Source organism: Legionella wadsworthii DSM 21896 = ATCC 33877 (assembly GCF_000701265.1).
GTDB classification, from domain to species: Bacteria; Pseudomonadota; Gammaproteobacteria; order Legionellales; family Legionellaceae; genus Legionella; species Legionella wadsworthii.
In genome coordinates, this window is the sequence record NZ_JNIA01000022.1 from 173015 (window position 1) to 230685 (window position 57671).

The window sequence follows — 57671 nt, forward strand, 5'->3', positions numbered from 1 at the left end:
TTAGAAAGTTTCTCTCAGGTAGAAAAGAAAACCGAAGCACCTGCAGAGTAAATAATCCTTTTGCCAGTTTAAGTCCAGCTCACTTTAGATTACACTCTATTGTTCAAAGGGAATATTTTGGAGTTTGCTATGGATGCTCAAAATAATTACAAAATACTGCGGGTTGTTTTAGTCATCATTGGATTGGCTCTTATTTTCGGTCTGTATCCTTTGACTGTTTTGTGGCCTTCTGGCTGGGCTTGGCATCATACTGGGCAAAATCTTTACCTACAGATGATTTTAGGAATTTATGCCACTTTGGGTGTATTTTTAATCATGGCTGCTAAAAATCCACTGCAACATTTAAGTTTAATTTGGTTCACTGTTTGGTCCAGTATTGTACATGGCGGCATTATGGCAATCCAATCCTTTTATTACCCACAACATGTCGCTCACTTATATGGAGATGTTCCAGCTTTATTTATCATCGCCATAGTCTTAGCCATTTTGACACCGCGTCGAAATATCAGAGATCCAAATGTAAAATAGGGTCATTTCGTCGATTGCTGTTTATCGGGAACATCACATATATCATGGGGCATCCCGATAACCAGAGAATAATACCTATCCAGGAACATATCTTTAAAAATTAGATCCCTACAGCCACTTTTTCTTTTTAAAAAGAAAATACAAAAATAAACCACAAAGAAAAATTAAACCTAATGCAATAAAATAACCATATTTCCAATGTAATTCCGGGATCCATTCAAAATTCATCCCGTAAATACCCGTAATTAAAGTTAACGGCAAAAAAATGGCTGCAAATGCTGCCAGTACAGCCATAGTTTCACTCATTTTTTGCATGAGTTCATTATCAATTTGTCCCAATAAACTATTTAAAAGCTCACGGATTGAATCCACCTCATGAATAATTAAATGACTGTGGTTAGATAAATTCAACAGGGATGAGCGACAGCTTTCTGAGATAACCAAAATATTCCTACTGGTAATGCGCATGAGGATTTCCCGGATTACAATAAGGTGACGTTTAATTTGTAATGTTTGGTGTTTAACCTCGACAACCTCTTTATAAATATTCTCTTTAGTCGTTTGTAATAAACTATCGAATTGCTCCGCAATTTCCTCATAATGAAACAGAATTTTAGCATAGTCATTTATTATGCCTTCTAAAAACAAGAAAAGGATAAAACAAGGGGTTTTCGCATAACGTATGGATTTAGAACAATTGTTGTAAAAATCAGACAAAATAGGTAATTCTTTATATGAGGCTGTGAAGCAAAAATTGGAGGTAAGATGAATCATGAAATTATCCAAATTAATTTCATGATTCTCATCGAGTTCAAGTGATGCCAAGCACTTTATTTGTAGGGTCAGTGCATTATTATTATCGATAAGATTGGATAAAGTATTTTCTTCAAAACAAAACTGAGTGATCTCTTCGGGCAATTTAAGTATTTGGGCTATCCATTGAAATGTTTCGACCTGATTTAAATTACTATGAACCCAATAAATTTTTCCTTTCTCTTGAGAATCAATTCGCAATTTTTCTATGGCAATAGGTTTGACGCTGTGTTGGATTAAATCAAATTCTATGGCCATAGTGTCAAAAGTATTCATGGTACTGACATCCCTGGGGTTTCTTTAATTAGTATGGCCTTTTTTCCATGTTTATCAATTTTAATTTCTTTATAAAATATTCCCAGATGTTTCCTATCAAGATGGAGCTAAATATCAGATAAAACGATTGATGCATCTCAAAAATTAGGGGTGTGCATTCTTAAGCTTTTCCGCAAATTTAATTTTTTGACTAAATACCCCCCTTTATAAATCATTTATAAGCAGCCAATACCTGCAGCAATCTCATCCATTTCATGTCCACTTGAACCTGCTTCAGAGGTAGGAGCGGTTCTAAAAAAAATATGGGGACTATCGAAGGTATTGTGAGTATGTGTTCCCTTTGCTTCCAGGGGGCATTCTAATAAAACATCGAAATCCCAAAAGGGATCAAAAAGCCAATTACATGCTGGAATAAAAGTTCTTAAAGCTTTTGCTTGATGCAATCCAAAAAGATGCTGCATCTCTGGATCTTTATATTGTTGTAATAAATGTTGCGTTCTTCTTCCGACATGTTTTTTCTTGCATATTTGGTTAAGGGTTTGTACTTATCCGACAGGGTTCCTTTTGTATTAAAATACATCTTTAAATCTGATAAATGAACTGGTATTTCCTGGTCAAAATCTTCCATCTTCATATTGGATTGACCCTCACCTGTGACTGCATAAATTTCTTTGGGTTTTATTTCTTTGATAATTTTAATCAATGTTTCGCACCCTGCATTTGATCAGCTTAATAAAATGTTCTATTGTATACTTATTGGCAATATTGTTCAAAGCATTGGCTTATTCTTTAGCAAAAGTAATGCTGAAGCAATCAATAATACCCCGCCCAAGGCAATTAAACCCGAGCTTGACATTATCGATAATAAATTTGAACCAAATCCGGTGACCATCCAGGCAAAAGCCATTACTGCACCAGATATGCCCATCACCCATCCTTGCGATTGAGCATCCACTGCATTGGAAAATAAAGTTAACAAGCAGGCAAAAGCCATAATATCAAAAGTTGCAATGGCTATTGCTAAAGGCCATTGCATTATAGGATTGGAAATGACATAAACCAGCAATTGACCTACACCGGTTAATATCAGCGTCACTAAAGCAATATGGTGCACTTTAAATCGCTTCACACATAAAGGCATGCCAACCAGAATACCGATTGCAAATCCCAATCCTATCATCCCTTGAACAGCCCCCAATTGCCAGTTGGAATACTGATATACATTTTTCATATGGACAATGATGAATTGAAAATAGAGGCTAAACCCCATTTGCATCAATAAAAATACGAGAGCCAAGATACGGACGGATAGATGCTCAAAGGCTTCGATGAAAATTTGAACCGGGCGAAAAATGGATATTGATTTTTGGGATAAAACCAAACTGGTATCTTGATATCCGAATTCTATCCAACCCCATGCAATGAAAGCAAGCAACGCCGCTATTAAAAAAGGAGTCGTCAATGTAAACCAGGGTAGTAGTTGTTGGTCCGACATGACCCCGCCCAAAAGGGGTCCCAAAACTGATCCAAAACTAAAACTCATAGAAATTAGACTCATATTGAGCGCTTTGGTTTCAGGGGTACTTAAATCGGCAATTGAAGCCTGAGCAATGGGTTGACTTCCAGCCATTAAACCAGAAAGAGCCCTACCGAATAGGAGTAAAATCAAACTATTAAAAAAAACACCCATACCCATAAGTAAAAAACTGATGGTAATTCCCAGCATGCACAATAACAATACTTTTTTTCGCCCCCAAACATCGGACAAATCGCCCATAAAGGAGGTGCCAAAAAACATGCATAAGGGATAAAGCATATAACTTAGACCCAAGTAAAAATGTTTTATTCCCACACTTGCATCAGCACTTAAGACAGGACTATGCTCCGCAGTAAAAATTGCCGTCATCACCGGATATACAAGACCAAATCCCAAAGCATCGATGACTACTGCAAAAAAACAAGGAGCTGTTTTTCTAATCATTATGTTGCCTTTAAATGAAAGAATATCATTTCAATATACTGACAAACTAATGGCTTTGTCCATTTTTGGAATGAGGCAAGGCATATTGTAGTAGTGAAGCAAGTGAGTCTAAAAAAGCAGCTTCTTCTGGCAAAAAAATATCCTTTTTTATAGGAGGCTGCGCGCGGTAACAGATGGTAATTTTTACTTTAGAACCATTCTTAAGAGTGAATTCTTTTTCCAATTGGTGTGCGAATTTTTTGGTTAGAGGGAAAGAGTTAAACTCACCCCAAATACTTTCAATTTTTGCTGCAACATAGTCTGGATATTGAAAAGCATTGGGTAATAGTGATGCAGTTTTAGTAAATAGCTCTTCAATGCTGATGCCGCCAATAAGAATTAAATTAGTAATCTGATGCAGACATTGCAGTTCTTTAACGCGTTCACATAAAATGTGCGCCTCTTTTTTTTGTTCTTTTTCAATATTCTTGCGTGAAGTAATATTTCGTACAATTTGTATCCAGGAATTAGGGAATTCGACTGAATTTATAGGAGACAAGGTACATTCTACCCAACTCCCCTTTTTCACCTCTATCTCCTTAATAAATTTTTCTCGAGATGAGGTCAATTGAGAACATACCAAACATTTTTTCGAATCCATTTTTTTATTATGGAAAAGAGCATGGGAAGATAGCCCAACTATTTCGTCAGGATTTAACCTGGAAAATGTGGCTGCAGCCTGGTTTACCTGGCTTATTTTACCATCAGAAGTAATAATAAAAGTGGGATCGGGTATGTTGTCGTAAGTCGTCGCAGCCTGAGTTAGCAGGGCAAAAGGACGACGCAAAGTCTGCTCGACCAGGGCAACATAGATAAACCAGATGGAAAATATTTTTAAAACTTGTCCTGCTAAATTTTCTAGACCAAATATATTTCGATAATCAGAAAGCGCCAAATCGGAGATAATCAGGGTTATCATGCTTAGGCTTATATAAAAAAGTAGCTCCTTTGGCATCAATGCCCTTTCATACCAAAATAAAATTAATCCAACAACCAAGATGAGAATAATGCCCCATTCGCAATAGAGTTTGAACCAGGTAGTTCCATAATTTTCAATATAGGTTGTAGGAAAATGTCCAGAAAATATTGCGATAAAAATACTTAAAGTGACCAAAAAGAAAATCAAATTGACTATCCATATTCTTAAAGTATGTCTTAGAAAATAAAGGGAGCAAATGAAAACAACGGCTTGAAAAAACCTTGCACTTATCCAAAGCTGCGTACTCAAGTTTCCGCCACCATGGGGTAGTAAATTTTTTTTATACGCCAATATATGCGCTATATCGAGAGCGGAACACCAGCCTGCAGCCAGGGAAATAAAAATGACACATTGATTTTTAGTGAAATGCGTCGTTGTCGCTGCCACAATCATAGCCGTCAAACCGATAAATACTGAAATAAACTCTGTTAAAGTATGAAAGATGAGAAGATTTGTTTTAAATTCAACAAAAATACAAATCAAAGAAAAGAATAAAGGAAAACCATAGACTCGCCAAGGAGGTGAATGCATAGGGATATGAGGAGTATCGTTCCCCCTTTCGATACGCATCAGTATACCTCCTATATTCTGATTTTGTTCCAAAATTGTACCTTTAATTATAGATGAATATTGACCTTTCCAATCATCATGCTCTTAAGAAGAGCAAATTAATTTAATTTCATACTCCCTTAATAATTAATAGTTAACATATGACTTTTTATTAGACTAGAGGTTTTTTCATGAAGCAAAGATACGAGCCGGTTTCCATGGGAGGCAAAAAGAAAGAGAGAAGAAAAGTATCCTGGAATGATGGGAAAATTGACGGACCAATTGATCAGGGATATCTTACTGAAGGAACTGCTGCAACGCTTAAAAAAGAAAAAATGAATGACCAAGCCGAAAAATTAATAGAGCAAGGTTATACAGAAATTGAGGCAGCTGTTTTGGCTGGGAAACAAACAGTCAAAACAGAAACTTTATGGAACCATCCCCTTTATCATATGTCTCATGAAGAAATAGAAAAACAAAAGCTCAAGAGAGACCAACTTGCTGTTCCAGCCGCTCCCTCATTGTCTTCAACAGCAGTTCAGTCTCCTATTATTTTGCCCTTTTCACCTTTATTTAAAGAAAAAGAAATGGAAAAAACGAGTAGTTCACCCTATTTGTTTCTTGCTAAAGAAAAAGAAGTCGAAAGCCCTATTTCCTTGAATACTGGCTCTGTAGAAATAGATGGAGAAAATTCAATAGCTTATCCGCCTGTGAAACAAGAAAAAGGTACAAATCCTTACACCTTTTTCAGTGCTGCCAATATTGGAATGAGTATTGCTGCCTTGGCAGTTGCTGCAACTATTGGCATTGTGGCTTCAAGAAAATAAGTTTGTAACGCTTCTTCTCTACTGTTAACCCTATTGATTCAGATTATTCCCGCTCAGGCGGGAATCTACTGCCCAAACAAAGTGCCGAAGCATAAGTTTCACTAGCACCGATGTTTTCACGGAAAATTGAGGTTTAAGATTGAAAGATTAGCCATTAAAATAACCATTTTTTAAATCCATTTCAAAATCCTCTGGCCAATTACTCCGATATAAGCCATAACGCTTTTCTATGGAATTCCTTACAATCGTTATCCACACTTGCGCGCTTACAATTTGGTTCGGATCATAACTGGTACCATTCTTTACATCTATTTTAAAGTCATGAGCTGAGAATCCATTTCGATGCAATATGTTTTGTATGTCTTTTTTTATAACATCCTCTCCATTACGCATGAGTTATTCCTTAATACGCATACTTCTTCTGATTATAGACTTTTTGATCCAATACTTGCTCACGCATTACTTCTCATCAAATTTTGTTATCCAAAATTTTTGCGTCGCATCAGAGTCCTTAGGTACAGGAGTGACCACGATTATTTGGACTAAGGAAGGATTAAATGGACCCGCCGCGGTTGCCCATTGATAGGTTATTTTAAATTTCCAGGAATTCTTGTCTTGAGCGGTTTTTGTAATTTTATATGAGGTAATCCAAGGGCTTGAGGTTCCAGAAACCCAGTAAGGCCAATTGTCTTTAAATTTATTTTTTAATTGATTGGAAAATAACATAAATTGTACGGCACCATTCCGCTCTTTATTTGCCTTTGCGAACAGGGTTGCCACATCTTCTATTTTTTGAGGGGCTAAAGCCCTTTCTAACATCGAAATTCTTGCAGCATCGGATTCAGATTGCGATATATTTTCTCCCATACTATGAGCCATCAGGGTAACAAAAAACAAACAGATACTGAGCTTGAATGATATTTTTGAGTGATTCATGTCGTCTTTAGTGGAATGAGCCAATTTAATTTTATAAGCCAATTCGACGATAAAGTCATTATCTCGATTTATTTTTTCATGATTCTGAAAAAAAGAAAGCACAAAAAAGATACTTTAACTACATCCCTTTTAATTCATAGAACTTCTTGATTCGAAGAGCTACACTTTAATTGTAGCGGTATCAAAAGGTACGATTTAAAATGGACATTTCCAAATATATTAGTAAGGTCCTTGGGATTTACTTGATCATTGTCAGCTTAGCGATGTTTGCCAACATAGAACAATTTACACTCTATGTTCAAGCACTACTCAAAAATGCCCCCCTGATGCTCATCTTGGGTTTTTTGACACTCATTTTAGGGTTACTTTTAGTTGTGGCCCATAACATCTGGAAATGGGATTGGCGGCTTGTTATTACTATCATTGGCTGGGTTATATTATTAAAAGGAGCCAGTATTATTTTTTATCCACATTATGTAGATAAGGCAACGCTTGTTTTTTTACAAAATACGAACATCGCCTACAGCTCAGCAGGATTTGAGCTCATATTAGGAATCATACTTACTTACTTGGGTTTTAAACGGTGACTGACTCTTTATTTAGCATTTTTAATTCTGTCCAAAACATCCCTTATAATTGGCTCTAGTCAATGGTTAGCGTATTAAGGTAAAGTATCAAGTTCAATTTATTTTTTATACTTAAGGGAATGGTAATGAAAATATTAGCAAAATCACTCTTTTGTACTTTTCTTTTGGCCAACACTGCTTTTGCTCAGGATATTTCACAATTTAATACACAAATTCAAAATCAATTAAAACAAATACAATCGCAACAACAGCAGCAAATACAGCAACTCAATACCCAAATCCAGTCACAGATTCAAAAAGTACAGGCTGATTTACAACAACAAATTCAAACGGTAAATAGTCAATTGCAAAATCAAATAAAAGCAGCTCAAAGCCAATTACAAACCCAAATCCAAACAGTCAACGCCCAGGTACAGCAAATAGGAATCAAACAAGGGATGAAATCAGTGCCTGCACCATCTGCACCACCAGCTCCTGGCAAATCAAAATAATTAGGTCTTAAATTCCCGTGGTATGCGGGAATCCCTTTATAAACAGATAATTAGAAAAGTTATATTCTTAGATACCGTATATTCACACTCCAAACCGAGTTTACTCTTGAGTTAAAAAATAATCTAAAACGCTCATCCAAGGGTAGTTCAGGCAAAAAAGGCATTAAGGGTATATAATTTATATGAAACTGGCTTAGAACAATAAATTTATTGGTTGAAAATATGGATTCATTTGCTAGTAGAGGGGAATAGTGAGGGACCATGGCGAGACGTCAAATTGATTATCAAACAGTGGCAAAGGCCGCGGAACACGTTAAAAAACAAGGCCGAGAACCATCACTGACTAATGTATGTGAAGAGTTAGGCATCCTTACGCCCACATCCAACTTATCCACGCTCCTCGAAAAATGGTATGCCACTCAACCTGAGTTTCAGCGCTCTATTAAAGCACCTCTTTCAGAAAATATTAATATAAAAACTCATGATATCCTGGAAAAAAATTTAGAATTGGAGAAATCGCTTTCTTTGTTGCGCGCCACCCTAGAATCAACTGCCGATGGCATCATGATGGTCAATGGAAAAGGACAAGTCGTTGACTGGAATCAAAAATTTGTAGAAATGTGGCGTATTCCTTCCCATATGCTTGAATCAGGTACTGAAAGTATTGGTTTTGAATATATCTTACAGCAATTAAGTAATCCAGAAGCTGTAGTTGCCGATGTGAAATACCTCTATGAAAATCCAGAATGGCAAGGAGAGTTACCTGTTCTGCATTTTAAAGATGGACGAATTTTCGAGCGGTTTACCCAGCCACAGCGGATAGGTTCAGAAATTGTCGGCAGGGTTTACAGTTTTAGGGATATCACCCAAAAGTTACTGGAAGAAGATGAACTTCGCATTAGGGAGCGGGCAATTGAAGCAAGCACTCATGGAGTTGCGATCATTGATATTTCTAAACCAGATATGCCTATTATTTATGTGAATAAAGCCTTTGAACGCATTACTGGGTATAGTGAGCGCCAAATATTAGGTCAAAATCTTTCTATATTACATGGTAGTAAAGTAGAACATGTGAATCAGAAACGAATTAATTTAGCCATTAAAGAGTTACGAGAAGAAACCGTAGAATTGGAAAGCTATCGACGCAGTGGGGAAGTTTTTTGGGCCGAAGTAGGCGTTGCACCGGTCAGGGATTCCTTTGACAATGTCAAACATTACGTATGCATTGTGAATGATATTACCCAACGCAGGGATATGGAGGAGCAGTTAATTCAGCAAGCAACCCATGATTACCTCACTGAATTACCCAATCGTGTTTTATTAACTGACCGTGTTGATCAAGCTATTTTACAAGCAAAAAAGAAAGGCAATATGCTCGCTTTTCTTTTCCTGGATTTGGACCACTTTAAAATGACTAACGATACATTAGGCCATAGTATCGGGGATCGTTTATTGCAAGCTGTTTCCAACCGTTTACTCATCGCAACCAATGATTTTGATACGGTATGTCGTTTAGGCGGAGACGAGTTTGTGGTTTTATTACAAGACATCCATTCCGAGACCCAAGCTCAACAAAAAGCGGAAGAAATTCTCCACTCGATAGCTCAGCCGTTCCAAGTGGACCAATATAATTTAAAAATTACCGGAAGTATTGGCATCAGCTATTATCCAAAAGACGGCGATGATTATGAATCGTTAATGAAAAGTGCTGATTTGTCGATGTATCATGCCAAAGACAGTGGTCGAAACACATATCGCTCCTATGATAAAGAAATGAATATGCGCATTGTTAACCGCATGCAACTAGATAATGCGTTACGTGATTCGCTAAAAAGAAATGAATTTCATCTGGTGTATCAACCCTTTATTCATCTGGATACGAATAAAATAATTGGTGTGGAAGCATTATTGAGATGGCATAGCCATATATTAGGGAATGTACCGCCCTTTGAATTTATCGGTATGGCAGAAGAGAATGGGATGATAATCGATATCGGCCTGTGGGTTTTGCGTGAAGCTTGCAACCAATTGGTGCGTTGGCACCAACAAGGCTATAACCAGCTATCTGTCGCGGTAAATATTTCAGGGCGACAATTCCGCCAAACTCATTTATCCGAAGTCATTGAAAAAATTCTTATCGAAACAGGTCTACCCGCCAAATTCCTGGAGTTAGAGCTCACAGAAAGCTTGCTTGTAGACAATGTAAAACACGCGGTAGAAACCATGTATGAGTTAAAAGATATGGGAGTCAAATTGGTTATTGATGATTTTGGTACAGGATACTCCAGTTTGTCTTATCTCAAACAATTTCCTGTTGATAAGTTAAAAATTGACCGATCATTTATTAGTGAGTCTATCAATAGGGAGAATGATGCGGCAATTACGAAAGCGATCATTAATTTAGGCCATAGCTTGAACCTGGAAGTTCTGGCAGAAGGTGTAGAAACTGAGCTACAGCGTGATTTTATTATTAATAATGGCTGTGATTATGCACAAGGCTATTATTTTTCAGTTCCTCAAAAAGCAGAAGAATTACAAAATTTTATTGTTCAACATATATAAAGCCCTATAGATAAGGACAAATAGTCTTCATGAGGATCTGCGTGGGCGAACAATAAATTTAAAAAAAACAGCCTGACCTTTCTGTATGTCGCGAATAAGTTACGGCACATGGACAGGATACAACGAATGTAGAAGGGGAACACAGCACATCCTATTATTTTTTTATATTTATTTTTAGCTTTTCAAAAGTGGGTATGAATTTTGCTGTGAAAAATTACACATGAAATGAAGACTGAGCAGTTATGTTGCAATAATTTTTATTAATTAAAGAAGCAGTCGTAGTAGTTGTTGCCTGAAATAAATGGAGACTCGATGTTCATTGAGTTTTTACTTCTCAAGAATAATCGGATACCCATCATTGAAGGTTGCAATGGTTCTAAGGAGACTGGGATGAAAAAGGTAACCATTATTGGTTCAGGTTTGGCAGGAACATTACTCGCCCTTTATTTGGCTAAAAGAGGCTATAAACTTGAATTATTTGATGCAAGGCCTGATCTCAGGTTGTTGCCTGCAGATGGTGGTCGTTCCATTAACTTGGCCTTATCCTGTCGGGGAATTACAGGCATGGAGGGTGTAGGGATCATGCCTCTAGTTAAAAAACTAATGGTGCCTATGCGGGCTCGAGCGATACATGAAATTCAGGGTCAAATTAAATATCAGTCTTTTGGTAGACATCATAATGAGTACATCAACGCAATACAGCGTAATGAACTCAATAAACTCTTACTTGCTGAGTCAGAAAAATGCCCAAAGGTGACGCTAAATTTCAACACCAAACTGATTGGCTTAAATGTTGATGAAAAAATGATGCAGCTTGAACTACCTGATGGAAAAGTTTTAAGCCGGCCTTATGAGCTTTTAATTGGGGCAGATGGAGCGGGTTCCTCTGTTCGTGAGCTATTAAAAGCCAAAAATTTGCTGCAAGCAACCCGTAATTTCTTATCTTATGGATACAAAGAATTATCTATTGGCGCACCCGGCCAAAATCATCTCGTTCATGAACATCTACATCTGTGGCCTAGAGAAGCTTTTTTATTACTGGGCAACCCCAACTTAAATAAATCCATTACAGGATCTTTGTTCTTACCCAATGAAGGGAAAAATAGTTTTGCTGAATTGGATAGTGAATTTAAAATTAACGACTTTTTTAAAAAATCATTTCCTGATGCTTATGCACAAATGCCTCATTTAATCCAGGAATTTACCCAACATCCTACAGGAAATATGAGTACCATTAAATGTGATCCTTGGTATTATCAGGATCAATGTTTATTAATCGGGGATGCAGCACATGGTATTGTTCCCTTTTTTGGGCAAGGAATGAATTGTGCCTTTGAAGATTGCCGTATATTGAATAATCTCCTGAACCAACATCATGATGACTGGAAAAAAGTATTGCCGGATTTTTATAAGTCGAGAAAGGAAAATACGGATGCTGTCGCTAGAATGTCCATGGATAATTTTCATGAAATTCAAATTGATATTAGAGACAAGCGTTTTAATTTAAGAAAGAGATTAGAGCATGAACTGATGGTTCGTTATCCACAGGAGTACGTTTCAAAACATGTGTTGGTGATGTTTACCAATACACCCTATGCAGAAGCACAGGCCCAAGGTGACTTACAAAAAAAATTTTTAGATAAAATTTCGGACAAGGTGGAGTGCGTTGAAGAAATAGATTGGAATGAAGTAGAGAAAGAATTGAAGCAATATGACAAAAAATTGGCTAATTTGCATTAGTTTTTAAAATGATATAAAAAATTCAAGGGGTTATTTTGTCAAAATTTTGACAAATAGATGAACTTTTGCTCATTTTTTTTGACGGTTGGTGTCTTTCGCAACTGAATAAAGGGGTAAAATAGGCTTTTATTCCATTTTTTAGCCTGAAACATAACAAAAAAGTTGGTACGCCTCATGCATTGTTAAAAGTGTCCAACAAATTTCTCATGGAGATGGCTATGAAAATGATACAAGATTATATTGATTCAAAACAACAAGAATTTATGAATCATCCTTTTTTTGATTTACTGGAACAATTGAAAAGTTTAAAAGAATTGAGCTACTTTGTACCTGAACTCACTTTCTGGGCTATGACATTCCAAGACATCTTAAGGATCAACGAAGAGCGGGTTACCGACCCCTACCTGAAAAAAGTTGCACGTCACCACAGACTTGAAGATGCAGGTCATGAAAAATGGTTTTTACATGATAAAAAGTATATGGGTGCAATCAATATTGATTCAGCAAGTGATACAAATGATGTAAGCTGGCTCTATAGTAAAGAAACTCAGTTAACTCGAGATGCTGCTTACGCCATTTTAGCTGAAGTGTATAAAGCAGATAATGAAATTTTAAACATTGTTCTTCTTTTAACTATCGAATCATCTGGACATGTATTCTTTGAAAAAGTGTCCAAACAAGTGAAAAAAACAGGGGAGGATAAAAACCTGAAATATTTCTCCTCATCACATTTAGAAGTGGAAATGGCACATGCCTTGTTTGAAGAAGAAATGGAACGTGGTTTATTTTCAAGACAAGTACCAATACACCTTCGACGTGAAGCGCTAAAAATGGTCGATCGATGCTATGATGCATTTAACAAGATGTTCGACGGACTAATTGTTGCTTGTAATCGAAGACTGGAGTTGGCAAAACAAAGGAAACAACAAGATGCTGCGAACAAGGAACCAGTGGAACTCATTTCACACAAAGCAGTGTAAACAAAAGTTTGGACAGGAAATGCTCATGGATGAGCATTTCCTTATTTTTTTTCGTGAAGATTTTGGCAAACTGATACATTCTGAACCGGTCGCCATTTTTGAACCTGCATCTCTAGAATCAATCCAATCATTTTTACAATACGCACACAAAAACGATTTACCGATCACCATTCGCGGCAATGGTATGAGTCAAAGCGGCCAATCACTTGCAGTCCCTGGCGGTGTAGTAATTCATACGAAGAATTTTAACAAGGTTTTTGAAGCCGATTCAGATTCAATTTGGATTGAAGCCAATGCAACGTGGGCTTCTTTATTGGATAGCTCCCTAAAGCAATCGATGATCCCTTATGTAATACCATTAAATTGTAATTTATCTGTGGGCGGTGTGCTTTCAGCAGGCGGTATGGGAGCCTCATCCTTTAAATTTGGCAGCGTGGTATCCCATGTTAAAGCATTAGAAGTAGTTCAAGCCAATGGCGAAGTAGTCCAAATTGAGAAAGGATCTTCTTTAATGGACGCCTGTTTAGGTGGCCAGGGGCGTTTTGGACTCATTACTAAAGCGTGTATCGCTTTAAGGTCCTGCGGCAAGCAAGTAAAAACCTTCTTTTTAGTTTACTTGGATAAGAACCAATGGTTACATGATTTGCATTTATGCCAAACAAAAGCGGATTACATCGAATCATTTTGTACACCCGCAATACAGGGTGCAAAGTTGTCAGAAAAAGGAAGGTTTCCTTTTGCCCAATGGTTTTATTCCATTCACGTCGCAGTAGAATATGATGATGAAACCATCAATTTCAGTGATTTAGGATTAAAACCCTGGCGCTTGCTTCATACTCAAGAGGAATCAATTCACTCTTTTTTACATCGTCATGATTCACGGTTTAACGCAATGAAAATCACCGGCCAGTGGGAATTACAACACCCCTGGTATGAATGTTTTATACCCGCTACTTTCCTCAATAATCTTGAAGAAATATTGGCTGCTTTACCTTTACACTACGCCACTGTAGTACACGTAGTTCCAATTGCCTCTCAAACTTCAGCTGGTTTTTTACAACTTCCCAAAGGTAAAGATATTTTTGCATTCATGATCCTTAATCCAGGGTTACCTCAAGCCTTAATTCCAAGTTGTTTGGAAGCGATCAAATACCTTGATTCCCTTTTTTTGCCTCAGGGTGGAAAGCGATATCTTTCAGGGTATCTGGAAGCTTTTTCGGATAATAAATATTGGAGAGATCATTTCGGAGCACAATATCCTCATTGGCTTAAATTAAAAGAACGTTACGATCCAAAAAATATTTTTTGCTCCACCTTATATCCTAATTAAAGTCATATAAGCAAGCACCACAGGAGCACGTTTGAAGGTTGCATCATCAAACATTTTCATATATTATGCGCGCCGCTTAAACATTACGACTCAACTAATCTCAAATATCTGCATTCGTTAATCATAAACAAAAATTACGTATAGGACCCTGTTCATGCTTTTGTCTCTTGCCCGGCCTATTGAGCTCATTATTCCAGAACTTAAAAAATTAAAAGCGGGTGGGATGAAACATCTTACTGTGAATAGGCCGGATAGTATTGGACAGAAAAAGAGAGATCTCAAAGTATTATTCAGTGAACTGAAATATCTCGGAGTCACCCACCTCAATTTATGTAGTAATGAGCTTTGGCAAGTATCCAATTTAGAGTTTATTGACTTCCTGGCTGCATTAAGAAACTCGGGGGTTACCCATTTGAATTTGGGGATGAATAGGCTTGGAGGTATGAAAAGAGGGACAGAACTTGCAACTTTATTTAAGACAATCAAAGAATCTGGAATAAAATGTCTTAACTTAAACAGGAACGAACTGGGCGAGAGAACAGGAGCCGAGTTAGTTATTCTATTCCATGCCCTAAAATCTTTAGGAATCACCGATCTTAATTTGTATGGAAATTACCTTGGTCTAAAGTCGGGGGCAGAGCTCATCAATATATTAAAGACACTTATTCATTCTGGAATTACTCATCTTAATTTGGGCTACAACCGTCTCGGAGAAAAGACTGGAGCTACACTCATTTCTATACTGATTCTTTTAAAACATGCTGGAATAACCCATCTTCATTTAGAACAAAATTCCTTGGGGGAAAAGAAGGAAGACGAACTGGTCTCTATCTTCAGTTATTTTAAAGATTCAGGAATAAAGGATTTGGATTTAAGTGAAAATAACTTTGGGAAAAGACGCAGATCAGAACTGATCAGTATTCTGTCGACGTTTAAAAGTTCAGGAATTACTCATCTTAATTTAAGGCAAAATAATCTTGGAAAACGAATTGATCTTCTATCCACGCTAAGTACTTTAACAGGATCTGGAATCACTCATGTGGATTTGAGTGCCAATGAATTTGGTACCTTTGAATTAGAAAGGCCAACAGTAACACCCGATATACTCAAAAATTCCGGAGTTACCCATCTAAATATGTCAAAAAATGGACTTTGGCAAATGGACAATGTAGAAGTAGTGGACTTTTTTAGTGCTTTAATCAACTCTGGAATTACCCATCTGAATTTGAGCGACAATGAACTAGGAAAAAGAGGATTAGAACTAGGCCCATTATTATCACTTCTGCAAAATTCAGGGATCACCCTCCTTAATTTAAGGAACAATCTTCTTGGACACATGTCAGAAGAAGACTTGGTACTCGTTGTAAAAAGTCTGAAGAATTCAGGAATAACCCATCTGAATCTATCGGGAAATAATTTGGGGCTGCATTCTGCGCTGAAAAATATATTAGAAATGCTAGGCGATTCTGGAATTACCCATCTTGATTTAAGTGACAATGTGCTGAGTCTTAAAAGTGACGCAGAGATCATATCCATTTTAAGCGTTATAAAACATTCTGGAATCACAAATCTTGATTTGGGTAACAATGGACTTGCGCTAAAAACAGGAATAGAACTGAAAAACATTTTTGGCGCACTCAGTGAATCTGGAGTCACCCACCTTAATTTGAATGGGAATAATTTTGAGAGAAAGCCAGAAACAGAATTGGTTGCCATTTTTAATGCCATACCTCCCAATATTTCAACAGTGGGCTTCACACTAAGAGACTTACAAAAAATGAGTCCGGAACAAAGACAAGCCATTCAACACCGATTTCCGAATGCAGAGCAAATCATCATCATCGATGATGAAGATAATAACCGCATATTAGATACCGATAAAATCAAAGCAGATGCTCATGTCTATAGACGTCTTGGATTTAAGTTAACAGCTCCATCTTTATTAAATTCAGCTTCCTTTTTTATTGCTCAAAACAGGGATCTGTTTGCCGCTGAAATTGAATCTCAGCTTCCCCAAGATCTTAAAGAATATCTCAGTCAATTTTAACGGCTCAATGCAAAACCAAAGCTACCTGAATCCCTTGAGGAATTCAGGTAAACCAACAGGGGTTAGTTAAACTAAGCTTTTGGCTTAAATTCCATTAAAGTAAATAGACTCTTTGTTGGATAGCTGTTCTCAAATATAAACCCGGCAGGTTCAATTGATTTTTGCCATTCGGATAAAGTACGTTGTCTGCCACCAAGTAAAACCATCATCACAATATCCATCGTTTTATTCGGATGAGGCTTATTGTTGTCCGGCATGACTTGTTCTGCAATAAATAAAGTGGCAGATTTGGGTATCTGTTGGGCACAATTTTTTAATATCTGATGCATCATATCATCATTAAAATCATGCAAAACCCCCTTGAATATATATGCATCTGCAATGGGAATTGTCGCAAAAAAGTCACCTTTTTGTAAGGATACTTGTGGGGAAAATGCATGAGGATCCAACTGGTCAACCACTGATGGGGTATCAAAGAGAATTGCCTGTAGCTTTGGATTTTGTTGGGTGATGGCTTTAATGAGGCCTCCTCGTCCGCCCCCCATATCTACAATTTTAGAAAAAATAGAAAAATTGAATGCATCACTAATGGCCTTTTCATCATAGGATGATAATTTTGCCATACCTCGATCAAAATTCTGCTGTTTTTCTGGATTTTTACTAAGGAAACTGAAAAAATCATCCCCGTGTTGCAATTCAAAAGCAGGGATCCCCGTTTTTAGACTTTCATCCAATTGAGAAAAAGCTTGCCACCAAATGTCATCCACCATACATAAAACATCCCGTACAGAATTAGGATCGTCCTCACGTAATGGTTTAGATAATTCAGTTAAAGCATAAAAGCCGTCATCGTAATGAAATAAATGGTAACCAAGCAAAAATTGTAACAATCTTTCGAGTAATTCTGGCTTACATCCGCTTAATTGAGCCAACTCTTCCACCCGCTTTGGCCCTGAGGCTAAATGATCGGCTATGCCTAACTTGGCTATGGCATGCAATGCGCGTGATACCACATACCAGCGAGACATGATAGCTAATTGAATATGAGGCTTATCCATTTCAGATGGCATAACAATTCCTTTTTAAATGTTTACTTATTATTTGTTACTTGGAATAAAATGTTAAGTTTTATTTTAGTTTATTTTTAAAATAAAGCTTCCAGGGCAATCAATCTGATCTCCATTTTTCATAAATAAAATGGCGCTGGGCGCTTTGATTTAATGCACCTGAAATATCTCCTTTGTAAAAAATATCACCCCAAAACTTTTGTTTGGTTATTCATTTTTGGTTTCGCTTTTTTGGGAGCCATTATTAATGGAAGCTATGTTGTTCTTATAAGTGAATCATTTCCAGCTCACTTGCGTTACTCCGGGGTTGGATTCAGTTACAGCCTGGGCATCGCCTTATTTGGCGGTATTGCGCCCCTGATATTTAGTCAACTTATCGTTACTTTAAAATCACCAGAGGCACCCGCCCTTTACCTATTTGTTTGTGCCTGTTTTACCCTTTTTGCAATTATCCAAACCGATCACCCTGAAAAAAAGCGTCAACTTTTATCTGAGAATCATGGTAATACCCACTTAAAATAAAAATTTCTTTCACCATCTCATATGGGATCATTTTGGATGAAAGCGAAATAATTGCTTTAAGTTCATGTCAGGAGATATCGTCAAAAAGCAAAATAAAGGCGTCATTTAAAGAAATCCATATTTGCTCCCAAGGTTTTGCTCTTTTCATAATTACAGCACTTTCTCTGGCTGCTTTTAATTCAATTGGAATAAATAGATAACGCGATGGATCGAAATTTGAAGTCGGGTCTGATTTTAGAATATAAGTGATACAATCATGAAACTCTTCTTTACTTACGCTCAAATCAACATAATATCTGCACAATGCATCCAATACTTGATAAAGATTTTGCGCCCCAGCAAGCATAAGGGCAGAATCTTTATTCTGCTCTTTATTTTGATCAGCAACTATTTGCTCCATTAATTTTTGCAATGGCACAGGAACCCCTGCTTTAGTGATTTCTGACTCCCTTTTATTTTTAGCTAATTCTGCTAAAGGCTCATACCATTCCAGGTCTTTATTATCACGATAATAGGTTAGGAAATTTTTTTCCGCGCTTAACGACTGCTGAGCATAGGCTTCTTGGGATAAGGAGCATTGATAATCAAAAATCGAACCGATATGCTCTGCAGTAAAATGCGACGCGTCTTTTCCCCCATGGCCATCATAAACACCCACTAAAAAGGGTAAATACAAGGAAAGTGTTTGCACAGCTATGGATATGTTATCACGTGAACCCCATTCAAGGGCTTTATTCGCTAGAAATTGTGCCAATTGCTCTTCATTCTTATTCAAGGATGTTTCTTGTAAACAATTTAAAAGCCATTGCTCATGGGCTTGTTTTGTTTGGTAGGTTAAGGGCTCTGTAAAACCATCACAGGTCGTAATCATTTGTACTTTGCCTACTTGTGCGAAAGTAGTGCCCACTTGGGCATAAATTTCATGAAGATCATTGATGTCGATGGTAGCATCCGCACACACCACTGCGGCATTGAAATCAAAATCGCCTATGGCCCGAGAAATAGCCAATTGGCCATTTATCCGATTGGCAAAGATTAAGCCACCTGCCCTTTGAATCCGTTCTTGCTCTGCATTGGGATGATGAATCATGCTGTTTAAACGAACCACACCCGCTATATTATCTTGCCTATCATAAATCACAGCAAAAGAAAGGGAATCTGCTAAAGTTGCAGTAATTAAAGTACCCATTCCATCATAAACAGTTGTCGATGCCGTGGTGCCACCCAACATCTCGTTGCGACCTAAAATATTGACCAAATGGTAGCTTGTCCACAAACGGCGTCCAATATCTTGTGGTGTCAGTGATTTAAAATGATCACGGGCATACCAGCATGCAAAAACAGCATCTTCCTGGGTTGGCCTTTTGCCTATCGTTTCATATAAACCAAAATGGTGTTCTTGTACAAGTTCACAGACTTCAGCGCTCTTTTCATGAGGTAGAGAGGTTAGGTACTGTATACGTGGCATGCTATTTCCTAATCATTATCGTACTGTAAAAATATAGCACACACACAATGAAAGCTTTTAAGTAAGAGCCTCTTCCGCTGTCTTGTTTAAATAACCACAATGGATTAAATAATTAAGATATTTTTCGAATATCTTCCCGTCAATTGTTTCACAATGGATTCCATATTCTTGTAACTGCTTTTGTGTCATTGCGCCATCTATGGTTGCCTTATTGTTGAAAAGATATAAATCAAATAAGGAATTTTTTTTAGTTACTTTTTCTGTAAAGAAAGGACGCAGTGGTGAAAACGGATGACTTGCCGTAAATAATCTATTTTTCTTAACCATCCTAATCCAATCAGGGTAAGCAACATCTTTAAGGACAAATCCTTTTTCTTGAATCCATTGAAACAATTGATCGATGTGGACTTTTTGAGGATTAAGCAAATGATAAGTGTTCGTTTCATAGGCTTTTTTCAACACACAGGTAATAATCGCCTTTGCCACATAATTCACTGAAACAAAATTAAATGCCACATCCAGTTTAGGCCGTGCTCCTAACTCGATACATCCTTTGATGATCCGGCAAGTCACATCTTCCTTATTCCAGTAGCCATTGTTGCTTTCCCCTGTAATTAAACTGGGTCTATACACTACAGTGGGGATATTATAATTCCGGGCATTGAGTACCAATCGTTCTGCCAACCATTTTGTCTGATTGTAGCCACCATAAATTCCTTCTTCAGGGGTGAGCTCTGTTTTTTCCTGGATGATGCGATCATCTGCCAGGTCCGCAGACAAAAAATAACCTATTGTAGATACATAGTGTAACGCTTTCAGCTTCCTGTAAGCCGCTAAATCAAGGAGTTGTTTTGTTCCGAATACATTACTTGCGGCAAGTTGGTGATAAGAAGAAACAAAATTAAGCACTGCGGCTCCATGAAGAATCAGATCGACAGTATCTGCCAAATAGTACCATTCTTGTTTCGCCAGACCCAGGTGATTTTTCTCTAAATTACCTAAGACTGTATTGATTCGATCAGAATAAAATGGCATCCATAGGTCATAATTTTTCATATTATCAATGATTCTTTTTTTTGCTTCCGCACTAGAATTGGCTTGTACCAGACAGGTTATTTGCCAGTTGGTTTGGGTGAAAAGTTCCTTAAGTAAGTAAGCGCCCAAAAAACCTGTAGCACCAGTTAAAAGAATCCGTTTTGGCGGTTTAGGCACACTCAGGGTGTAAGGAGTTATATTTTTATAATGATGAAACTCAGCGTTCAGATCAACTGCAGGCGAATTCAGTCGCTTTTGTGTTGCTATATTTCCTGCGTGCAAATTTATAATGTCATTCAGGCTGGGATCACCAAGAAGAAAATCTAAAGAGAGATCTTTAATATAAGTCGTTGAAAGCACATGGTGTAACTCTCCTAGAGTCACGGAATCCATGGCGAACTCACTTAATCTTTTTTCTTTATCTAAATCATTCACTTCTTCATTGAGAATGGATTGGAGTATCTGAACAATATCAAAATGCCCATTGAGGTAATTCACTGCCTGATTTTTTAATATTTTTTCTTCAAAGAGTGGCTCCAGCTCACCCCCCAAATATTTTTCTTTACACAATAAACGTTGGATCTTTCCACTTGTTGTTTTTGGAACAGATTTTCGGCTGACCAGAACCACGACATCAGCATGAATCCCATAACTTCGCAGCAGATTATTCCTTATGGTTTTTGTAATTTCTTCAAACTCTGACTTTTGAACCATTTTATTAATTTCTTGAAGGCAAATTAATGATTCCCCATCCTCTTCTTCTAATGAAAAAATGGCACAACCATGCTCTATCAGTTGAGGATGGCATCGATGAATGGCATCTTCTAAATCATGGGGGTAATAATTACGTCCCCGAATGATGATCATCTCCTTCAGGCGCCCGGTGACATAGAGTGAACCATTATCTAAATACCCTAAATCTCCTGTTCGTAAATAAGATAAATTGCTGTTTGCAATACGGGCATGGAAGGTCTGTTGAGTTTCTTGGGGTAATTGCCAATATCCTTGGGCGACACTGTGACCAGCAATCCAAATCTCCCCTATCTCTTTGTCTGCACATTCTTGTAATGTATCCGGATTGACGATAACCAGATGGCAGCCATGTATGGGTTGCCCACAATTAATTATATTTGTCCCTTCAGAAAGGGCGCTTTCACAATAAACCGCTTTTCCCTGATTTAGTGCCTCCTTATCAAGACATCGATGGCTTATTCCCTGAAATCGTTTCCCTCCAGTCACCATCAAGGTTGATTCAGCAAGTCCATAACAAGGATAAAAGGCCTGAGGAGAAAAACCACATGAAGCAAACCTTCGAATGAAACGCGCCACCGTACTTTGCCGTATCGGTTCAGAACCACTCATGGCACATTGCAAGCTACTTAAATCCAATCCTTTTTTTTCCTCCTCTGTAATATGACTGACACACAAATCATATGCAAAATTAGGCGCAACTGTGGCTGTAGCCCGATAGAGGGTCATCGTTTCCAACCATATTGCCGGACGTTGCAAAAAAGTAAGAGGAGACATTAATTTTGCAGGAATGTTACTCAATAAAGGTAGTAGTATTCCTCCAATAAGGCCCATGTCATGGTAATGGGGTAACCAGGAAACGCTAATGTCCTCTTCCGAAATGCCATTAGCTTTTTCAATTTCAATTAAATTATGAAGTAAATTACCATGGTTAATCATCACACCTTTGGGCTTCCCTGTAGAACCCGAGGTATATTGTAAAAAAGCAATTTCTTTTTCGGTAAAGAAAGATGGGGTTGCTATTGTGTCTTCATTTATCCAGTCTTCTGTAATAATGAATTTTATTTTTTCACAGTCAGGATGATCTTTTATTCGTTTTTTAATTTGAACCATGAGCTCCTTTGTAGTCAAAACAACAGATGCCCCTGAGTTTTGAAGGATGTAATAAAATTTTTCCGACCAATGGATCATCGTAGGAGGATAAAAAGGAACGGCGATAACTTTAGCGTACAAGCAACCAAAAAACACAGAGATAAAATCAAGTCCAGGAGGATAAATAATTAATGCGCGATCTTGAGCTGATGCCACTTTTTGAAGGACAAAAGCTAATTTTTTTGCCTGTTCGGATAAACTCCGGTACGAGAGCTTCTTATTTTCTTTTGCTGTTCTGTCAATTAGTGTATAGAGTGGGAAATCTGGATTGTTCTCTGCTTTGTTTTCCAATAAGTCGATCAAACTTGTGTAACTACTCGCGCCCATACAACCCCCTAAAGCTAAGATAATTGCGTCCTGAAATACATAAAGAAGGAAAAACAGCTCTCATTAGCCTCAATTATTATGGATATTTATTTGAAATGTACAGCAATCTCAGACAAACTAAAAAGGAAAAAGTCTGTAGGAAAACTGGATGAGACAACTTATAACCAAAGCGTATCTTAAAATTAAAGAAGCCACTGGTTATTCATTGCATGGATTAAAAGCGGCTGCTCAAGATGAATTTGCATTTCGCCTTGAATTAATTGCTGGGATCATTGCTTTGCCGCTTAGTTTTTTCATAGGAAAAACTTACTTTGAGTGTGCATTGTTGATCAGTTCTTTACTCGTAGTCTTTATTGTTGAGCTGCTCAATTCGGCGGTAGAAACCACATTGAATCGAATTGATAAATCCTGGAATCCTTTAACTAAAAAAGCCAAGGATTTAGGATCTGCTGCTGTTTTTATTGCAATTATTAATGCATTAGTCATTTGGATACTTCTGATTGTCTCTCGCTTTCATGCATGAGATGCATCAAGGAGACATCCTCTTTTTTAAAAAAAAACAAAATATACTTACGGTAATGGTCAAATTACGGTAAAATATGCACTTTAGAGCAGCATTTTTTTCTACTTAAATATGTCCAAATCACTCACGCCTATCAAACGCATCTCGTGCATTGTCCCTGTCTACAATGAAGAAGCAGGCATTGCTGAGTTCGTTGCTGCATTAACGGAAACATTAAAAAAACTTGGCTATGCTTATGAAATATTAATTGTCGATGATGGAAGCCATGACAATACACCAGTCATTATCCAACAATTACGTGTTCAATTCGCCCTCCGTTGCATTCGCTTTAGTCGAAATTTTGGAAAGGAAAATGCAATTAGTGCTGGATTGGATCATGCTCAAGGTGATGCAGTGATTCTGTTAGATGCCGATTTCCAACATCCATTAGAACTTTTAAGCCAATTTATTGCCCAATGGGAAGCAGGTTATGATATGGTTTATGCAGTTCGGCAAAACCGAGCCAATGAATCCTGGTTAAAAAGGACCTGTGCCAAAGCATTTTATCAACTTACCTCAAGAATAAATCGAATCAATATTCCGCCCAATGCTGGGGATTTCAGGCTTTTAGATCGTAAAATTGTCAAAGCGCTGCAAAAATTACCCGAAAGAAATCGTTTTATGAAAGGGTTGTACAGTTGGGTTGGATTTAAACAGATTGCAATCCCTTTTGAAGTACAGCCCCGAAAAACAGGCAATTCCCAATGGAATTTTTACTCTCTGTTAGACTTGGCCATTACAGGAATTACCTCATTTACTGCTTTTCCATTACGAATGATAGCGATTGGGGGAATTGGCGTCGCCACTTTAGCCATCCTCTATGGCCTTTGGATAATCCTCAGTACTTTAATTTTTGGTATAGAAACTCCAGGTTGGGCAACGATAGTCACTACCATTTCCTTTTTTGGCGGGTTGCAGCTCTTTGCCTTGGGCGTCGTAGGAGAATATATAGGTCGCGTCTTTGATGAGGTCAAACATAGGCCTCACTATGTGATTGACGAGGAATCCAGTTTTGACGACTACCCAACTTAAATTTAAATACAGAATCCTTTATTTTTTGGGTATAGGCGGGTTTGCGGCACTCATACATCTGTTTACTGTATACAACCTAGTCAATTACCTGCAGGTACAAGCACTGATAGCGAATGTTTTTGCTTTTTTAATTGCCTTTAATGTCAGCTTTTTAGGTCACAAATATTTTACTTTCTCACGACTAAATAATGAAAAAATTTTGAGTTTGCCTCATTTTTTCCTTGTAGCCGCTTCGGCTGGAATCATCAATGAAACTCTTTATTTTTTGTTGCTCCAATTTACCCAATTACATTACCTGCTTGCTTTGTTTCTTGTTTTAGGGATCGTTTCTGTCTATAGCTTTATTATTTCGAGATATTGGGCTTGCCGCTAATTGTATATCCCTCATTAGGAGTAAAAGCTCAAGCAACTTCTACCGGTTCCCTTATGACGAGGTTATCACCCGCCATTTCCTTTACTTTAGCCATGACGGTATTTACTTTTTCCACTGTATCAATAAATTGAATGAGCAAGGGGAGTTTGCTCCCTATATCCACCAGGGAAGTAGAGACTACCGGTTTGTCTTTCGTATATCCGGCAACCCCGCGCAATACTGTCCCTCCTGCAATTCCACTTGCATCCAACATGCTTAATATCTCAAGATGCAAAGGACGATGTTGCCATTTGTCTGCTTCATTAATGTAAATAGAAACTTTGATATGATCCATAATTTAGATTGTCCGTGCGAGCACGATACCCGCAATAACTGCTAACAGTGAAAAAAGATTATTGCAGATAAAATTTAGGGCAGCAAGTCCATAATCACTTTGCTCGACAAGCATATACGTTTCATAAGTAAAACTGGAAAAGGTGGTATAAGCACCGCAAAATCCAATGGCAACAAAAGAGCGCCACCTTGGATCAACCTCAACCCGCTCCATTGTCCAGGCAAGAAAAAAACCAAGGATAAAGCTTCCGGTTAGATTCACTATGAATGTACCATAAGGAATGTCTGCAGATAAAAATTTATTTGAAAAACGGCCTACGAGATAACGTAAATTGGCACCAATGATCGCCCCAAAAGATATCCAAAAAAAGTCATTCAAGAGTTTTGTCCTTTTTATTCAAACTGGTCACCATCGCTAAAAGATAATACATAAAAAAAATAATTCAGTAAAATTTAAAATTTTACCCTGGATAATCCTCTTGATCTTGAAACCATCGTATCTGACATTCTTGGCTGTCTTTCAAAAAATTATCACTGGACAAGTAATTTAATTCTTTAATGCGTGCATGGGCAATGGGATCACTGTTGTTTGAGCTTTCACCTGGGTGACACATGATTAATGTATTCTCTTGAGCCAAGCTCATCCATTGTCTGAATAATTCTCTATAATTTGTATTGGGTGCAAAATCATAAATACCGGAAAAAAAACGATTATGCTTGATGCCTCGCTGGATAAGTTGCTTTAATAATGCCTTACCTCCTGTAATACATAAAATATTGGCTTTAAATCGAAACTGCGGCAAAGTAATGGAGGGCCAGGTGGAACGAATGGCAGCTCCGGAATTTTTTAATTTTTGGGCATATAAATCTAAAATGACTTTTCGTATTACTGGAAATTGATGAATGTGTTGATGTCCGTCAATAAAATCAGGCAGTTGCTCCATGGTCTTTGTAAATTGTTCCAGCTGGGCTAAAAATTCCCAGGCAATAAAGGACAATTTAATCGATCTCATATGGGTTTTAACCAATAATTCTTGCAAGGAAAAACAGCCTTTTTCTGGAATCGAAATAAAATGTCCCTCCGTCAAATTAAAATGCAAACCTATTTTAATGTGTTTACTTTTTTTGAATGAGAGAAGTTCCTGGGAGTAGTGAATAAACCCTGGCATATTCACCATGCAGCTTACTGCAGATAAGCGTCCCATACGAACCAATTTCAAAATACCTTCCGAAACACCAGAATTCAAGCCGAAATCATCTGCACACAACATTATGGTTTTTGAATCCATCTCCATGATACGCCCATACTTTTAAAAAAAACTATGATATATCATTTTATTTAAAAATATAGACTTGAATAAAATTACAAATTGGCTCTTGGATTTAGGCAGCCTCAGACTGCACTTTTACTGGAAAATAACGAGCCCCCAATACATTGATGCACAAACCACCAATCACCAAAAGACCGGCAGCCAGCTTCCATAATTGAAATGGTTCACCTAAAACGATCACGGAACTTAGAATGGCAACAATTGGGACGAGAAGCGTAAAAGGCGCAATCATCCCCACTGGATATCGCGCCATAAGCCAGTTCCAAACCCCATAACCCACCCATGTAGATATAAATACAATATAAAATAAGGAACCAATACCCCGCCAGCTGATATGCTCATAGGTATAAACAAAATTTGAAGCCCCTTCAAAAAACCATGCGAAAAGGAACATAGGAATACAGGCAACAAAACTTCCCCAGGCAATGATCGCCATCATGTTGCTGCTGCTGCCTTTAATTTTTTTGGTAATGAGGTTCCCAAATCCCCAGGTGGCTGCAGCTGCAAGAATGAATAAAAAGCCCAGTAAAGAGATGTCACTATCGAAATGCATCGCCACGACTCCGATACCCACAGCAGCAACGAGCGCACCTAAAATTTGACCTATGTTCGGTTGTTCTCCCAAGAAAGCAACAGCGAAAAACATGCTGAAAAACACTTGGGTCTGCATCAGCAACGATGCCATTCCTGCCGGCATGCCTAAGCTCATGCCTAGGAACAGGAAAGCAAATTGCAAAGCGAACATAATAAAACCGTAAAGGACAATCATCCGAAAAGATGCTTGTGGAATCTTAATAAAAAATATCGCGGGAATACTTGCAAATAAAAAGCGTAAGGCACAGAGTAACAGAGGAGAAATTTCTTCAAGTCCAAAAGAAACAAAAAGAAAATTTATTCCCCAAACAACAACCACCAAAAGAGCCAATAAAAGATGTGGAATAGGCATCATCAGTGCTCCAGCCAAAAACAATATTTTAGCTGAAGTACTGTAATAAAGCTAATTATTAAGTTTATATTTTATACAAATTAATGTTCAAAAATAGTAAATATTGCTTCCTGCTAAAACGGTATATTTGTCGGTAGGTATAAGGATAATAATTGGAACATGGAATATGTAGGGCAATTTTCTTTTAATCACAATGAATTTATAATCTGAGTTGTTCCTACAGATTAATAGAAAGGGAGAACTCTAATCTGTCAATTGATGAATCCCTGGATTCCTCGAGAATATAAATATGCTTTTGAGAATTTAATAATGAAAGAAATTATTCTTGCCACAAGCAATGCAGGTAAAATTAAAGAATTAAGCGATTTGTTAGCGCCTATTGAATGTATTCCCCAATCGGGCTTAGGGATTTCTGATGCCGAAGAAAATGGATATAGTTTTATTGAGAATGCGCTCATTAAAGCACGTCATGCCAGCTTACATTCAAAAAGGCCTGCATTAGCGGATGATTCAGGATTAGTCGTTCCCGCTTTAAATGGGGAGCCGGGGATCTATTCTGCTCGATACGCTGGAAAGAATGCAACAGATGCCGAGAACATCCAACTTTTACTTGAAAAAATGTCGGGGGTACCCTATGACCAACGAGAAGCTTGGTTTTATTGCGCCATTGCCTTAGTCAAACATGCAACGGATCCTATGCCCATAATCGCAACCGGAATGTGTCATGGAATCATTCATTCGCAATCTTTAGGAGAAGGCGGGTTCGGTTATGACCCTATTTTTTATATTCCTGAATTTGAATGCACGGTCGCCCAATTACCTGCTAAAATTAAAAATAATATCAGTCACCGCGCACAAGCCCTAAAGCAACTGCGAGATTTAATTAAGAATTGACATGGATACCGATGCACTTTTTGCGCAAGCATATAAATTTCAACATGAAGGTCAATTGCCACAGGCAATTAGCCTTTATGAACAAATTTTAGCTCAAGAACCACAGCACTTAAATACTCTGCATTTTTTGGGACTGACCTATGCTCAATTAGGCGATATGGATAATGCCATTCTTTATCTTTTACAAGCACTTTCATTAAACCCAAATAATGCAGGGTTGCTGAACAACCTTGCGAATGCCTATAAAAAATCACATCAATTGGATAAAGCGATTGAATATTATCATCAAGCCATCAATCTGGAACCAGAATATGCCCAAGCCCATAATAATCTGGCGACGGTGTATGCATTGCAAAATAATTATCCGCAGGCATTATTACACTATAAACAGGCCGTTCATGCTGAACCCGACTTTAGTGCCGCACATTTTAATTTAGGATTATTATTACTGCAAAACAATCAGTTAGAGGCTGCTAAAGTCCAATTCAATAATGTGATTTCGTTAAATCCTTTTCATACCGATGCATTATTTTATCTTGGTGTATTGCATTTGGAAAAAAATGCACTTGCCGAAGCTGAAGAAGCATTTCAAAATGTTCTTGAGCAAGATAGCAAACAAATAGAAGCACTTTCAAATCTTGGGGTGATTGCTTTAAAAAGACAACAAAATCAATTGGCAATCGATTATTTCAGTAAAGCTCTCGCTTTAGACAATGAGAATATCGAAGCGCGAAATAATTTAGCTGCTACATTCATGCATCATGACCGGTTTGAAAATGCACTGATGCATTATGATGTGTTGCTTAAAAAAGAGCCGAATAATATTGAATATTTATATAATTCCGGTGTTGCCCAAATGGCTCTGGGACATTTAAACGAAGCGATTTGTCTTTTTGACCATATTTTGAATCTCGAAAGCACTCATGGGTCCACATTAAACAATTTAGCAGCTATTTATCTTAAAATGGAGCAACGAGAGAAGGCAAAAGAATACCTTGAGCGCGCATTAACCATGAACCCCAAAGATACCATTAGCGCCCATATGCTACATGCCCTCACTGGAGACGAATCAGCTGCAACCACTCCTGAATATGCACATAATTTGTTTAATAATTATGCCCTGTATTATGACAGTCACATGAAAGGAACACTTCAATATTCAATTCCACAACATATTGCACGTGTCATCCATCAATTGGAATTACCAGTTAATACCCACACATTGGATTTAGGGTGTGGAACCGGCCTTACCGGCATTGTGCTGCGTGAGGTAAGCCAACATTTAACCGGGGTAGACATCTCAGGAAAAATGCTGGCGCAGGCAAAAGAAAAAGACATCTATAATAATTTAGTAGAATCGGAAATCGCTCAATTTCTTCAGCATAATAAAGCGTTGTACCATCTCATCATTGCAGCTGATGTCTTACCCTATTTTGGTGAGTTAGATTCATTATTTCCTGCCATTCATCAACATTTAAAACCGCAGGGCTACTTCATCTTTACCACTGAAATTTGTGAAACTTATCCCTGGTCACTTGAATCGAGCGCTCGTTTCAGCCATCACCCTGATTACATCAAAAAATTAGCAGAACAAAGCCATTTTCAATTGATATCCTGTGAAAAAATCCCGGCGCGAATACAAAACGAACGCCCCCTGGATGTCATCATTTATATTCTGACCCCTGAATCGCTGCAATAAACCCACCTAGCATTTTATCATTCATCTCGGGATAAATTTGGGTATTAATATAGGCTCAACCTGGATACCGCGAACAAGTCGCGGTACGTAGGCAAAAGATGATGCGTCAGACATTTCTTCCTTACGTGCAAGCCCTCTTGACAGCTTACATGAGTTTTTCTTCAGCACAGGCAAGTGTCCTGACCGCTCGTATGAGTTTACTTCACCACAGGCAAATGTCCTGGCCGCTCGTGAGTTTTAGTTTGCCACAGGCAAATGTTCCGGCCGCTCGTATGAGTTTTACTTCGCCACAAGCAAGTGTCCCGGCCGCTCATATGAGTTTTACTTCACCACAAGCAAGTGTCCTGGCCGCTCGTGAGTTTTAGTCCGCCCGCATGCAAGTGTCCTGGCCGCCCGTATGAGTTTTACCTCACCACAAGCAAGTGTCCTGGCCGCTCGTGAGTTTTAGTCCGCCCGCATGCAAGGGTCGTGACCGCTCGTATGAGTTTTACTTCAACACAGGCAAATGTCCTGGCCGCTCGTGAGTTTTAGTCCGCCCGCATGCAAAGGTCGTGACCGCTCGCATGAGTTTTACCTCACCACAGGCAAGTATCCCGGCCGCTCGTGAGTTTTAGTCCGCCCGCATGCAAGGGTCGTGACCGCTCGTATGAGTTTTACTTCACCACAAGCAAGTGTCCCGGCCGCTCGTATGAGTTTTACTTCAGCACAAGCAAATGTCCTGGCCGCTCGTATGAGTTTTACTTCACCACAGGCAAGTGTCCTTGCCGCTCGTTAATTTTAGTTCGCCCGCATGCAAGGGTTGTGACCACTCGTGAGTTTTAGTTCTCCTACGTGCCGCGACTGTTCGCGGCATCCATCGACCAGTCAGATTAGTTATCATTGGTTTCAGGCGGATGTACCAAGAGCAAGATATAGAACTCTTTTGGAAACAGTCATTTCTTTCCTCAATAAGTCCTAATGCAAGCATATAAACCAAAAATCAAATATTAAAAAGGCAATTCCAGGGAAGCATCTAATAAATGCATCTGCGCCTTAAATAAACGCTGAATATGCTCTAAATTATCCTCATCCTCTGCTTCAAAACGGGCGACAAGACATGGTGTAGTATTAGAGGCACGGAGTAAACCCCAGCCTTTGGGAAATTCAACCCTTAATCCATCAATCGCAATAACTCGCGCTTGCGGAAATTGCGCCCTTTCATTAAAAAGCTTCATAAATTGGAATTTTTCCTCATCAGCTATAGCAATTTTCAGCTCAGGAGTATTGATACTGTTGGGAATTGCTGCAAATTGTTCACTGATGGTTACTTCAGACTGGCTGATGATTTCAAGTAAACGACAGGCACTATACAGTGCATCGTCAAATCCATACCAGCGATCTTTGAAAAACAAATGGCCACTCATTTCACCAGCCAGAGCAGCGCCCTCCTCTTTCATAATATGTTTTACAATAGAATGGCCGGTGGGACACATTTTAGGTATACCGCCAGCATTTTTAATTACGGACTCAAGATGGCTGGAACATTTCACATCAAATACAATGGTCGCTCCGGGTAGACGGGTTAATAATTCTCTTACATAGAGCATCATCAATCGATCAGGCCAAATCATTTCACCTTTATTCGTGATTAATCCTAAACGGTCGGCATCTCCATCAAAAGCGATACCCAAATCAGCTTGATGTTCTGCAACAGCAGCTTTTAAATCCGCCAGGTTTGCTTCAATTGTCGGGTCAGGGTGATGATTAGGAAAGTGGCCATCGACGTCACAATAAAGCGAGATCACCTCACATCCCAAATGGTTTAATACCTCAGGTATAATCGGACCGGCGATTCCATTTCCACAGTCTACCACCACTTTTAAAGGACGTTTGACATGGATATCACTAACAATACGCTCCTTGTATTTTGTCAAGATATCAAATTCGGTAACCGTACCTTGACCTTCAATACGCTTTCCTTCCTGAACAAGTTGGTACAATATATCAATATCTTCTTGCATTAACGTCTTGCCCAACAGCACCATTTTAATCCCATTATAATTTGCAGGATTATGACTTCCAGTAACCATCAAACCGCAGTCAAGCCCTTGGGTATGCACTGCAAAATACATCACCGGTGTCGGTACAGCGCCTAAATCCAATACATCGATTCCACTGTCTATTAAACCTTGTTTTAAAGCTGAAGCCATATCAAAACTGGTAAGACGACCGTCTCGCGCCAAAAAAACCTTTTGGCGTTGTACCTGATGTAAATAATAGGCAAGTGCTAAACCAATGCTATAAAAAGCATTTTCATCTAATTCTTTACCAATGATCCCTCGAATGTCATAAGCTCGAAATACAGAACGAGAAACTTGCTTTTGCTGATAATTCATTAATGTCTCCCTGAACTTCCAAAACCACCTTCACCTCGGGAGGTTTCAGTAAATGCTTCCACAATTTCAAAAGAAGCTTGCACCACTGGAATAAAGACTAATTGCGCAATGCGCTCACCAGGGTTGATGGTAAAATGTTCAACACCTCGATTCCAGCAGGATATTTTGAGTTCTCCTTGATAATCCGAATCAATTAACCCAACCAAGTTACCCAAAACGATACCATGCTTATGGCCTAGTCCAGAACGAGGTAATATCACTGCGGCAAGATTGGGATCTGCGATGTAAATGGACAATCCTGTGGGCAATAAAATGGTTTCTTGTGGGGCAATTTGGATTGGCTCATTGATACACACCCGCAAATCTATCCCTGCCGAACCATGAGTTGCATAAGTGGGCAGCGGGATAGTATCTCCTATTCGGGCATCCAGTATTTTTAATTGAATTGCTTGAGTCATAATTTTTCCTGTTCACATGATTGGCCCTCATTTTGCAGAGTCGCAGCAATGATTGCAATAATTTGACCTGCCAAACGGGTTTTATGGTTTAAGGGTAATTCGATTTGCTTGTTTTTTGTAATTACCGTAACTTGATTTACTTCTGATTCAAATCCGAGGCCTTTTCCTACAGAATTTGCGACGATCATATCCAATTTTTTACGGTGTAACTTCTCAGTAGCATAGTGCACCACATCGTTAGTCTCTGCAGCAAAACCAACGACAAAGGAAGCGCGGCTTGAATCCGCAACCCAACTGAGAATGTCTTTATTCTTTATCAATTTAAGGGTTAGCTCATCCTGGTTTTTTTTCTTCATTTTCTCAGACGCAGGGGCATCAAATCCATAGTCTGAAACAGCAGCAGTTCCTATAAAAATACCTCCAGTGGGTATTTCCTTCTGCACTGCATCAAACATCTCACTTGCAGTTTCAACCTGAATGCGTTTGATGCATGCAGAAGCGTGTAATGCAGTTGGCCCGCTAATTAAAGTCACCTCTGCCCCAGCCATTGCAGCGGCTTCTGCTAAAGCATACCCCATTTTACCTGAGCTGTAGTTGCTGATGTATCTTACTGGATCCAAAGGTTCACGAGTGGGCCCTGCAGTGATTAATATTTTTTTACCTGCGAGTAACTGGTGTACTTCATATAAACGCAAAGCACTCAGGATTTGCTCGACTTCACTGACGCGCCCAAGGCCCTGCTCACCACAGGCCTGAGAACCTTCTTCAGGACCAACAAAGAGAGCACCTCTTTCCTGTAGCACCCTAAAATTAGCTTGAGTTGCGGGATGAGCCCACATGCTGCGATTCATTGCAGGGCAAATAATCACAGGTACTTCCGTTACAAGATATAATGTAGAGAGCAAATCATCTGCAATCCCCTGTGCTAATTTGGCAAGGCAATTTGCCGAAGCCGGTGCTATCAATAAAAAATCTGCCCAGCGAGCCAGTTCAATATGCCCCATAGCCCGCTCTGCTTGAGGATCAAATAAAGCAGTACGCACATCGTTTCCGGACAAAGCTTGCATCAACAAAGGGCTAACGAACTCCTGTGCGGATTGGGTCATCACCACTTTAACCTTTGCACCTGCCCGAGTTAACTCACGAATTAGGTATGCTGATTTATATGCGGCTACACCACCACACACACCAAGAAGTATTTTTTTGTCAACAAGATCTTGCATGATTGGGCGTTTTTAGTAAGAATAGCTCCGATCAAAGCATAAACTTCGCAATAAAGGAATAGGAAAATGACGGTTGTCGCAACACGGCAGTTAGGCTTGCGTGAAAAACTTATCACTTATGGAGCACAAACCCTTTCAGATACTGAATTACTTGCAGTATTTATCAGCTTTGGAAATCATAAAAAATCCTGTATGCATTTAGCATTTGACCTTCTAGTGCATTTTGGGGACTTGCGTGCAGTACTTTACGCGGACAAAGAGCAATTTAAACAAGTTCAGGGGTTAGGTGAAGTACGTTACGCCCAACTACAAGCAGTAAAAGAAATGTGCCGACGAAGTGACTTGATTCATCTACAAAAGGAAGTCCAAATAAATAACAGCCAACAAACTTATGCCTATTTAAAAAAATGTTTGCGCGATCGTAAAAATGAAATTTTTGCAGCCTTATTTCTGGATAACCAAAATCGCGTCATAGCCTACGAAGAACTCTTTTCAGGCACCATCAATACAGCAACCATCCATCCCAGACCTATTATAGAACGTGTCCTTCAACTGAATGCAGCAGCATTAATCCTGGCCCACAACCATCCATCAGGAATATGCGATGCAAGCGACCAGGACATTTTAGTTACCGAACGCATACGCAACGCTTTAGAATTAGTGGATACCCGTTTACTGGATCATATCATCATTGGAGATAATGAGTTCTATTCCATCATTGCTGAAAATAAATTGAACGTTTCCTGTGATCTGCATTCTTAGAAAAAACTTGAAACTTGGAAACTCAGAAAGAACAGAGGATTGGCTAATAATTCCTTAAGTATGATTGTCTATAATATAGGATATTTATTGCTCAAAGAGTTAAATGAATGTCTACTGCAAAATTAGATTTATCATCTTATCAACATCATGTAAACCAGTTAATTTCACAATTCGGTCCTGCAGTAACTGATAATCATGGCCTTATTGAAGCTTTGTATGATTTGACAACACGATATCTTCGGGACAATTACCCTGGGGCAGACAATTTCAAAGTCATCCAATTATTTCGACATGGAGAATGTACCAGGGCAGATAAAGGATTTGGATTAAGACCGAATGCCAATATCAATCCAGAAGCTGATAAGAATATGAAACAATTTGGATATGAAGCCCTGTTGCATAATCAGCAAACGCCACCCAAGGTTTTATTTTCGACCATGACTCGAGGCACAACAACTGCAGCAAACTTTATTGAAGGATTGGCTAAATTTTTTAAAGAGGCTCAGGTAAAAGCCCGATCTTCACGATGCATCACTGAAATTGCCGAGGGACCTTCTGGTTTTGGCATTGAGCGCTCCTCAGATTATTGGAAGTTAATTAATCCTAACTCGGGTGTGAAATTATCTCAGCGAATAGCACTTTTTTTCTCATGGATATTATTTGGTATCGTTCCTGACCCTTTAGTCAATAACAGCATGGCAAAACACTATGCCTTAGAAACTATCGGTAAAAACTCTACACTACAGGGAGGGGATATTTCATTAGAGTCACACTCCTCAAAGGTAACGCGAACCTCCGATGCACAAAGGAAAAATGGATTAGCGGCAGAGATAGTGAATGAAGTTTTTGCGGAGGACCCTGAAGATTTGATCGTCATAGGTCATGGCAATTCAATAAGGGATACTTTAACTACTTTTTTTCCAAACTACAAAGCAATGCATCGGGAAGATGACGAATTAGATTATGGTGAAAGTCAAAACCTGATGACCTTTAAAGTGAATGGAGAAAAACAGCTTTTTATGTTGCCTTTTAGGATTCAAGTTGATCAACATACACCAGGCCGTATGAATGCACGCTATGTACCTTATGCAGAGCTTACGCCTAACTATCAAGAAATTGCAGATGAGGTGAACTTACGTGATTTAGAGCTGCCAGCATCTGAAGCAGAAGATTTACTAGAATCATATGAGTATATGTTTGGAAATGGGCTCACTCCGAATATGGAGTCTGCTAAAAAAAGTGGCGCCCCCCAATTAATAATAAGAACAGAAACGGTTGAGGAGGAGCAAGATACCAAGCAGGAAATAAAAAAGAAAAACAAAGCAGGATTTAATTTATAGAATATACTTACATATTTCTAATAAATAATTTATCTGAGAATGAAATTTATTATATTCCTGATTCTATGTGTCACAACCTTTACCGCATTTGCCGAGACGGATTATTGCGACTTGGCTTCTGAAAGTTTGTATGCAGACCCCAGCAATTTAATCTCAGTTATCAAAATCAATACCACTCGCACTGCTCTATATTCCTCTACCGTTGAAACGAGTCAAGATTGCCAGAATTATAACCTTCTATTTTCGGTAAAAAATCCCGATGTCATAAAGACCAAACACGGTTTATGTGCCGTTTTACCTGCTGAAGAAATTAAACCTGGATTATGTTCGTTAAACATTAAAGTTTGTGTTTCAGAAACTGAGTGCCAAGATGTAATCATACGACTTACTTCAGAAAATAATCATTATACCAAGGCTGACCCGGCAATTTATGAAATGGATTTTAATTAAGTATTCAAGGGCAAGCATTCTTTAAATTTTCTTTTTCTAAACCTCTCTTATTTACATCAGTGTGCGTCTTTACTTACTATTGAAATTTTATGATTAAAATTTATATAATGCGGACGATTTATATAAAGTGAGTTTAAGGATGCCTATTTCAAGTAAATTAAAAGCAGATTTCGTGGAATTGATCAATGGAGAACTGGATCGCATTCCTGTTGAAAGTTTTGAAGACTTTAATTTAATCGCTCAAGAACTACAAAATATAATTTGCTTTTCTGTTGCTTCGTGTTTCAAAAGTATATTTTTTGCCCAGCCAAAATCTACTCTGCCTAAAAATACTCTAGAACAAATTGACTATGTCCGTTTTTGTTACAATAATCCTAAGGATTATGTCGCATCTTCTGAACATTATTCTGAGTACCAAAAAATTCTTAAAGAACGTATTCAAGCTAAAATCATTGAATTTCAAAAATTTACTGAAAAAGAAAAACAATCTTATATGTCCTTTCAACAAGAAATACATGACCCGTCGACTAAATCGATAGCTAGCGTTGGCTAAAATGGTGCATAGTGAACCATTTCATCTTAAGAAGTATAGGTAGCCTGGACCTCTAAATCTTTTTGTCTTGCTGCAAATTCTTGAATTTGTGATTTTGAAAGAACGACCTTATAGCTCGGATCGGTACTGTAATCCGTTTCGAGAATTATGGTAAAATTCTTATTTTCTATGAGGGGTAGGCCTTCTTCACAAGGATATAAGTTTTCAACCATATGATAATTGCCGTCTAACGGTACGCCTCTGTGTTGAGTACGACCAAAACCAATTTCCTTCGTCAATTGACGCAAATCTAAATCAGACAAATACCTCACAGCAAGATTTATGTCTTCTTCTGAAAGCCCCCTATGGCATATTTCTGAAAATCTATCTTTAAATGCATTACTTCTTTCGGGAATCAAATACCGGTTGTACAAAGATTGAAGCGATAAGAGTAGAGGTTTGTTTTGTACATGTCCATCCATGTTTCCTTTGATAAAACGATCACTCTGTTCATTACCGATATGATCGCAATCATGTTTTTGTATTTGAATCTCACGAATCGCATCAATGTGTGTGATTTTCTGACCTACATAATCGCGCATGGTTTCGATAATTTGACGCAACATCAGCGGCTCACCCGGATTATGCTGAGCATAATAACGAGCGATTTGGATGGCTATATCAAAAGAAGCTGCTTCTTCTTGTGGTAAATCCCTTTGATATCTCTCAAGTGTCTCTATAAAATCTTTATTATATTGATCCACTTTGTCTTGACGGGGTTTATCGAATTCTAAATTAAGCCTGTAATCGAGTGCATTATAAAGATTCGACTCTTCTTGTATTTTATGAAGCACCCTTCCCACTTCGACAGTATTCTCACGTAAGAGTTCACCTGAAAAAGCCCATGCATTCACAGAGCTCCTGTTACCCCAGGTATTGTTATGAACGCCATTCAAAATCACGCTGGTGTAATAAGTCTCTGCAATTTGCTCTATGATTCTAATTTGACAATGCCACTCTTCGGGTATTGGAAAAGCACCCAGAGAATACGCCTCTGTTAGGGATTGATCGCCCGCGACGCCACATATATCCGACAAACACATCAGATCCTTCGTCGTATCGAGAGTAAAACGACTTCTTTGAAATACTCTAAACTCTCTCCCCTCAGGATTTGAAGAATCTAAAACAATTTCTTTTTGAACTTCTTCTGAATCCCCGGTATAAAATACAAGTTTGGTGTAACCTAACTCTTTTAATTTATTTTGGAAATCTGTTTCCTTAAGCATATCCAAAATGATTTTGTCCTTGTTATTTTCGGCTGACGCACTGACAAAGTAGTTCGCATGTTTATCTACTTCATTACTGGCAGCAAATACAGTTGCCGCTCTCTTGTAAGAAATAGGAAAGTTAAAATAGGAAAAGGCAAAATTATTCTTTTGCATAAAGGAAGTAATATTTTCACTTGAACCATGTAATACTTGTTGTTTTACAGAAGAGTCGAGATTCCTAAGAATTTCACCTCGTGCTTCTTGTTTCGCTGCCCTATCTAATTTTGAGAACTCTTTTAAATCGGGTTCAATTAAAATACCCGGATAATCTTTGCCTTTGCCAACATTTCCACTCAAACAAATGATTGGCTCTTCGTAAGGTTTGCGCTCATAAAGCCCATATTCTCCAATAAAGATTCTGGGGCAATTGCTTTTTCGATGATATTTTCCAAAAGAGTCATCAAAAATAGCCGTTTCTACGGCAAGCTTTGCGCCATCACATATTTCCCTCACATTCTCAGTGCTCGAGTTCACTACTTGCAATTGGGGATATTTACCTTGGTCGAAAAAACCTGGATCTAATTGTTCTATTTTTACAAGGGAATCTTGCCTTGCAAGAACAAAGATTGGCGCATCTGGATATTTTTTCATTAAAAATTTTGCGACTTTCATTCCTAATGAGACATCACCATATCCTTTTTGATCTATCATATGTAATACAATAGGCCCCTCGAAATCAGATTCAAAAACGCCCTCACCGTTTATCATGATCGAAAACCCTCACAACATTATATTTTAATGTTAGACCATGAATTTGGAGCTTGCAGAAATTAGGATGAAAGCCGATGAAAAAATAAAAAATACTTAATGAAACGATTCTTTGTTATGTTTAGGAGAGCGAAAATAATCTGCATCCACTCTATTTTATAGCGATACTGCATGATTCATGAATGCTGTTATTTTGAATGAAGTTAAGCGCGACTAAAGTCAAAAGAAATAACGCGTGCAATATCTGATTGTTTCAAGGTTAAAGCCAATAAGCGATCTACGCCTAATGCCACCCCACTGCAAGAAGGTAAACCATATTCTAAAGCTTGCAAAAGATAAGGATCTGCTTGCATCGGAGAAAATCCTTTTTCCTGTCTTATTTTCTGATCCTCGGCAAAACGTTTGGCCTGGGCTTCTTTATCAGTCAGCTCATGAAAACCGTTGGCGAGTTCAACTCCTTGATAATAGATCTCAAAACGCTCTGCGACCCCATTGTTGGTTTTGGACAAAGCGGCTTGAGATTCCGGGAAATTGTAAACTGCAACAGGGGCCTCTTGCTTTCCTAAAAAAGGTTCTACGACATGGCTCATTAATAAAAAAAGATATTGATCTCTATCTTCTTCATGAGGGGGCAGTACATTATCCAAGTGATATTCACGTAATACTTGACGCAACTGTATGGTCGTGGCTGAAAAAGGATCCAGAGCACATGCATCTAAAAAAACCTGTTGATAAGTTTTTTTGATCAGGGGTTTCGATTGCATTACCATTTGTAAGAAAAGGTCCATCTCTTTCATAAGCTCGTGGTGATCAATTCCTATTTGATACCATTCAAGCAAGGTAAATTCTGGATTATGCCAACGACCTAACTCATCATCACGAAACACACGGGCAATTTGAAATATGGGACCGCTTCCTGCAGCAAGCAAACGCTTCATATGGTACTCGGGTGAGGTCTGTAAGAAATAGGTTGCGTCACGAAAAATGGCTTTAATGTTACTGAGGTAAACGTCCGTAGTTCCATAATGCGCCATTATAGGCGTCTCTACTTCCAAATACCCCCGTTCGCTAAAGAAAGAGCGTATTTTAGTTAATAATTCTGCGCGTAACCGTAAGAATTCAATCGATGCAGACGGATGCCACATTAATAAAACATCCCTAATTCAAGACGAGCCGCTTCGGTCATTCTATCTTGAGTCCAGGGGGGCTCCCAAACCAACTCCACCGTACAATCGCGAACTCCTTCCACTTTATTTACTGCAGCTTCCACTGTTCCTGGGAATGTTTGTGCAACAGGACATCCGGGAGTAGTTAAAGTCATTTGAATGGTCGCGTGACCTTCTTCATCAATTGAAATGTCATAAATTAAACCTAAATCATAAATATTCACAGGAATTTCAGGGTCATATATCCCCTTTAGCGCATTAACAACCGCTTCTTTTAATAATTCCTCATCCTGTTTTTTCTTAAAACCAAACATAAATAACCTGCGTTTTTCGGGTTAACAGTAGCCTGCGGGCAGCGAAGCATACCCGGATTCCTGGGGTACGCTTTGCTGCCCTCAGGTTACGCTCTAAGGGCAATGATCATTTTCCCAACATGCCGTTGCCCTATTCAGTTTTCACTATTCTGGTGTCTTTATTCAAAGCAGCTTCTAGCGTATGCCAAGCCAAAGTAGCACATTTTACTCGCGCAGGATAAGCCTTCACTCCTGCAAGGACTGCCAATTTATCCATACCATGCAACTGGTTTTCTTCATTTTGAGTCAACATACGATGAAAGCGATGAAACAACTCATGGGCTTCTTTTATCGTTTTCCCATTTATTGAATCAGTCATCAGGGATGCAGATGCTTGCGATATAGCACAACCACAGCCTACAAAACTTAATTCGGTAACCACATCCCCTAGAATTTTGGCATAAACTGTTAATTTATCTCCGCATAAAGGATTAAAACCATTGGCCTGGACTGTTGGCTCCTTCATTTCATAATGATGACGTGGATTGCGGTTGTGATCGATAATGATTTCTTGATAAAGCTCGCGCAAGTCAGCACTCATGCAAATACCTCTTTAACTCGGTGCAATGCTTTGATGCACGCATCAATTTCTTCTCTGGTGTTGTAAAAAGACAAGGATATACGTGATGTAGCGGCTACATTATAAAAATCCATCAAGGGCATGGCACAATGGTGCCCACTACGTATGGCAATTCCTTCACTATCTAAAATGGTACCGATGTCATGCGCATGGATGGTTCCATGCACAAAAGCGACTACAGGTACTTTATTTTTGGCTGTTCCTAGAATATTAAATCCACTCACTGAGCGAACCCCTGCCGTTGCATATTCTAATAATTCGTTTTCATACGCAATAATGGCATCTAAATCCAATGATTCCACATAATCGATAGCTGCACCCAATCCAATTGCCCCTGAAATATTTGGCGTTCCAGCTTCAAATTTATTCGGTGGAGCGGCATATTCAGTCGCTTCAAAAGTAACGTAATTAATCATTTCACCACCTCCCTGATAAGGAGACATGGCATTTAATAGCTCTTCTTTCGCCCACAGGACACCGATACCTGTTGGACCATACAATTTATGTCCAGAAAAAGCGTAAAAATCACATCCTAAATCCTGCACATCAACCGGAATATGAGGAACTGCCTGTGCTCCATCAATAAGCACCTCAGCTCCGTGATCATGAGCCATTGTGATCATTTCTTTAATCGGGTTAATGGTTCCTAAAGCATTTGAAGCATGGGAAATGGCAACGAATTTAGTGTTTTTATTCAGTTTTTTAGCAAATTCATCCAGTAATATCTCACCATCCAGAGAAATAGGTGCCACTTGCAATTTGGCCCCGGTTTTCTTGCAAACCATTTGCCAGGGGACGATATTTGAATGATGTTCCATGTGGGTAATTAATATTTCTTCATCTGGCAAAATTCGAGGAGCAACGAGACTTTGGGCTACCAGATTAATCGCTTCAGTTGTTCCTCGTACAAAAACACATTCACGTGGAGAGGTGGCATTGATGAAACGTTTCACTTTAGATCGGGCAGCTTCGTAAGCCTCTGTTGCCCTGACGCTTAAAGTATGCACACCACGGTGGACATTGGAGTTATCATGCTCATAATAATGAGAAATCGCATCAATCACAGATTTAGGTTTTTGGGCTGTTGCAGCATTATCAAAATAGATTAAATCAAAATCATTTATTTGTTGATTGAGTGTAGGGAAATCTCTACGAATTGCATGAATATCTAAAGCGTCCATAAGCTTCACCCCAACTGTTGTGTTAATAAATGTCCCATATAATCCGCCAATGGACGATGGGAAATAAGCCGCAGATTATCACTCGCAAAAGCATGAATCAGGTAATGCGAGGCTTCAAGTCTACCAATTCCCCGAGTTGCCAAATAAAATAAGGCTTCCTCATCCAGTTGTCCCACTGTGGCGCCATGAGAGCATAATACATCATCAGCAAAAATTTCTAACTGCGGTTTGGTGTCTACCTCTGCATTTGCTGAGAGTAGAAGATTTTTATTTTGTTGTTTGGCATCCGTATGTTGTGCATCCCTGGCAACCACAACTTTGCCATTAAATACCGCACGGGAACGTCCCGTAAGAATGCCTTTATAATCTTGTTCACTGCTGCAATTGGGTACTAGATGCTGCACCGTAGTATGATGATCGACGTGCTGACCTTCCGCCGGCGCATAAATTCCGTTCATTAAAGCATGTGCTTTTTCCTCTTGCAAATACAAACTAATATCAGAGCGCACCCATTTTCCGCCTAGGCTCAGGGAATGATTGATGAATTCACTTCCTGCCAATTGCTTCACTGACAGATGCCCAAAATGATAAGCGGATTTGCTTTCTCTTTGAAGGGTGTAATGTGTTAATTTTGCACCAGCGGCCACAACCACTTCAGTCACTCGACTGGTTAAATAAACACAACTGACATCACCTTGATAATCTTCAATGACATGAGCCTGACTGTTTTCTTCCGCGATAATCAAATGTCGGAGATAAACTGCCTGGTTTGTTTGCGATTGTACATGAGTTAATAAAATGGGATCTTCAATGACAACACCTGCAGGGATATAAATCATCATACCGCAGTGAATCATGGCTGTATTTAAATAATGTAAACCGTGTTCTTGCTTTAAAATAGATCCTAAATGGTTTTTTAATAATTCTGGATATTGGTTTAGAGCCTCTGATAAAGGGAGAACGAGGACTCCCTGAGGCAAAGACTTGGCAAGGTTTTCGAAACCAGAAATATGTCCATTTTCAATCACCACTTGGTGCGGGGATTGCAGCCTGGAATTTAATTTTTCATGGGAAGAATGAACTGCTGATTCCTTATAAGAATCTGCAGCATCAAACTGCATAAAAGGTTGACTGAGTAATGCATCAACACTGGTGTACTTCCAGTCTTCATCATGCCTTGTGGGAAAACCATGCTGATTTAAATCACTTAATGCTTTGGTTTGTAGCTGCGCAAGCCAAGGCAAATGAGATAGACTGCTTTTTGCTCGTTGTTGGTAAAAGTCCAAAATATCGCTCATATCACTGCACCGTTTCCTCAAGCCAACTGTACCCTTTTTTCTCTAACTCAAGCGCTAGAGATTTATCGCCGGACAAAATAATCCGTCCATTGACCAGCACATGGATAAAATCTGGCTCAATATAATCAAGTAAGCGTTGATAATGCGTCACTAAAATAATAGAACGTTCAGGGGAACGCATCGCATTCACGCCTTGGGAAATAATACGTAATGCATCGATATCCAATCCTGAATCGGTTTCGTCAAGAATTGCAAGTTTGGGCTCCAGAGCTGCCATTTGTAAAATTTCATTACGCTTTTTCTCGCCCCCGGAGAATCCTTCATTAATGCTGCGATATAAAAAACTTTCATCCATCTCGAGTAATTGGCATTTCTCACGAATGAAGGTTAGAAACTCAATGGCATCGAGTGTATTTTTCCCTTGACCTTTACGTACTGCATTCACCGAAGCTTTAAGAAAGTTAACATTCGTTACCCCGGGTATTTCAACAGGATACTGGAAGGATAAAAAAATCCCGGCACGTGCTCTTTCTTCTGGAGATAAAGGAACTAAATCTTGGCCGATATAGCTTATTTCTCCACCAGTAATCTGATAAAAGGGATGGCCAGCTAACACTTTAGATAAGGTGCTTTTACCTGAGCCATTGGGTCCCATAATGGCATGGACTTCCCCGGCATTCACCTCAAGGTTTATACCTTTCAAAATGGGTTGCTCATTTACTTCAACGTTTAAGTCTTTAATTTTTAACATATTAACCTACTGCCCCTTCTAAACTTAGACCTAGCAATTTTGTCGCTTCTACCGCAAATTCCATAGGCAATTCTTTTAATACTTGCTTACAAAAACCATTTACAATCATGGACACCGCATCTTCAGTATCAATCCCTCTTTGCTGACAATAAAACAATTGCTCTTCACTAATCTTTGACGTAGTCGCTTCATGTTCCACTTGTGCTGTAGGGTTTTTGACCTCTATGTAAGGAAAAGTATGCGCAGAACATTCCGATCCCATCAACATCGAATCGCATTGAGTATAATTACGAGCATTCGTCGCTGTGGGAGCAATACGGACCAAGCCACGGTAAGCATTATGTGCACGGCCTGCGCTGATTCCTTTTGAAATAATGGTGGAGCGGGTGTTCTTTCCAATATGGATCATTTTAGTGCCGGTATCGGCTTGTTGGAAATTATTAGTCAAAGCGACCGAATAAAATTCACCAACCGAATCATCCCCTTGTAAAATCACGCTAGGATATTTCCAGGTAATGGCAGAGCCGGTTTCAATTTGAGTCCAGGAAATTTTGGAGCGCTTACCGCGACAAGCCCCGCGTTTGGTTACAAAGTTATAAATACCGCCTTTACCTTCCTTATCTCCTGGATACCAGTTTTGAACGGTAGAATACTTAATTTGCGCCCCATCCAGGGCCACAAGCTCTACTACAGCAGCATGTAACTGGTTTTCATCACGCATCGGAGCAGTACATCCTTCGAGATAGGAAACATAACTGTCTTCATCGGCAATGATTAAGGTACGCTCAAATTGCCCAGTCGAAGCCGCATTAATACGGAAATAAGTTGATAGCTCCATGGGACAACGTACCCCTTTAGGTATGTAGACAAAAGAACCATCACTAAATACAGCTGAATTCAAGGCAGCATAGAAATTATCACGGTAAGGAACCACTGAACCCAAATAGTTCATGAGTAGTTCAGGATATTTGTGTACTGCTTCAGAAATAGGACAAAAAATAACACCTTTTTCCGCCAATTTTGCTTTAAATGTAGTTGCCACAGAAACGCTATCGAACACAGCATCTACTGCAACCCCAGCGAGCAACTCTTGCTCCCTGAGAGGAATGCCTAGTTTCTCATAGGTTCTGAGTAATTCAGGATCGACTTCGTCCAAACTCTTGGGTGCATCTTTTAGCTTTTTAGGTGCTGAATAATAAGAAATCCCATTATAATCTACAGGAGGATAATGAACGCTGGACCATTGAGGCGGCGACATAGTTAACCAATGTCTGTATGCTTTCAAACGCCACTCAAGTAAAAACTCAGGCTCGCCTTTAATAGCTGACAAACGCCGAATCACGTCTTCATCCAGGCCTGGTTCAAAGGTGTCCACTTCAATGTCTGTGGTAAACCCATGTTGGTATTCTCTATCGAGCAGAGAATTAATTTGCTCACTGCTTTTAGCCACGATTAACTCCACTTGCCAATTGTCGCACTCGCTCCACATCATGTGCATGCAAAGATGGTTTAGCTAAAGTAGCTAAACTTACACTGTCCAAGGCTGTTTCAATTGCTTGACTTATTAATCTCCAATTGCCTTGAATAGTACAAACACCTTGCAAGGAACAATCATTTGGTTGCAAACTGCACTCTGTGAAACCACGATGCTCTTCCAATGCAAAAATAATTTGCGACACAGAAATCTCAGTAGCAGGCCGTCGCAATCTGTATCCTCCAGTCACTCCGCGTACTGAAGTCAATAAACCTGCACTGGTTAAACGTTTTAAAATTTTACTTACCGTAGGTACAGTGAGATGTGTATGTAAAGCAATATCACGGGCATTACATAATTCGTGTGCGTGCCTGGCGAGATAAACCATCACAACTGTTCCATAATCGGCCAACTTGCTGATGCGCAGCATAACACCTCAAACTCGAATAATCTAGTACTAAATAAGTCTTAATTAGAAACAAAGAACCGCTTCTTTTGTTTTCTCATCCTATTATAAATATAGTACTAAAATAGTTCTATATCAGGCAAACACGAATAGTACCTTATTGATACGGAATGTTGCAAATAAAATATTCATAGATTATGAATAATAGTTTATCAGTAGAACTGTTGTTTATATTGATAATTCATTTCAAGTGAAGATATATTCACTTTCTTTTTACAATCAGAGCATTTCCGTCATGTCTTACCAAAATTGCATCTGATACAGGGTACCGTCCCTTCTCAATTTTTGACCCTTCCACAAAATTCACTGTATAACAAGGCTCTGGATGCCATCTTTTAAAAAGTCTGATCATAAATCTTGACTCACTTGAACTTAGCGCGTTATATAACGTATCATCTTCTTTTAAATTTGAGTGATTGCAAGACGAATTCATGCTTGAATCAGGACCTGTTAGGAACAAGACCATGGCCGCTGTGCATTACCCAGCCTCCCTGGTCAGTAGCCATCTCATTAATTCGGGAACCATGCTTGTCCCGCAAGGTTACTATCGCTCTAAATTATTTATTGCTCCTTTCTCAAATAACTCTTTAGTTTCGGCAGCAGGACCCATTTTATCGCTATTAGAACGGCTCTGTCTTAGTCCTTCTTTGCCCCCTATAGAGAATATTAGAGACAATATTGAACATGAACTGCTTGCGTTTCAAAGTAAAATTGACGCTTCAAAATATCCAGCCGATTTCGCTGCCATAGCTCATTATTTAATGGCGGCTACAATAGATGAAATCCTTGGTAAAAATTATATGCGCGTGTACCAAATTACCGCAGAATTCAAAGCATTTACCCCTTTGACTCAGGATGGGGCTCAGCCTCAGCATCGTTTTTTTGAAATTCTGAATTATATAAAAGAACGTCCGAATCAGTACCTGGATTTAATAGAATTGGTTTATTTTTTTCTCATTATTGGTTTTGAGGGTCATTTCCATCTCAAACCCGATGGCCGGCAAGCTTTGGACAATTATATCGAAGATCTTTATCAAATTATTCAACAAAACCGTTTTAACCAACCCCGGCGTTTGTTTAATGAAAACCCCATACCCAAAATAGTTAAAAAAAATTATAAAGCTGTCATAATAACGCTAATTGCAGCGGTTACCGTGGTGACACTTGCCTTTTTAACAAGCCAATATTTGTTAGAAAACAAGGCAAAAAATGTTTTATTTGGACATACCCAACTTGCTCTACTGGATAGCTAATGGATAATTCGTTACGTGCATTGTGTGATGCTATAAAAAAAATACTTTCCCAGTTAAAACCCCAGAGTCACCAATTATCTTTTTTAGTCATCACTGGCAAGAATGCCCAAGGTAAATCGTCGCTTTTAAAACAAAGTAATTTGGAAGAGATTCCTGTTTTTAGTGAACAACATGCCAAGATCTATTTTAATCAAAAAGGGATTATCATAGAACTGGGTGAAAATTGGCTCAACAACAGCAAAACATTATTGCTTACTACTTTAAGACAATTAAATCGATGCAATTCCTATTTAAAAATAACCGGGCTTGTTTTATGTATCGATGTCAATGATTTGCTCATTGCTGATCTAGGGCAACTAGCAGAACAGAAAAAAGCGCATTTGCAATTATTGGAGCGATTTGGAACCAATTTAGGTTACCCAGTAAATCTTGCTTTAATGTTTACAAAAATGGATACCTTAGCTGGTTTTACCGAGTTTTATCATTCGGAGCACGCGGCGGATTTGGCTAAACCACTTGGATTTTCCCTGGATTGCCGAAACGAATTAAAAAAGAAAATAGAAGCCTATTCAGTTCAGTTTAATCAACTAACTGAACAACTGGGTCAACAAGTAATTCAAAAAATGCATCCTGCTCGCTCGACAATGAGACGCAGTCTGATTCGCGAATTTCCATTACAAGTGGCCAATCTAAGATCACCGATACAGTCTTTTATCCAGGGTATTTCACCCAAACTTTTTAATTTACACTCCATCTACTTTAGCAGTGCAGAGCAAGGAGGAGTGAGTATTGATCGTCTGAACAAAAAAATACAACATGAATATGCTTTGGTAGTGCAGGACACGTTTCCCCAAGCGACAAATTTCAGAGCCTATTTTGTTGAAGGCGCTTTAAAGACTTTTCAGGAACACTGCAGCCAAATTCCACAGGTACGGAAGTTTTCACAAAAACCTATCATTGCAGCAACTGCAAGTATTGCGGGCATTAGTTTGTTAATCTTGAGTTACAATCATTATAAAACCTCTCACTTATTAGATGCCACCAGTAAAGAATTATTAGCCTATGATGTGCTTAATAGCCAAAAAAATAAAGAAAAACAGGCACTTTATCATCTATCCAATGCTGCGAAAACAATGAACCATATTTCAAGTAATTCCTTGTCTTTGCCTACGGTGCATCAATTAAAACATAATTTGCGTCAAAATGCTGAAAACCGTTTACAGGGTGAGTTTTTACCCTCCTTAACCGGTGAGCTGGAGGATGTCATTAACAATCCTGGTAATACACCCATCGTTCGCTACAATGCATTGAAAATTTATTTAATGTTAAGCCAACCAGAACATTTTTCTTCCATACAGGTTCAAGATTGGTTTGCGAACCAATGGAAAAATCAACCCGAAAGCTCGTTAAAGAAACAACTCGCCCTGCTAAAAACTCTATTGAGTAAACCGCCTCAAAATATACTTGTAAAAAAACAGGTCATTAGCGATGCTCGAAATTATTTAAATGCCTTACCCACAAGTTATCTTTATTATTCCATAGCCAAAGATTTTTTCCCTGATGCCAAACAAAAAATAGCAATTAATGGCTTTGTATTGTCGACAAATGATGTGCCTGTCTACTTTACCAAAACGGGATTTAATGAGATCATCCAAAGAATACCTGAAATCAGCCATAGCTTGCAAAAAGAAAATTGGGTGCTCGCACGTAATGACCTCAATCAATTGCAGGAAATGATCACCCAGGCCTACTGTTTTGATTATGTCACTTGGTGGCAAACGTTCATGCGCAAATCACAACCCCTACACTATCAAGATTATCAAGGGGGACGTCAAGTCGTAAAAAATATAGAACAATCTCATGCATTGAGTAAAATTATTGGCTTAATTCAACAAGAAACCAAGGCAGATTTAAGCAATACCGCTTCTTTATTTAATCAATCTATTGCCAACCAATTTACTGATTTAAATTTGATGAGTATTTCCAGTACTAAAGAATTAAACCTGAAAATTGTTGACCTAGAACGTTTTATTTCCACTTTATCTATGATAAATGATGGGGGTAAAACTGCATTTAACATAACCCGAACACGTTTTGTCAGTGACAGTGCCTCAGACCCTGTCAGTCTTCTTTTCAATCAGGCCCGGCAATTACCTGAACCCCTTGGTAACTGGACGAAGCAGTTAGCTAGTGATGCCTGGGGGATTTTAATCAAAGACAGCCGTCAATATATTAACCAGCAATGGCAACAAACGGTATATAGAGAATTCCAAACTACCATTGCTAGACGTTATCCCTTTGATTCATCACAACAAGAAGAAATTGCAATTAATGATTTCAATCATTTCTTTTCCACCCATGGTTCATTAAATACATTTACTGAAAACTATGTGAAACCTTTTTTAGACATTTCCAGTGCGGAATGGAAGCCAAAAGCGGTCAATGATACGGTATTACCCATTGCCTCAGAGACATTAGATGCCTTGATACGTGCAAATATCATAACTAATATGTTTTTTCCTGATCATACTGAGGAAAGTAAAATTGATTTTAGCCTGCAAAAAATAAGTCTTGATCCTGTGGTTGCGAATATTGAACTTGAGATAGGCAAAACCAAGTTAATGGATAATCAAAGTACTGATTCCGTGGTGCAGTTTACTTGGCCGCAATCTCATGCAAAACTTTCATTAAATTCAATTGAAGGTAACCATTTTGAATTGGCAGAACATGGAACATGGGCTTTATTTAAATTATTGGAAAAAGTGAATGTATTGGTGGATGAGCAAGACAGTTCCAGTTTACAAATACTCTTTGAAATTAACAGTAATTCAGGCCGTTATTTATTAAAAGCGAATAACCAAGTCAATCCATTTACACCCGGAATTTTAAATGGGTTTTCATTAAATGATTCTATAGTTTAGGCTTAAGTGTTGTGATCGCATAGAAAAAGTTGCATTTAATATTTATTAAATCTGAGCGCCTATTTTGTTTCACTTCTTAATGCATATTTTGAGAACGGCAACATGAGATATCACTTTATTTTATTGATGACATTAGCCATTAGCAGTGTATCTTTTTCACAACAATCGAAGGCTTATCATCCTGACTTGGAATCAGTAACCATTTCGTCTATCCATAGTGCCATTCAAAATCACCAACTCACATGTTTTGATTTGATCACAACCTATATTGATCGTATTAAAAAATATAACCTAAGCATTCAATCCCATGCACCCATCAATGCATGGAGCGAGTTAAATCCATCTGCTTTAGAACAGGCCTACCAATTAGATATTTCCTTTAAAAAAACAGGGAAGCTTTCAGGACAACTTCACTGTATTCCAATCATTTTGAAAGACAATATTGATTCTTTTGACACAACGACAACCTCAGGATCATATGCGTTACTTGGTAGCCAACCTGTCGACGATGCTTTTCTAGTAAAAAAATTACGTCATGCCGGAGCCATTATTTTAGGTAAAGGGAGCATGGATGAATTTGCCTGGGGAATGTTTGGAATCAGTAGCCGTAGTGGACGAATTGGTAATGCTTATGATCCCAGTAAAAATCCTGGAGGGTCTAGCGGCGGGTCAGCAGCTGCAGTAAGTGCCAGTTTTGCTTTAATAGGTATTGGTACTGATAATAGCGGATCAGTCAGAATTCCAGCGGCATTTCATGGTTTGGTTGGATTGCGCCCAAGTACTGGATTGATTAGTCAACAAGGTATTTTCCCAATGGGAAATCTGGATGGGTCGGCCGGACCAATTGCACGGACTACAACCGAACTAGCTATTGTTCTGGATGTCCTAGCCAAATCCGATCCCCATGATCCCAAAACCCTCAATATTCCTAGAGTGAAAACCTATACAAAATTTCTAAATATAAATGGATTAACTCACAAACGCATTGGAATCATACACCATGTCAATGGCATTGATACATTCGATAAGATGCCTCCTCGCATTGAAAAAATAATACAAAGTGCAACTAAAGATATGCAAAAAATGGGCGCAACAGTGGTAGATGTGAATCTGCCACTGTTTAACAATGATCGTCAAAACAATCAAGCAGGAGAAATTCAGGACGTAAATGAGTATCTTGCTTCTTTTCCGTCTACGCGGAAAAATTTTCGTGATATTTGTGAATCCAATCGCACACGAAATTTTGGGCCAATTAAAGATTGCCTTCACTTTATCAATAACATGCCAGGCAAGAGCAGCAAGCCTTATCAAAAAGCTCAAGCTATTATTAAAAAAAATAAAATCTATGTTCAAACGGTAATGCAAATAAATAATCTGGATGCGCTACTTATACCCATAACCACACAAGGCTCCGCTACATATGACGGAATGACTGTAAATACTTGGCGTGCTCCTGTCTCATCCAACTCAGGGCTTCCTTCTATTAATATCAATGTCGGATACAGTGAAACCAATATGCCTATTGGAATTGAACTTGTCGGCAAACAATTTCATGAGGGCACATTGATTGAAATTGCTTATGCTTATGAAATGCAAACACCTAAAAAAATTAATCCAATGATGCCAGAAGTAAATTCAGCTCTATTAAATTTATCCATCCCAGAACTGAATAATTTGTTTACGCTTTTAGGAAAAAATGCTTATGAAGAAGTGCTGATACATCATCAGGGCTCCACGGACATAGCGAATGATTTAACACCTGAAAGATTCAGAAAAATCACTGCGGACACAATTAAGAAACTGAAAACAAATCTAAATCGTTGATTGATTATTCGGTTTACCAGTCTACAAATGAACAGGCACCCTTCTTATTAAGATTTAGGCTTCACCATGAACTGGAGCAGATCATTTTTGCATTTTTTTTATAGTAGTTAAATTTTAAACACATGAGGAAGATTTCTTTAAATTCAGTTATACTAATTATCTCATTTTATAACGAAAGGCTAATACTATGCGCACGTTTGTTTCTTTTTTACTAATCGCATTACTAAGTTTTGGGCTGCTAATAAATGAAGCATCTGCCAAACGTTTTGGTGCAGGCAGAAGTTTTGGCATCCAGCGTTCACACACTTCTCTTTTTTCTCCTAATAAAGTACAAAAATCCAGTGCTTTTGGGCAAAGTTCAAAAAATCCAAGTCGATGGGGCGGATTGCTTAGTGGCTTATTAATTGGTGGTTTACTAACCAGCTTATTTATGGGTCATGGCCTTGCTAGTGGCCTTATGTCATGGATTGTGGTAGGTGCAATCATTTTCTTTATTGTAGGTTTTTTCCGCAAAAGGATGCAACCTGGATTTCAATCAGGACAAAACCAGAGAAATTCTTACAATCAAAATCCATTTAATAACTTCACTCAATCTTTTAATAGCAGTACAGGCAGTAGCTCAAGTGCGGCTAACAGTGAATATCCAGCAGGCTTTTCCCCTGAAGGTTTTTTGCGTGAAGCCAAAGTAACATTTAACCGGTTACAGGCAGCATATGACCAAAAAAACCTGGATGACTTAAGTACATTTACCGCTCCAGAAATTTTTGCAGAAATTAAAATGCAATTGGATGAGCGAGGAAATGCAGAAAATAAAACGGAAGTCATTACTTTGGATGCGGAGTTGTTGGATGTATCCAGACAATCAAATTCCCTCATAGCGAGTGTTCGCTTTACAGGTTCAATTAAAGAAAATGAGGAACCCATAAGTCAGTTCGATGAGATTTGGCATTTCCGTCAATTCTCAAACAGCGCCCAATGGGTGGTAGGCGGTATTCAGCAAGAAGTGTTTCAACCATAAAAAGAACAAAAATTGAGAAAAGTATGGTTGGGTCTTAGAACCCAACCTACAAAAGAGACACACCTGATGCCTCATTAAAATGTAGGATAAAAAGCAGAGCGTGAACGCAGATTATCCAACTCATCCTGCGTGTAATCGAGAACCTCTATGCCTTTTTTAACCAAATCAATATTGTCGCGTAATTTTTTTGCTTCACTTTTATTCAATTCAAGAACATCTATTCCTAATTGAATGAGCTCTAAATTGTCCATTAATTGACGCGCCTCTTCTTCATCAAGTTCAAGCACGTCTATGCCAAGTTCCACTAGCGGCAAATTACTGCTCAATCGAATGCGCTCTCTTTCATTAAAATCACGTATACCGCTTATCTCTAACTCAGATAATGCATTTTTATCCTGTTTTAATTTTTCGCTAAAAAAGGCTGGCATGAAAACAATCCTTATTTTTATTATGGTTGGAATACAGCAAACCCTATTATATTAACAGAACATCATGAACAAATTAACGATTTAATATGAAGGATTAAAGAGCATCTGAAAAGGTTAAAACCAGGATTTTACCTGATTTCATCTGAGGTTGAATAAGAAAAATGGATTGGTAGGTTTGCACCGCAGATGCGCGGTGCAAAATAAAAAATTGAAAAACAATAGAAATATTAGATATACGCCACATCAATTATTTCATATTCCACCAACCCCCCTGGGGTATTTACTGAAACGCAGTCATCTAATTCCTTGCCAATCAGAGCGCGACCAATGGGGGAACTGTAAGATATTTTATTTTGTTTGATGTCTGCTTCGTCTTCACCTACTATTTTGTAGGTGACTTTGTTGTCTGTCGCAATATGGCACACAGTCACGGTAGAACCAAATACTACCTTTCCATTGTTTGGCAATTTGCTGATATCTACAATTTGCGCATGAGACAATTTCGCTTCAAGCTCTTGGATACGCCCCTCATTAAAACTTTGCTGTTCTCGAGCTGCATGATATTCAGCATTTTCTTTCAAGTCACCATGAGCCCGTGCTGTAGCAATTGCTTCAACAATACGGGGCCTATCAACAAATTTTAAACGATGTAATTCTGACTTCAGTGCTTCAGCACCGTGTACTGTCATAGGGTGTTTGCTCATATCTACCTCAAAAAATAATTCCCTGGTAATTTCTTACTACGCTATTTTCAAAGAGAAAATAAGTTTTTATTAAACCATCTGTAGTCTGGATTAAACGAAGCGCTACCTCGGAGTATTGCATGCGTCCACTGCCCCTAGGTCTTCACCAAGATTAACCCCGAGCTACAAATTTTTATTAATGTAAATCCTGCAGTCGGGTTACAGTCTCTCGATCCTCATATTTCATAGCCAAGCAAGCCGCTTCTGCGCCTGACAAAGTGGTAGTATAACTAACCTTGTGCTGTAATGCATTGCGCCTGATTGCAAAGGAATCAGCAATTGCCTGCTTCCCCTCAGTGGTATTTACAATAAAATCTATTTCATTATTTTTAATAAAATCTAAAACGTGAGGCCGGCCCTCGTTAACCTTGAACACTCTGCGGCAATCGACTCCAGCGGCTTGCAAAGCCAAAGCAGTCCCCCGGGTTGCAATAATTTCAAATCCCAGCTCAATTAATCTCTTGGCAATTTCGCCAACCCGTGTCTTATCTGCATCACGAACAGAAACAAAAGCACGTCGCCGTTTGGATATATTGCTCCCTGCCCCTATCTGGGCTTTAGCATAAGCCTGTCCAAAACGTCTGGCAATCCCCATAACTTCCCCTGTAGATTTCATCTCTGGACCAAGTATGGAATCGACGCCTGAAAATTTGATAAAAGGAAATACAGGAAGCTTAATTGAATAAAAGGAGGGCATGTGGTGATTTTGGCTTAAACCCTGCTCCTTAAGACTTATTCCCAACTTGCAATTGGCTGCTATTTTAGCTAAAGGTAATCCAGTCGCTTTAGAAACGAAGGGAACTGTCCTTGACGCACGTGGATTAACTTCCAGAACATAAATATCATCAGCCTGAATCGCAAATTGAGCGTTTATCAAACCAACTACCCCTAGGTTCAATGCCATTTGACGCATTTGCTCCATTAAATCCTGTTGGACTACCACACTTAAACTAAATGGAGGTAAGGTACAAGCCGAATCTCCTGAGTGAATTCCAGCCTGTTCAATGTGTTCCATTACGGCACCAATCAAAACTTCCTGGCCGTCACAAACTGCATCGATATCCACTTCAATTGCATCATTGAGGAATTTATCCAGCAATACAGGTGAATCGTTAGATACAGCTACTGCATGGGATAAATAATGACGCAAGTCTTCTTCTTGATAGACTACTTCCATAGCTCGGCCACCAAGAACATAAGAAGGTCTGACAACCAGGGGATAACCAATTTTATTGGCTAAGGCAATTGCTTCCGACTCACTGCGCACCGTTCCATTATCGGGTTGGTGTAATTTCAACTCCGTCACTAATTTTTGGAAACGATCCCTGTCTTCAGCTCTATCGATCGCATCTGGAGAAGTACCAATAATTTTCACTCCATTTGCTTCCAGAGCACGAGCGAGTTTCAAAGGAGTTTGTCCACCATAATGAACAATTACCCCATCTGGTTTTTCTACGTCAGCAATTCCTAAAACATCTTCTAGCGTCAGTGGCTCAAAATACAATCGATCAGAGGTATCAAAATCCGTAGATACCGTCTCAGGATTACAATTAACCATGATGGTCTGGCAACCTGCATCCCGAAGCGCCATTGCTGCATGCACACAACAGTAATCAAATTCGATTCCCTGGCCAATTCGGTTTGGACCTCCTCCGAGAATCATAATTTTTTTCTTACCAAATTCAGGCCTTGATTCGCAACTGGTTTCATAGCATGAATACATATATGCCGTATCACTGGGGAATTCGCCGGCACAAGAATCAATGCGTTTATAAACAGGAACGACCCCTAACTCCTTACGGCGTCGGCGTACTTGTTCTTCATGACAAGACCACAATTTCGCCAAATAAGCATCAGCAAACCCCCGACGCTTCAGTAAGCGCAACATGACTGCGTCCATTTGAGCCAGAGTTTTATCTGACACGGATCGTTCCAGTGCAATCAATTCTTTGATTTGAGCCAAAAACCAGGGATCAATACGGCTTTCTTGATGAATTTCCTCTAATGACATATTGTTTCTAAATGCGTCTGCCACATACCAAAGCCTATCCGGTGTAGGTTCTCGTAAATGTCCTCTTAAGCGTGCCAAATCCCCTTTTTTGAATAGTGGATGCAAACCACAACGTCCTATCTCCAAACCACGAATTGCTTTTTGTAAGGATTCCTGAAAATTAGAGCCAATGGCCATGACCTCACCCACAGATTTCATTTGGGTTGTGAGTGTACTGGGGGTTTGGGGGAATTTATCAAAGTTAAACCGTGGTATTTTTGTCACGACATAATCAATACTAGGCTCAAATGAAGCCGGAGTTTTACCCCCTGTAATTTCATTCTTTAGCTCATCAAGTGTGTAACCTACAGCCAATTTTGCAGCTACCTTTGCAATGGGAAATCCTGTTGCCTTGGAGGCTAAAGCAGAACTTCGCGATACCCTGGGATTCATTTCCACTACAAGCATTCGGCCATCTTCCGGGTTAATGGCGAACTGCACATTAGAGCCTCCAGTGTCTACGCCCACAGCTCTTAATACTTTAATGGCTGCATCTCGCATGCGTTGATATTCTTTATCGGTGAGTGTTTGGGCGGGAGCTACGGTAATGGAGTCACCTGTATGGACCCCCATGGGATCAAAGTTTTCAATGGTACAAACAATAATGCAATTGTCATTTTTGTCGCGAACCACTTCCATTTCGAATTCTTTCCATCCGAGTACCGATTCATCAATCAATAACTCATGAGTAGGAGACAATTCCAATCCCCGCATACAAATTTCTTCGAATTCTTCACGGTTATAAGCAATACCGCCTCCGCTGCCGCCCATAGTAAATGAGGGGCGAATAATGGCTGGATAACCTAATTGCGCTTGTACCTGAATTGCTTCTT

The 57671-nt window shown here is 38.8% G+C and carries 53 protein-coding genes (2 of these 53 running past the window's edge); 25 read left to right on the forward strand and 28 right to left on the reverse strand.

Features of this window, described 5'->3' with window-relative positions; all coding sequences use genetic code 11:
• Both BU07_RS0101330 and BU07_RS0101335 read left to right on the forward strand, forming a co-directional pair.
• Window positions 1-51 carry the final stretch of a hypothetical protein gene (locus BU07_RS0101330; RefSeq protein ID WP_031562896.1) on the forward strand. The gene continues 255 nt to the left of window position 1, outside the view, so the window shows 51 of its 306 coding nt (coding positions 256-306); the start codon falls outside the window, past its left edge; the stop codon is at window positions 49-51.
• Between the two features lie 78 nt (window positions 52-129).
• Window positions 130-528, forward strand: a complete 399-nt coding sequence (locus BU07_RS0101335) for a DUF6632 domain-containing protein (protein WP_031562898.1) — start codon at window positions 130-132, stop codon at window positions 526-528.
• A 108-nt stretch (window positions 529-636) separates the two neighbouring features.
• On the opposite strand, the gene BU07_RS0101340 is transcribed toward BU07_RS0101335, so the two are convergent.
• The 4 genes from BU07_RS0101340 to BU07_RS0101360 form a co-directional block, all read right to left on the reverse strand.
• Window positions 637-1617, reverse strand: a complete 981-nt coding sequence (locus BU07_RS0101340; RefSeq protein WP_031562901.1) for a magnesium transporter CorA family protein — start codon at window positions 1615-1617, stop codon at window positions 637-639.
• A 215-nt stretch (window positions 1618-1832) separates the two neighbouring features.
• On the reverse strand, window positions 1833-2078 hold the full coding sequence (locus BU07_RS0101345) for a hypothetical protein (protein ID WP_031562903.1): 246 nt from the start codon (window positions 2076-2078) through the stop codon (window positions 1833-1835).
• A gap of 308 nt (window positions 2079-2386) precedes the next feature.
• Window positions 2387-3598, reverse strand: coding sequence for an MFS transporter (locus tag BU07_RS0101355; RefSeq protein ID WP_031562907.1), 1212 nt, complete (start codon window positions 3596-3598; stop codon window positions 2387-2389).
• A 46-nt stretch (window positions 3599-3644) separates the two neighbouring features.
• Complete coding sequence (locus BU07_RS0101360) at window positions 3645-5186, reverse strand: MASE3 domain-containing protein (RefSeq protein WP_031562909.1); 1542 nt, start codon at window positions 5184-5186, stop codon at window positions 3645-3647.
• Between the two features lie 170 nt (window positions 5187-5356).
• On the opposite strand from BU07_RS0101360, the gene BU07_RS16930 reads away from it, so the two are divergent.
• Window positions 5357-5992 carry a hypothetical protein gene (locus BU07_RS16930; protein ID WP_051635440.1) on the forward strand — a complete coding sequence of 212 codons (636 nt, stop codon included), beginning with the start codon at window positions 5357-5359 and terminating at the stop codon, window positions 5990-5992.
• A gap of 147 nt (window positions 5993-6139) precedes the next feature.
• On the opposite strand, the gene BU07_RS0101370 is transcribed toward BU07_RS16930, so the two are convergent.
• Together BU07_RS0101370 and BU07_RS0101375 are read right to left on the reverse strand one after the other, a co-directional pair.
• Window positions 6140-6385, reverse strand: coding sequence for a hypothetical protein (locus BU07_RS0101370; RefSeq protein WP_031562913.1), 246 nt, complete (start codon window positions 6383-6385; stop codon window positions 6140-6142).
• A 66-nt stretch (window positions 6386-6451) separates the two neighbouring features.
• On the reverse strand, window positions 6452-7030 hold the full coding sequence (locus tag BU07_RS0101375) for a hypothetical protein (RefSeq protein ID WP_242601860.1): 579 nt from the start codon (window positions 7028-7030) through the stop codon (window positions 6452-6454).
• A 98-nt stretch (window positions 7031-7128) separates the two neighbouring features.
• On the opposite strand from BU07_RS0101375, the gene BU07_RS0101380 reads away from it, so the two are divergent.
• From BU07_RS0101380 to BU07_RS16935, 7 genes are all read left to right on the forward strand, one after another.
• Complete coding sequence (locus tag BU07_RS0101380) at window positions 7129-7515, forward strand: hypothetical protein (protein ID WP_031562918.1); 387 nt, start codon at window positions 7129-7131, stop codon at window positions 7513-7515.
• Between the two features lie 125 nt (window positions 7516-7640).
• A complete protein-coding gene (locus BU07_RS0101385; RefSeq protein WP_031562920.1) occupies window positions 7641-8006 on the forward strand; it encodes a hypothetical protein in 366 nt (121 codons plus the stop codon).
• A 261-nt stretch (window positions 8007-8267) separates the two neighbouring features.
• The gene (locus BU07_RS0101390) at window positions 8268-10568 is read left to right on the forward strand and encodes a putative bifunctional diguanylate cyclase/phosphodiesterase (RefSeq protein WP_031562922.1); all 2301 of its coding nucleotides are present in this window, start codon (window positions 8268-8270) and stop codon (window positions 10566-10568) included.
• Window positions 10569-10958: 390 nt separating this feature from the next.
• Window positions 10959-12308, forward strand: coding sequence for an FAD-dependent oxidoreductase (locus tag BU07_RS0101395; RefSeq protein ID WP_031562925.1), 1350 nt, complete (start codon window positions 10959-10961; stop codon window positions 12306-12308).
• A 218-nt stretch (window positions 12309-12526) separates the two neighbouring features.
• On the forward strand, window positions 12527-13288 hold the full coding sequence (locus tag BU07_RS0101400) for a hypothetical protein (RefSeq protein ID WP_031562927.1): 762 nt from the start codon (window positions 12527-12529) through the stop codon (window positions 13286-13288).
• Window positions 13239-14618: an FAD-binding protein gene (locus tag BU07_RS0101405; protein WP_031562930.1), complete on the forward strand. Its 1380-nt coding sequence runs from the start codon at window positions 13239-13241 to the stop codon at window positions 14616-14618. Before BU07_RS0101400 ends, BU07_RS0101405 begins: the two co-directional genes overlap by 50 nt.
• Window positions 14619-14772: 154 nt before the next feature.
• Window positions 14773-16665 carry a leucine-rich repeat domain-containing protein gene (locus BU07_RS16935; RefSeq protein ID WP_051635441.1) on the forward strand — a complete coding sequence of 631 codons (1893 nt, stop codon included), beginning with the start codon at window positions 14773-14775 and terminating at the stop codon, window positions 16663-16665.
• A 71-nt stretch (window positions 16666-16736) separates the two neighbouring features.
• Here BU07_RS16935 and BU07_RS0101420 read toward each other — a convergent pair whose 3' ends face one another.
• The gene (locus tag BU07_RS0101420; protein ID WP_031562933.1) at window positions 16737-17735 is read right to left on the reverse strand and encodes a methyltransferase; all 999 of its coding nucleotides are present in this window, start codon (window positions 17733-17735) and stop codon (window positions 16737-16739) included.
• A 150-nt stretch (window positions 17736-17885) separates the two neighbouring features.
• Between BU07_RS0101420 and BU07_RS0101425 the strand changes: the two genes are divergently transcribed.
• A complete protein-coding gene (locus tag BU07_RS0101425) occupies window positions 17886-18254 on the forward strand; it encodes an MFS transporter (RefSeq protein ID WP_031562934.1) in 369 nt (122 codons plus the stop codon).
• 67 nt (window positions 18255-18321) lie between these two features.
• Here BU07_RS0101425 and BU07_RS16605 read toward each other — a convergent pair whose 3' ends face one another.
• A complete protein-coding gene (locus tag BU07_RS16605) occupies window positions 18322-19722 on the reverse strand; it encodes a PP2C family serine/threonine-protein phosphatase (RefSeq protein WP_084157773.1) in 1401 nt (466 codons plus the stop codon).
• Window positions 19723-19779: 57 nt separating this feature from the next.
• Entirely contained in the window at window positions 19780-22986 is a 3207-nt protein-coding gene (locus BU07_RS0101435; protein WP_031562938.1) for a thioester reductase domain-containing protein, read from the reverse strand.
• A 148-nt stretch (window positions 22987-23134) separates the two neighbouring features.
• Between BU07_RS0101435 and BU07_RS0101440 the strand changes: the two genes are divergently transcribed.
• From BU07_RS0101440 to BU07_RS0101450, 3 genes are all read left to right on the forward strand, one after another.
• On the forward strand, window positions 23135-23509 hold the full coding sequence (locus BU07_RS0101440; RefSeq protein WP_031562941.1) for a diacylglycerol kinase: 375 nt from the start codon (window positions 23135-23137) through the stop codon (window positions 23507-23509).
• Between the two features lie 111 nt (window positions 23510-23620).
• Complete coding sequence (locus tag BU07_RS0101445; RefSeq protein WP_031562943.1) at window positions 23621-24580, forward strand: glycosyltransferase family 2 protein; 960 nt, start codon at window positions 23621-23623, stop codon at window positions 24578-24580.
• A complete protein-coding gene (locus tag BU07_RS0101450) occupies window positions 24561-24953 on the forward strand; it encodes a GtrA family protein (RefSeq protein ID WP_031562945.1) in 393 nt (130 codons plus the stop codon). Before BU07_RS0101445 ends, BU07_RS0101450 begins: the two co-directional genes overlap by 20 nt.
• Before the next feature lie 28 nt (window positions 24954-24981).
• Here BU07_RS0101450 and BU07_RS0101455 read toward each other — a convergent pair whose 3' ends face one another.
• The 4 genes from BU07_RS0101455 to BU07_RS0101470 all read right to left on the reverse strand — a co-directional run bounded on the left by BU07_RS0101455 (window position 24982) and on the right by BU07_RS0101470 (window position 27563).
• A complete protein-coding gene (locus BU07_RS0101455) occupies window positions 24982-25287 on the reverse strand; it encodes a DUF190 domain-containing protein (protein ID WP_031562947.1) in 306 nt (101 codons plus the stop codon).
• A 3-nt stretch (window positions 25288-25290) separates the two neighbouring features.
• The gene (crcB, locus tag BU07_RS0101460) at window positions 25291-25665 is read right to left on the reverse strand and encodes a fluoride efflux transporter CrcB (protein ID WP_031562950.1); all 375 of its coding nucleotides are present in this window, start codon (window positions 25663-25665) and stop codon (window positions 25291-25293) included.
• Window positions 25666-25747: 82 nt separating this feature from the next.
• Window positions 25748-26581 (reverse strand): ChbG/HpnK family deacetylase, encoded by an 834-nt coding sequence (locus BU07_RS0101465; RefSeq protein WP_031562953.1) that lies wholly within the window; start codon window positions 26579-26581, stop codon window positions 25748-25750.
• A gap of 88 nt (window positions 26582-26669) precedes the next feature.
• On the reverse strand, window positions 26670-27563 hold the full coding sequence (locus tag BU07_RS0101470) for an EamA family transporter (protein ID WP_031562955.1): 894 nt from the start codon (window positions 27561-27563) through the stop codon (window positions 26670-26672).
• A gap of 309 nt (window positions 27564-27872) precedes the next feature.
• Here BU07_RS0101470 and rdgB point away from each other — a divergent pair, with 309 nt between their 5' ends.
• From rdgB to BU07_RS17350, 3 genes are all read left to right on the forward strand, one after another.
• Window positions 27873-28457 carry an RdgB/HAM1 family non-canonical purine NTP pyrophosphatase gene (gene rdgB / locus BU07_RS0101475; RefSeq protein ID WP_031562957.1) on the forward strand — a complete coding sequence of 195 codons (585 nt, stop codon included), beginning with the start codon at window positions 27873-27875 and terminating at the stop codon, window positions 28455-28457.
• 1 nt (window position 28458) lies between these two features.
• A complete protein-coding gene (locus BU07_RS0101480; protein WP_035898913.1) occupies window positions 28459-30156 on the forward strand; it encodes a tetratricopeptide repeat protein in 1698 nt (565 codons plus the stop codon).
• 634 nt (window positions 30157-30790) lie between these two features.
• Window positions 30791-30931: a hypothetical protein gene (locus BU07_RS17350; protein WP_154659360.1), complete on the forward strand. Its 141-nt coding sequence runs from the start codon at window positions 30791-30793 to the stop codon at window positions 30929-30931.
• Window positions 30932-31142: 211 nt separating this feature from the next.
• Here the strand turns inward: BU07_RS17350 and BU07_RS0101490 are convergent, their stop codons facing one another.
• From BU07_RS0101490 to coaBC, 3 genes are read right to left on the reverse strand one after another with little or no spacing between them, the layout of a single operon-like run.
• The gene (locus BU07_RS0101490; RefSeq protein WP_031562964.1) at window positions 31143-32531 is read right to left on the reverse strand and encodes a phosphomannomutase/phosphoglucomutase; all 1389 of its coding nucleotides are present in this window, start codon (window positions 32529-32531) and stop codon (window positions 31143-31145) included.
• The gene (gene dut / locus BU07_RS0101495) at window positions 32531-32989 is read right to left on the reverse strand and encodes a dUTP diphosphatase (RefSeq protein WP_031562966.1); all 459 of its coding nucleotides are present in this window, start codon (window positions 32987-32989) and stop codon (window positions 32531-32533) included. Before dut ends, BU07_RS0101490 begins: the two co-directional genes overlap by 1 nt.
• Window positions 32986-34212, reverse strand: coding sequence for a bifunctional phosphopantothenoylcysteine decarboxylase/phosphopantothenate--cysteine ligase CoaBC (coaBC, locus tag BU07_RS0101500; protein WP_031562968.1), 1227 nt, complete (start codon window positions 34210-34212; stop codon window positions 32986-32988). The genes dut and coaBC overlap by 4 nt, the downstream gene beginning before the upstream one ends.
• A gap of 66 nt (window positions 34213-34278) precedes the next feature.
• Here coaBC and radC point away from each other — a divergent pair, with 66 nt between their 5' ends.
• The 4 genes from radC (at window position 34279) to BU07_RS0101520 (ending at window position 37317) form a co-directional block, all read left to right on the forward strand.
• On the forward strand, window positions 34279-34974 hold the full coding sequence (radC, locus tag BU07_RS0101505) for a RadC family protein (protein ID WP_031562971.1): 696 nt from the start codon (window positions 34279-34281) through the stop codon (window positions 34972-34974).
• 107 nt (window positions 34975-35081) lie between these two features.
• Window positions 35082-36314, forward strand: coding sequence for a hypothetical protein (locus BU07_RS0101510; protein ID WP_031562973.1), 1233 nt, complete (start codon window positions 35082-35084; stop codon window positions 36312-36314).
• A gap of 39 nt (window positions 36315-36353) precedes the next feature.
• Window positions 36354-36764, forward strand: a complete 411-nt coding sequence (locus BU07_RS0101515) for a hypothetical protein (protein ID WP_031562976.1) — start codon at window positions 36354-36356, stop codon at window positions 36762-36764.
• A 139-nt stretch (window positions 36765-36903) separates the two neighbouring features.
• Window positions 36904-37317, forward strand: coding sequence for a hypothetical protein (locus BU07_RS0101520; RefSeq protein ID WP_031562978.1), 414 nt, complete (start codon window positions 36904-36906; stop codon window positions 37315-37317).
• Window positions 37318-37343: 26 nt separating this feature from the next.
• On the opposite strand, the gene BU07_RS0101525 is transcribed toward BU07_RS0101520, so the two are convergent.
• The 9 genes from BU07_RS0101525 to BU07_RS0101565 all read right to left on the reverse strand — a co-directional run bounded on the left by BU07_RS0101525 (window position 37344) and on the right by BU07_RS0101565 (window position 46565).
• Window positions 37344-39332, reverse strand: coding sequence for a hypothetical protein (locus tag BU07_RS0101525; protein WP_031562980.1), 1989 nt, complete (start codon window positions 39330-39332; stop codon window positions 37344-37346).
• 203 nt (window positions 39333-39535) lie between these two features.
• A complete protein-coding gene (epmA, locus tag BU07_RS0101530) occupies window positions 39536-40477 on the reverse strand; it encodes an elongation factor P--(R)-beta-lysine ligase (protein ID WP_031562982.1) in 942 nt (313 codons plus the stop codon).
• Window positions 40477-40812 (reverse strand): SUF system Fe-S cluster assembly protein, encoded by a 336-nt coding sequence (locus BU07_RS0101535; protein ID WP_031562984.1) that lies wholly within the window; start codon window positions 40810-40812, stop codon window positions 40477-40479. The genes epmA and BU07_RS0101535 overlap by 1 nt, the downstream gene beginning before the upstream one ends.
• A 130-nt stretch (window positions 40813-40942) precedes the next feature.
• Complete coding sequence (gene sufU / locus BU07_RS0101540) at window positions 40943-41392, reverse strand: Fe-S cluster assembly sulfur transfer protein SufU (protein WP_031562986.1); 450 nt, start codon at window positions 41390-41392, stop codon at window positions 40943-40945.
• Window positions 41389-42612, reverse strand: a complete 1224-nt coding sequence (locus BU07_RS0101545; RefSeq protein WP_031562988.1) for a cysteine desulfurase — start codon at window positions 42610-42612, stop codon at window positions 41389-41391. Before BU07_RS0101545 ends, sufU begins: the two co-directional genes overlap by 4 nt.
• A 5-nt stretch (window positions 42613-42617) precedes the next feature.
• The gene (gene sufD / locus BU07_RS0101550; RefSeq protein WP_031562990.1) at window positions 42618-43910 is read right to left on the reverse strand and encodes a Fe-S cluster assembly protein SufD; all 1293 of its coding nucleotides are present in this window, start codon (window positions 43908-43910) and stop codon (window positions 42618-42620) included.
• A gap of 1 nt (window position 43911) precedes the next feature.
• Entirely contained in the window at window positions 43912-44661 is a 750-nt protein-coding gene (sufC, locus tag BU07_RS0101555) for a Fe-S cluster assembly ATPase SufC (protein WP_031562993.1), read from the reverse strand.
• 1 nt (window position 44662) lies between these two features.
• Window positions 44663-46111, reverse strand: coding sequence for a Fe-S cluster assembly protein SufB (gene sufB / locus BU07_RS0101560; RefSeq protein WP_031562995.1), 1449 nt, complete (start codon window positions 46109-46111; stop codon window positions 44663-44665).
• Complete coding sequence (locus tag BU07_RS0101565) at window positions 46104-46565, reverse strand: SUF system Fe-S cluster assembly regulator (RefSeq protein WP_031562997.1); 462 nt, start codon at window positions 46563-46565, stop codon at window positions 46104-46106. The genes sufB and BU07_RS0101565 overlap by 8 nt, the downstream gene beginning before the upstream one ends.
• A 500-nt stretch (window positions 46566-47065) precedes the next feature.
• Here BU07_RS0101565 and icmH point away from each other — a divergent pair, with 500 nt between their 5' ends.
• The 4 genes from icmH to BU07_RS0101590 all read left to right on the forward strand — a co-directional run bounded on the left by icmH (window position 47066) and on the right by BU07_RS0101590 (window position 53617).
• Window positions 47066-47854, forward strand: a complete 789-nt coding sequence (gene icmH, locus BU07_RS0101575) for a type IVB secretion system protein IcmH/DotU (protein WP_031563002.1) — start codon at window positions 47066-47068, stop codon at window positions 47852-47854.
• Window positions 47854-50775: a type IVB secretion system protein IcmF gene (icmF, locus tag BU07_RS0101580; RefSeq protein ID WP_031563003.1), complete on the forward strand. Its 2922-nt coding sequence runs from the start codon at window positions 47854-47856 to the stop codon at window positions 50773-50775. The genes icmH and icmF overlap by 1 nt, the downstream gene beginning before the upstream one ends.
• Before the next feature lie 102 nt (window positions 50776-50877).
• Complete coding sequence (locus BU07_RS0101585) at window positions 50878-52599, forward strand: amidase (RefSeq protein ID WP_031563005.1); 1722 nt, start codon at window positions 50878-50880, stop codon at window positions 52597-52599.
• A gap of 187 nt (window positions 52600-52786) precedes the next feature.
• Complete coding sequence (locus BU07_RS0101590) at window positions 52787-53617, forward strand: Tim44 domain-containing protein (RefSeq protein WP_031563006.1); 831 nt, start codon at window positions 52787-52789, stop codon at window positions 53615-53617.
• Between the two features lie 74 nt (window positions 53618-53691).
• Here BU07_RS0101590 and BU07_RS0101595 read toward each other — a convergent pair whose 3' ends face one another.
• The 3 genes from BU07_RS0101595 to carB all read right to left on the reverse strand — a co-directional run.
• Window positions 53692-54045: a hypothetical protein gene (locus tag BU07_RS0101595; protein WP_031563009.1), complete on the reverse strand. Its 354-nt coding sequence runs from the start codon at window positions 54043-54045 to the stop codon at window positions 53692-53694.
• A gap of 227 nt (window positions 54046-54272) precedes the next feature.
• Window positions 54273-54749 carry a transcription elongation factor GreA gene (greA, locus tag BU07_RS0101605; RefSeq protein ID WP_031563010.1) on the reverse strand — a complete coding sequence of 159 codons (477 nt, stop codon included), beginning with the start codon at window positions 54747-54749 and terminating at the stop codon, window positions 54273-54275.
• Between the two features lie 175 nt (window positions 54750-54924).
• A protein-coding gene (gene carB / locus BU07_RS0101610; protein ID WP_031563012.1) for a carbamoyl-phosphate synthase large subunit crosses the window boundary here: on the reverse strand, window positions 54925-57671 show its 3' portion. 457 nt of this gene lie beyond the right edge of the window; 2747 of the gene's 3204 nt are visible here — the last part of the coding sequence; the start codon falls outside the window, past its right edge; it ends in the stop codon at window positions 54925-54927.

Coding starts and splice junctions, on each gene's coding strand:
- epmA (WP_031562982.1), bottom strand. CDS start 40,477: ATGTGGCATCCGTCTGCATCGATTGAATTCTTACGGTTACGCGCAGAA.
- BU07_RS0101565 (WP_031562997.1), bottom strand. CDS start 46,565: ATGCTGCGCATCAGCAAGTTGGCCGATTATGGAACAGTTGTGATGGTT.
- BU07_RS0101595 (WP_031563009.1), bottom strand. CDS start 54,045: ATGCCAGCCTTTTTTAGCGAAAAATTAAAACAGGATAAAAATGCATTA.
- BU07_RS0101385 (WP_031562920.1), top strand. CDS start 7,641: ATGAAAATATTAGCAAAATCACTCTTTTGTACTTTTCTTTTGGCCAAC.
- BU07_RS0101465 (WP_031562953.1), bottom strand. CDS start 26,581: ATGGAGATGGATTCAAAAACCATAATGTTGTGTGCAGATGATTTCGGC.
- sufC (WP_031562993.1), bottom strand. CDS start 44,661: ATGTTAAAAATTAAAGACTTAAACGTTGAAGTAAATGAGCAACCCATT.
- BU07_RS0101400 (WP_031562927.1), top strand. CDS start 12,527: ATGAAAATGATACAAGATTATATTGATTCAAAACAACAAGAATTTATG.
- sufU (WP_031562986.1), bottom strand. CDS start 41,392: ATGAGTGCTGACTTGCGCGAGCTTTATCAAGAAATCATTATCGATCAC.
- BU07_RS0101490 (WP_031562964.1), bottom strand. CDS start 32,531: ATGAATTATCAGCAAAAGCAAGTTTCTCGTTCTGTATTTCGAGCTTAT.
- BU07_RS0101535 (WP_031562984.1), bottom strand. CDS start 40,812: ATGTTTGGTTTTAAGAAAAAACAGGATGAGGAATTATTAAAAGAAGCG.
- BU07_RS16935 (WP_051635441.1), top strand. CDS start 14,773: ATGCTTTTGTCTCTTGCCCGGCCTATTGAGCTCATTATTCCAGAACTT.
- greA (WP_031563010.1), bottom strand. CDS start 54,749: ATGAGCAAACACCCTATGACAGTACACGGTGCTGAAGCACTGAAGTCA.
- BU07_RS0101335 (WP_031562898.1), top strand. CDS start 130: ATGGATGCTCAAAATAATTACAAAATACTGCGGGTTGTTTTAGTCATC.
- rdgB (WP_031562957.1), top strand. CDS start 27,873: ATGAAAGAAATTATTCTTGCCACAAGCAATGCAGGTAAAATTAAAGAA.
- BU07_RS16605 (WP_084157773.1), bottom strand. CDS start 19,722: ATGCCACGTATACAGTACCTAACCTCTCTACCTCATGAAAAGAGCGCT.
- BU07_RS16930 (WP_051635440.1), top strand. CDS start 5,357: ATGAAGCAAAGATACGAGCCGGTTTCCATGGGAGGCAAAAAGAAAGAG.
- BU07_RS0101510 (WP_031562973.1), top strand. CDS start 35,082: ATGTCTACTGCAAAATTAGATTTATCATCTTATCAACATCATGTAAAC.
- BU07_RS0101455 (WP_031562947.1), bottom strand. CDS start 25,287: ATGGATCATATCAAAGTTTCTATTTACATTAATGAAGCAGACAAATGG.
- BU07_RS0101525 (WP_031562980.1), bottom strand. CDS start 39,332: ATGATAAACGGTGAGGGCGTTTTTGAATCTGATTTCGAGGGGCCTATT.
- BU07_RS0101480 (WP_035898913.1), top strand. CDS start 28,459: ATGGATACCGATGCACTTTTTGCGCAAGCATATAAATTTCAACATGAA.
- BU07_RS0101370 (WP_031562913.1), bottom strand. CDS start 6,385: ATGCGTAATGGAGAGGATGTTATAAAAAAAGACATACAAAACATATTG.
- icmH (WP_031563002.1), top strand. CDS start 47,066: ATGGCCGCTGTGCATTACCCAGCCTCCCTGGTCAGTAGCCATCTCATT.
- BU07_RS0101545 (WP_031562988.1), bottom strand. CDS start 42,612: ATGGACGCTTTAGATATTCATGCAATTCGTAGAGATTTCCCTACACTC.
- BU07_RS0101435 (WP_031562938.1), bottom strand. CDS start 22,986: ATGGGCGCGAGTAGTTACACAAGTTTGATCGACTTATTGGAAAACAAA.
- BU07_RS0101585 (WP_031563005.1), top strand. CDS start 50,878: ATGAGATATCACTTTATTTTATTGATGACATTAGCCATTAGCAGTGTA.
- BU07_RS0101515 (WP_031562976.1), top strand. CDS start 36,354: ATGAAATTTATTATATTCCTGATTCTATGTGTCACAACCTTTACCGCA.
- BU07_RS0101345 (WP_031562903.1), bottom strand. CDS start 2,078: ATGCAGCATCTTTTTGGATTGCATCAAGCAAAAGCTTTAAGAACTTTT.
- BU07_RS0101360 (WP_031562909.1), bottom strand. CDS start 5,186: ATGCGTATCGAAAGGGGGAACGATACTCCTCATATCCCTATGCATTCA.
- BU07_RS0101425 (WP_031562934.1), top strand. CDS start 17,886: ATGCACCTGAAATATCTCCTTTGTAAAAAATATCACCCCAAAACTTTT.
- BU07_RS0101440 (WP_031562941.1), top strand. CDS start 23,135: ATGAGACAACTTATAACCAAAGCGTATCTTAAAATTAAAGAAGCCACT.
- coaBC (WP_031562968.1), bottom strand. CDS start 34,212: ATGCAAGATCTTGTTGACAAAAAAATACTTCTTGGTGTGTGTGGTGGT.
- icmF (WP_031563003.1), top strand. CDS start 47,854: ATGGATAATTCGTTACGTGCATTGTGTGATGCTATAAAAAAAATACTT.
- BU07_RS0101355 (WP_031562907.1), bottom strand. CDS start 3,598: ATGATTAGAAAAACAGCTCCTTGTTTTTTTGCAGTAGTCATCGATGCT.
- BU07_RS0101470 (WP_031562955.1), bottom strand. CDS start 27,563: ATGCCTATTCCACATCTTTTATTGGCTCTTTTGGTGGTTGTTGTTTGG.
- BU07_RS0101590 (WP_031563006.1), top strand. CDS start 52,787: ATGCGCACGTTTGTTTCTTTTTTACTAATCGCATTACTAAGTTTTGGG.
- BU07_RS0101520 (WP_031562978.1), top strand. CDS start 36,904: ATGCCTATTTCAAGTAAATTAAAAGCAGATTTCGTGGAATTGATCAAT.
- BU07_RS0101420 (WP_031562933.1), bottom strand. CDS start 17,735: ATGCCATCTGAAATGGATAAGCCTCATATTCAATTAGCTATCATGTCT.
- radC (WP_031562971.1), top strand. CDS start 34,279: ATGACGGTTGTCGCAACACGGCAGTTAGGCTTGCGTGAAAAACTTATC.
- BU07_RS0101390 (WP_031562922.1), top strand. CDS start 8,268: ATGGCGAGACGTCAAATTGATTATCAAACAGTGGCAAAGGCCGCGGAA.
- BU07_RS0101340 (WP_031562901.1), bottom strand. CDS start 1,617: ATGAATACTTTTGACACTATGGCCATAGAATTTGATTTAATCCAACAC.
- BU07_RS0101405 (WP_031562930.1), top strand. CDS start 13,239: ATGCTGCGAACAAGGAACCAGTGGAACTCATTTCACACAAAGCAGTGT.
- BU07_RS0101445 (WP_031562943.1), top strand. CDS start 23,621: ATGTCCAAATCACTCACGCCTATCAAACGCATCTCGTGCATTGTCCCT.
- dut (WP_031562966.1), bottom strand. CDS start 32,989: ATGACTCAAGCAATTCAATTAAAAATACTGGATGCCCGAATAGGAGAT.
- BU07_RS0101395 (WP_031562925.1), top strand. CDS start 10,959: ATGAAAAAGGTAACCATTATTGGTTCAGGTTTGGCAGGAACATTACTC.
- sufD (WP_031562990.1), bottom strand. CDS start 43,910: ATGAGCGATATTTTGGACTTTTACCAACAACGAGCAAAAAGCAGTCTA.
- BU07_RS0101380 (WP_031562918.1), top strand. CDS start 7,129: ATGGACATTTCCAAATATATTAGTAAGGTCCTTGGGATTTACTTGATC.